General features: G+C 42.0%; 50 protein-coding genes and 1 pseudogene (2 of these 51 cut by a window edge). 27 read left to right on the plus strand and 24 right to left on the minus strand.

What is annotated here, in order from left to right:
* A protein-coding gene (gap, locus tag WKU26_RS02715) for a type I glyceraldehyde-3-phosphate dehydrogenase (protein WP_340320810.1) crosses the window boundary here: on the plus strand, positions 1-279 show its 3' end. Its footprint begins 732 nt before the window's first position; only the last 279 of its 1011 coding nucleotides appear in the window; its start codon lies off the left edge, out of view; its stop codon occupies positions 277-279.
* A 67-nt stretch (positions 280-346) separates the two neighbouring features.
* On the opposite strand, the gene WKU26_RS02720 is transcribed toward gap, so the two are convergent.
* A complete protein-coding gene (locus tag WKU26_RS02720; protein ID WP_340320811.1) occupies positions 347-1246 on the minus strand; it encodes a cation diffusion facilitator family transporter in 900 nt (299 codons plus the stop codon).
* 218 nt (positions 1247-1464) lie between these two features.
* Here WKU26_RS02720 and WKU26_RS02725 point away from each other — a divergent pair, with 218 nt between their 5' ends.
* Both WKU26_RS02725 and WKU26_RS02730 read left to right on the plus strand, forming a co-directional pair.
* Positions 1465-1641: a histone H1 gene (locus WKU26_RS02725; RefSeq protein WP_178265861.1), complete on the plus strand. Its 177-nt coding sequence runs from the start codon at positions 1465-1467 to the stop codon at positions 1639-1641.
* Positions 1642-1805: 164 nt separating this feature from the next.
* Positions 1806-2909: a TlpA disulfide reductase family protein gene (locus WKU26_RS02730; protein ID WP_340320812.1), complete on the plus strand. Its 1104-nt coding sequence runs from the start codon at positions 1806-1808 to the stop codon at positions 2907-2909.
* A gap of 391 nt (positions 2910-3300) precedes the next feature.
* Here the strand turns inward: WKU26_RS02730 and WKU26_RS02735 are convergent, their stop codons facing one another.
* Complete coding sequence (locus WKU26_RS02735) at positions 3301-4965, minus strand: AMP-binding protein (protein WP_340320813.1); 1665 nt, start codon at positions 4963-4965, stop codon at positions 3301-3303.
* A gap of 145 nt (positions 4966-5110) precedes the next feature.
* Between WKU26_RS02735 and WKU26_RS02740 the strand changes: the two genes are divergently transcribed.
* From WKU26_RS02740 to WKU26_RS02755, 4 genes are all read left to right on the plus strand, one after another.
* Positions 5111-5416: a DUF4286 family protein gene (locus tag WKU26_RS02740; protein WP_178265858.1), complete on the plus strand. Its 306-nt coding sequence runs from the start codon at positions 5111-5113 to the stop codon at positions 5414-5416.
* On the plus strand, positions 5413-5979 hold the full coding sequence (gene ruvC, locus WKU26_RS02745; protein WP_340320814.1) for a crossover junction endodeoxyribonuclease RuvC: 567 nt from the start codon (positions 5413-5415) through the stop codon (positions 5977-5979). Before WKU26_RS02740 ends, ruvC begins: the two co-directional genes overlap by 4 nt.
* A gap of 12 nt (positions 5980-5991) precedes the next feature.
* Positions 5992-7989 (plus strand): type I pullulanase, encoded by a 1998-nt coding sequence (gene pulA, locus WKU26_RS02750; protein WP_340320815.1) that lies wholly within the window; start codon positions 5992-5994, stop codon positions 7987-7989.
* A 92-nt stretch (positions 7990-8081) separates the two neighbouring features.
* Positions 8082-9536 carry an ATP-binding cassette domain-containing protein gene (locus WKU26_RS02755; protein WP_340320816.1) on the plus strand — a complete coding sequence of 485 codons (1455 nt, stop codon included), beginning with the start codon at positions 8082-8084 and terminating at the stop codon, positions 9534-9536.
* Between the two features lie 2 nt (positions 9537-9538).
* Here WKU26_RS02755 and WKU26_RS02760 read toward each other — a convergent pair whose 3' ends face one another.
* A complete protein-coding gene (locus WKU26_RS02760; RefSeq protein ID WP_340320817.1) occupies positions 9539-9919 on the minus strand; it encodes a 2-amino-4-hydroxy-6-hydroxymethyldihydropteridine diphosphokinase in 381 nt (126 codons plus the stop codon).
* 74 nt (positions 9920-9993) lie between these two features.
* On the opposite strand from WKU26_RS02760, the gene kdsB reads away from it, so the two are divergent.
* The 8 genes from kdsB to proS all read left to right on the plus strand — a co-directional run bounded on the left by kdsB (position 9994) and on the right by proS (position 19441).
* Positions 9994-10758, plus strand: a complete 765-nt coding sequence (gene kdsB, locus WKU26_RS02765; protein ID WP_178265853.1) for a 3-deoxy-manno-octulosonate cytidylyltransferase — start codon at positions 9994-9996, stop codon at positions 10756-10758.
* A complete protein-coding gene (locus WKU26_RS02770) occupies positions 10755-12044 on the plus strand; it encodes a M16 family metallopeptidase (protein WP_340320818.1) in 1290 nt (429 codons plus the stop codon). Before kdsB ends, WKU26_RS02770 begins: the two co-directional genes overlap by 4 nt.
* A 75-nt stretch (positions 12045-12119) precedes the next feature.
* On the plus strand, positions 12120-13241 hold the full coding sequence (locus WKU26_RS02775) for an MORN repeat-containing protein (RefSeq protein ID WP_340320819.1): 1122 nt from the start codon (positions 12120-12122) through the stop codon (positions 13239-13241).
* 287 nt (positions 13242-13528) lie between these two features.
* Positions 13529-14194, plus strand: coding sequence for a DUF2461 domain-containing protein (locus tag WKU26_RS02780; RefSeq protein WP_178265873.1), 666 nt, complete (start codon positions 13529-13531; stop codon positions 14192-14194).
* Positions 14195-14213: 19 nt separating this feature from the next.
* Positions 14214-14657, plus strand: coding sequence for a YhcH/YjgK/YiaL family protein (locus WKU26_RS02785; RefSeq protein WP_178265850.1), 444 nt, complete (start codon positions 14214-14216; stop codon positions 14655-14657).
* A gap of 14 nt (positions 14658-14671) precedes the next feature.
* Entirely contained in the window at positions 14672-16684 is a 2013-nt protein-coding gene (locus WKU26_RS02790; RefSeq protein ID WP_340320820.1) for an alpha amylase C-terminal domain-containing protein, read from the plus strand.
* A 5-nt stretch (positions 16685-16689) separates the two neighbouring features.
* Positions 16690-17838 (plus strand): DUF6057 family protein, encoded by a 1149-nt coding sequence (locus tag WKU26_RS02795; protein ID WP_340320821.1) that lies wholly within the window; start codon positions 16690-16692, stop codon positions 17836-17838.
* A 112-nt stretch (positions 17839-17950) separates the two neighbouring features.
* Positions 17951-19441, plus strand: coding sequence for a proline--tRNA ligase (proS, locus tag WKU26_RS02800; RefSeq protein ID WP_340320822.1), 1491 nt, complete (start codon positions 17951-17953; stop codon positions 19439-19441).
* 98 nt (positions 19442-19539) lie between these two features.
* On the opposite strand, the gene WKU26_RS02805 is transcribed toward proS, so the two are convergent.
* Genes WKU26_RS02805 through WKU26_RS02825 form a run of 5 tightly spaced genes read right to left on the minus strand, consistent with a single transcriptional unit; the run spans position 19540 to position 23738 of the window.
* On the minus strand, positions 19540-20097 hold the full coding sequence (locus WKU26_RS02805) for a phosphatase PAP2 family protein (protein ID WP_269876553.1): 558 nt from the start codon (positions 20095-20097) through the stop codon (positions 19540-19542).
* Positions 20094-20468 (minus strand): diacylglycerol kinase family protein, encoded by a 375-nt coding sequence (locus WKU26_RS02810; RefSeq protein ID WP_340320823.1) that lies wholly within the window; start codon positions 20466-20468, stop codon positions 20094-20096. Before WKU26_RS02810 ends, WKU26_RS02805 begins: the two co-directional genes overlap by 4 nt.
* Before the next feature lie 3 nt (positions 20469-20471).
* A complete protein-coding gene (locus tag WKU26_RS02815; RefSeq protein WP_178265872.1) occupies positions 20472-21230 on the minus strand; it encodes an exodeoxyribonuclease III in 759 nt (252 codons plus the stop codon).
* A gap of 17 nt (positions 21231-21247) precedes the next feature.
* On the minus strand, positions 21248-21949 hold the full coding sequence (locus WKU26_RS02820; protein WP_340320824.1) for a porin family protein: 702 nt from the start codon (positions 21947-21949) through the stop codon (positions 21248-21250).
* A 1-nt stretch (position 21950) separates the two neighbouring features.
* Positions 21951-23738 carry a LysM peptidoglycan-binding domain-containing protein gene (locus WKU26_RS02825; protein ID WP_340320825.1) on the minus strand — a complete coding sequence of 596 codons (1788 nt, stop codon included), beginning with the start codon at positions 23736-23738 and terminating at the stop codon, positions 21951-21953.
* Between the two features lie 79 nt (positions 23739-23817).
* Between WKU26_RS02825 and uvrA the strand changes: the two genes are divergently transcribed.
* Together uvrA and ybaK are read left to right on the plus strand one after the other, a co-directional pair.
* Entirely contained in the window at positions 23818-26646 is a 2829-nt protein-coding gene (gene uvrA / locus WKU26_RS02830; protein WP_340320826.1) for an excinuclease ABC subunit UvrA, read from the plus strand.
* 2 nt (positions 26647-26648) lie between these two features.
* Positions 26649-27131 carry a Cys-tRNA(Pro) deacylase gene (gene ybaK / locus WKU26_RS02835; protein ID WP_340320827.1) on the plus strand — a complete coding sequence of 161 codons (483 nt, stop codon included), beginning with the start codon at positions 26649-26651 and terminating at the stop codon, positions 27129-27131.
* 13 nt (positions 27132-27144) lie between these two features.
* On the opposite strand, the gene WKU26_RS02840 is transcribed toward ybaK, so the two are convergent.
* Positions 27145-27276: a hypothetical protein gene (locus tag WKU26_RS02840; RefSeq protein WP_340320828.1), complete on the minus strand. Its 132-nt coding sequence runs from the start codon at positions 27274-27276 to the stop codon at positions 27145-27147.
* Positions 27277-27620: 344 nt separating this feature from the next.
* Here WKU26_RS02840 and WKU26_RS02845 point away from each other — a divergent pair, with 344 nt between their 5' ends.
* Both WKU26_RS02845 and WKU26_RS02850 read left to right on the plus strand, forming a co-directional pair.
* Positions 27621-27938 (plus strand): hypothetical protein, encoded by a 318-nt coding sequence (locus tag WKU26_RS02845; RefSeq protein ID WP_340320829.1) that lies wholly within the window; start codon positions 27621-27623, stop codon positions 27936-27938.
* 62 nt (positions 27939-28000) lie between these two features.
* Complete coding sequence (locus tag WKU26_RS02850; RefSeq protein WP_340320830.1) at positions 28001-28189, plus strand: hypothetical protein; 189 nt, start codon at positions 28001-28003, stop codon at positions 28187-28189.
* A 20-nt stretch (positions 28190-28209) separates the two neighbouring features.
* Here WKU26_RS02850 and yihA read toward each other — a convergent pair whose 3' ends face one another.
* From yihA to WKU26_RS02890, 8 genes are all read right to left on the minus strand, one after another.
* Positions 28210-28824, minus strand: a complete 615-nt coding sequence (gene yihA, locus WKU26_RS02855; RefSeq protein ID WP_340320831.1) for a ribosome biogenesis GTP-binding protein YihA/YsxC — start codon at positions 28822-28824, stop codon at positions 28210-28212.
* A gap of 78 nt (positions 28825-28902) precedes the next feature.
* Positions 28903-29139, minus strand: coding sequence for a YecH family metal-binding protein (locus WKU26_RS02860; RefSeq protein ID WP_178265838.1), 237 nt, complete (start codon positions 29137-29139; stop codon positions 28903-28905).
* 376 nt (positions 29140-29515) lie between these two features.
* A complete protein-coding gene (locus WKU26_RS02865; RefSeq protein ID WP_340320832.1) occupies positions 29516-30244 on the minus strand; it encodes a LytR/AlgR family response regulator transcription factor in 729 nt (242 codons plus the stop codon).
* Positions 30245-30256: 12 nt separating this feature from the next.
* A complete protein-coding gene (locus WKU26_RS02870) occupies positions 30257-31309 on the minus strand; it encodes a sensor histidine kinase (protein WP_178265836.1) in 1053 nt (350 codons plus the stop codon).
* 177 nt (positions 31310-31486) lie between these two features.
* On the minus strand, positions 31487-32707 hold the full coding sequence (locus WKU26_RS02875; protein ID WP_340320833.1) for an ABC transporter permease: 1221 nt from the start codon (positions 32705-32707) through the stop codon (positions 31487-31489).
* A gap of 29 nt (positions 32708-32736) precedes the next feature.
* Positions 32737-33489 (minus strand): ABC transporter ATP-binding protein, encoded by a 753-nt coding sequence (locus WKU26_RS02880; RefSeq protein ID WP_340320834.1) that lies wholly within the window; start codon positions 33487-33489, stop codon positions 32737-32739.
* A 7-nt stretch (positions 33490-33496) separates the two neighbouring features.
* A complete protein-coding gene (locus WKU26_RS02885; protein ID WP_340320835.1) occupies positions 33497-34711 on the minus strand; it encodes an efflux RND transporter periplasmic adaptor subunit in 1215 nt (404 codons plus the stop codon).
* Positions 34712-34723: 12 nt separating this feature from the next.
* Positions 34724-36067, minus strand: a complete 1344-nt coding sequence (locus WKU26_RS02890; RefSeq protein ID WP_178265832.1) for a TolC family protein — start codon at positions 36065-36067, stop codon at positions 34724-34726.
* 230 nt (positions 36068-36297) lie between these two features.
* Here WKU26_RS02890 and WKU26_RS02895 point away from each other — a divergent pair, with 230 nt between their 5' ends.
* Genes WKU26_RS02895 through cydB form a run of 3 tightly spaced genes read left to right on the plus strand, consistent with a single transcriptional unit; the run spans position 36298 to position 39221 of the window.
* Entirely contained in the window at positions 36298-36519 is a 222-nt protein-coding gene (locus WKU26_RS02895; RefSeq protein ID WP_178265831.1) for a DUF4492 domain-containing protein, read from the plus strand.
* A 17-nt stretch (positions 36520-36536) separates the two neighbouring features.
* The gene (locus WKU26_RS02900) at positions 36537-38033 is read left to right on the plus strand and encodes a cytochrome ubiquinol oxidase subunit I (protein ID WP_340320836.1); all 1497 of its coding nucleotides are present in this window, start codon (positions 36537-36539) and stop codon (positions 38031-38033) included.
* Between the two features lie 36 nt (positions 38034-38069).
* Complete coding sequence (gene cydB, locus WKU26_RS02905) at positions 38070-39221, plus strand: cytochrome d ubiquinol oxidase subunit II (RefSeq protein WP_340320837.1); 1152 nt, start codon at positions 38070-38072, stop codon at positions 39219-39221.
* Positions 39222-39293: 72 nt separating this feature from the next.
* On the opposite strand, the gene WKU26_RS02910 is transcribed toward cydB, so the two are convergent.
* Entirely contained in the window at positions 39294-41459 is a 2166-nt protein-coding gene (locus WKU26_RS02910; protein ID WP_340320838.1) for an ATP-binding protein, read from the minus strand.
* A 214-nt stretch (positions 41460-41673) separates the two neighbouring features.
* Positions 41674-43626 carry a transcription termination factor Rho gene (gene rho / locus WKU26_RS02915; protein ID WP_340320839.1) on the minus strand — a complete coding sequence of 651 codons (1953 nt, stop codon included), beginning with the start codon at positions 43624-43626 and terminating at the stop codon, positions 41674-41676.
* A gap of 320 nt (positions 43627-43946) precedes the next feature.
* Here rho and WKU26_RS02920 point away from each other — a divergent pair, with 320 nt between their 5' ends.
* From WKU26_RS02920 to WKU26_RS02940, 5 genes are all read left to right on the plus strand, one after another.
* Entirely contained in the window at positions 43947-44324 is a 378-nt protein-coding gene (locus WKU26_RS02920; RefSeq protein WP_178265826.1) for a RidA family protein, read from the plus strand.
* 804 nt (positions 44325-45128) lie between these two features.
* Positions 45129-45851, plus strand: coding sequence for an MBL fold metallo-hydrolase (locus tag WKU26_RS02925; RefSeq protein WP_340320840.1), 723 nt, complete (start codon positions 45129-45131; stop codon positions 45849-45851).
* Positions 45852-45872: 21 nt separating this feature from the next.
* Positions 45873-46250, plus strand: coding sequence for a VOC family protein (locus WKU26_RS02930; protein WP_340320841.1), 378 nt, complete (start codon positions 45873-45875; stop codon positions 46248-46250).
* Between the two features lie 69 nt (positions 46251-46319).
* Positions 46320-47138, plus strand: a complete 819-nt coding sequence (locus tag WKU26_RS02935) for a DUF3805 domain-containing protein (RefSeq protein ID WP_340320878.1) — start codon at positions 46320-46322, stop codon at positions 47136-47138.
* Positions 47139-47155: 17 nt separating this feature from the next.
* Complete coding sequence (locus tag WKU26_RS02940; protein WP_340320842.1) at positions 47156-49021, plus strand: ABC-F family ATP-binding cassette domain-containing protein; 1866 nt, start codon at positions 47156-47158, stop codon at positions 49019-49021.
* A gap of 93 nt (positions 49022-49114) precedes the next feature.
* Here the strand turns inward: WKU26_RS02940 and WKU26_RS02945 are convergent, their stop codons facing one another.
* From WKU26_RS02945 to WKU26_RS02965, 5 genes and pseudogenes are all read right to left on the minus strand, one after another.
* Entirely contained in the window at positions 49115-50356 is a 1242-nt protein-coding gene (locus WKU26_RS02945; protein WP_269876533.1) for a PNGase F N-terminal domain-containing protein, read from the minus strand.
* Positions 50357-50454: 98 nt separating this feature from the next.
* A pseudogene (locus tag WKU26_RS02950) lies at positions 50455-51522 on the minus strand (carbohydrate-binding family 9-like protein); the annotation flags it as partial.
* Positions 51523-51537: 15 nt separating this feature from the next.
* Positions 51538-52827 (minus strand): alpha-L-fucosidase, encoded by a 1290-nt coding sequence (locus tag WKU26_RS02955; protein ID WP_340320879.1) that lies wholly within the window; start codon positions 52825-52827, stop codon positions 51538-51540.
* Between the two features lie 238 nt (positions 52828-53065).
* Positions 53066-55027: a SusD/RagB family nutrient-binding outer membrane lipoprotein gene (locus WKU26_RS02960; protein ID WP_340320843.1), complete on the minus strand. Its 1962-nt coding sequence runs from the start codon at positions 55025-55027 to the stop codon at positions 53066-53068.
* 18 nt (positions 55028-55045) lie between these two features.
* Positions 55046-57671: the 3' portion of a SusC/RagA family TonB-linked outer membrane protein gene (locus WKU26_RS02965; RefSeq protein ID WP_445323206.1), read on the minus strand. It continues 527 nt past the right edge of the window; the window shows 2626 of its 3153 coding nt (coding positions 528-3153); its start codon lies beyond the right edge, outside the window; its stop codon occupies positions 55046-55048.

The following is a 57671-nucleotide window of genomic DNA, read 5'->3' on the forward strand; positions in this document are numbered from 1 at the left end:
TTGACTGTAAACTTGGCTAAACCAGCTACTTACGCTGAAATCTGCGCAGCAATGAAGGAAGCTTCTGAAGGCGAATTGGCAGGTGTTCTGGGTTACACTGAAGATGCAGTTGTTTCTTCTGACTTCTTGGGTGATACTCGTACTTCTATCTTCGATGCTAAAGCTGGTATCGCTTTGACTGATACTTTCGTTAAAGTTGTTTCTTGGTATGATAACGAAATCGGTTACTCTAACAAAGTATTGGATTTGATCGCTCACATGGCTTCTGTAAACTGCTAATCAGTTCTTACAACCATATAAGCAAAGCCACCGGAATTTCCGGTGGCTTTTTTTGTTGTTATATTTATCAGCAGCAATGTGGTTCGTTGCAGATATACGGGTAAGCTTCGCATTCTATCGTGATATGTTGGATGTTCATTTCATGCATTTTGTGTCTTAGCTGCTGTTTGATGTTTTCTATCTGTCTGATATCTTCCAATACAATGTGTACGGTGGCTGCATTTTCTGTAGTACTTATTGCCCATATGTGCAGATGGTGCCAGCTTTGTATGCCAGGAATATTTGAAATTATCTTTTCTATTTCATTTATATGGATGCTGCTTGGTACTGCATCAAGCGAAAGGCACATGCTTTCTTTCAGAAGTCGCCATGTAGAAAGCAGGATGATGAGTGTAATAAGTAAGCTGATAAAGGTGTCTATCAGCGTAAAACCGGTATAAATGATGATAAGGCCGGATATCACTACACCGACAGAAACCAGTGTGTCCATGGCCATGTGCAGGAAAGCTCCTCGTACATTAAGATCGTGCTTCTGTTTTTTCATCAGTAGCCAGGCTGTAATGCCGTTTACTATAATGCCGGCACCGGCAGTCCATGATATCGCTTCTCCTGATATTTGTTCAGGATTACTTAATTTGTAAATACTTTCTATCAGTATACCTCCGACTGCGATAAGTAAGATAATGGCATTGGTCAGGGATACTAATATGGTGCTTTTCTTATATCCATAGGTAAAATGCCGGTTACTCCGGTGTCTGGCTACTCGGAAGGCAAATAAAGACAGAAGCAGGCTGAATACATCGCTTAGGTTATGACCGGCATCCGACAATAGACCGAGAGAGTGATATATAAATCCTATTCCGGCTTCCACAACAACAAAAGATAAATTTAGAATAATGCAGATAATAAAGATAGAGTTGAGGGATGTAACGGGATGACTGTGCGGGTGTGAATGATGAGATTTCATATCTTTTTATTTTAAAAGTTTCAGACAAAAGTATAGTTGTTACGTCATATAACCGTGTTGTTGAGCCTTGAAAAAAGGGAGATGATGTCTGTTTGCAACTCGGTTGCAATTAAAAGCATTGTTTTGTATTAAAAAAAGTAAAAAAAGAAGGTATAAATGAATGAAATTAAGCGATTTGTATTTACTTTGATAATGTTTAAAAATAAAAAATTAAAACTATGAACGAATTACTTGCAAAAATTAAGGAATTGAATGCTGCGTTGGTTGCAGATGCAGAACAGCAGATTGAAAAAGGTAACAAGGCTGCTGGTACTCGCGCACGCAAGGCATCTTTGGAATTGGAAAAAGTGTTGAAAGAATTTAGAAAAGCTTCTTTGGAAGAATCAAAAAAATAACATTTTCCCAATATTAGGAAGAGATTGTATCGTTGATGAATGATGCAATCTCTTTCTTTTTTGTGGGGCTTTATATTAAGAGAATATTTTTTATGTCCATACATATTCTATTCTCGATTTAAAGGTTTATCTTTGTCCACTACTTTTAAATTTTATACAAAGCAATGAAGAAATTTATGTTTTTGGCAACTGCCGGTTTGTTGGCACTTGCTTCATGTCAGGAAAAAGCAGGCTATACCATCAAAGGTACTGCAGAAGGTGTAGCAGATGGTGAAACTGTATTTTTGCAGGATTATGTAGATGGTAATTTCGTAAAGAAGGATTCAGCTGTAGTTAAAGCGGGTGCTTTTGAGTTTAAGGGTACTCCCGACTCTGTAACTGTGAGCCGTTACGTAACTTATTGGTCTAACAACCAGCGTATGATGACCTTGGTTTTCCTGGAAAATGGAGTTATCAATGTAAACTTGGCTCCAAAGGGAGAAAGCACTGTTGCTGGTACTTTGTGCAATGATGCTTACCAGAAATTTGTGGGAGAGTATAGCGCATTGAGTAAAGAAATAAGAGAGATGTATCGTAAAACGATGAAAGACTCTACACTGACTGATGCACAGCGTGAGGAGATCATGAAAGAATTGGATAAGAAAGATAGTATCGGTATGGAAATGGCTTTCAATGCAATGTCTTCGAATATTGACAATGCAATGGGAGTATATATGCTGGCTTCTTATGGAACATCTTTCCCTGCAGAAAAGGTAGAGCCTCTGTTGGGCAAGGTTTCTGCAGAGTTCAGCAACAATAAAACAGTTGTAGGATTGAAAAACTATTTTGAAGTGCTGAAGAAAACTGCAGTTGGACAGAAATTCACAGACTTCTCAATGAACACTCCGGAAGGACAGACTGTGAAGTTGTCTGACTTCATCTCTCAGAATAAATATACATTGATTGATTTCTGGGCAAGCTGGTGTGGTCCTTGCCGTCGAGAAATGCCGGTTGTTGTAGAAGCTTATAAAAACTTTAAAGCTAAAGGTTTTGGCATTGTAGGTGTTTCTTTGGATGAAGACCTGGATAAATGGAAGAAAGCAATCACTGACTTGAATATTACTTGGCCTCAAATGTCTGACTTGAAAGGTTGGCAGTGCGAAGGTGCTAAGTTGTATGGAGTACGTGGTATTCCGGCTACTGTATTGGTAGACCAGGAAGGTACTATTGTAGCACGTGATTTGCGTGGTGATGATTTGGGTAAGAAATTAGGAGAATTGATGAAATAATCAATAGAATATTTCTGTAGGAAGCTGGATTGAACGAAAGTTCAATTCAGCTTTTTTTGTTGTATGTGTTTGTTGGTCATCTTTTTAAGGAAGGGGAATATTTTCTTTTAAGAGTTTGATTGATAGTGTATTGTAAGAATGGGTAAGAGAATATTTATTGTAGAAGTAACATTAGTTGAATATTAATAAAGGTTAAATTGTAATTTATTTGAAGTGTATGAAGAACAAAAAGGCCAAGTCTGGTGTTATATACATGTTTTTCATAGTAATAGATTTATAAACAAAATTTGTGCTTGTGAAAGTATGAATTTACAGGACAAAAGAGTTTGTCTTGAAAAAAGAAGAGACTGCCTTTCCCCTGCAGTCTCTTTTCTTTTTATAATAATTCTTTTTATAAGGCTGTGTCTTGGTACAAGAATCGTTTGATACTCTTCTTGGCCGTTTTCTCAAACTCTTCTGGATATAATTTGACTCGTGTTATCTGGCAATAGGCAGGTAACACTTTGTTGAGTTCTATTCTGTTGTTTTCGATAGCTTCTTCCAATTGCTTTGTATTGAATCCTTGTGCATACGCTTCTTCGTTGTCTGCATATACTAAAGCTATAAGCTTATCACCAGAAAGAATTACGAGAGATTCGTTTACGAAAGGCATATTGTTAAGTCGGGCTTCTATTTCTTCAGGATAGATGTTCTGTCCGGAAGCTGTCAGAAGCATGTTCTTGCAACGTCCTTTGATAAAAATATTTCCTTCCTTATCTTTAATGGCCATATCACCGGTATGTAACCATCCGTCTTTATCGATAGTTTGTGCCGTAGCTTCTTCGTTCTTGTAATATCCCAACATTACATTGGCCCCTTTGCATACAAGTTCTCCCGGTATTTTTTCTGGGTCGGATGACAATACGCGAGTTTCCATATTGGCTACCGTTTTTCCGCAAGAGGTGTATAAGACCTCGTCCCATCGGCTGTGGCAGATAAGAGGAGCGCATTCTGTCATACCATAAGCTATGGTGTATGGGAAATTGATTTTTCTAAGAAAGGCTTCTACTTCGGGATTGAAAGGAGCGCCTCCTACTACAATTTCAATAAAGTTACCTCCAAATACCTCCATCGCCTGTTGGCGGATTTGTTCTTTGATACGATCACTGATGATAGGCAATTTCAGTAAAAGTTTTCCCATTCGGTTGTCTACTTTAGGGAGAATGTTTTTCTTGAAAATCTTTTCTACAATCAGAGGAACGCATGCTATGACACGTGGACGGATCTCTGCAAATGATTCTGCAATGATTTTAGGACTTGGCATACGTGTCAGGAACCAAAGGTGAGCGCCTACTGTCATTCCATACAGGAAATCGAATACCAAGCCAAAGATGTGTCCTAACGGAAGCATGGAAACGATTCTGTCACCCGGTTTCAATCCTACTTTATCGTGGATGTGGATAATATTAGATAGGATGCTGCGATAAGGAAGCATTACCCCTTTGGAGTATCCGGTTGTTCCTGATGTGTAATTGATTACAGCAAGTTCTTCCGGTAACTCTCTTCGGTAATTAACCTGTTCGGCACGGAAGCGGCACGGATAGCGTTTACCGAATTCTTCGTTTAAATGTTCACGTATGTAACTAAGTTCTTTAGAGCGGGAAACCACTAAATCGAAATTTTTCAATTCAATGATTCCGTCTAAATGAGGCATAGCTGCTTCGTTGAAGTTTTCCCACACCTGATCACCTACAAATAACATACGTGCTTCCGAGTGGTTGACGATATTATGTACGTTATCGGCTTTAAACTCATGCAGGATAGGAACGGCTACGGCTCCGTAAGTGATAATACCTAAGAAAGTTGCTGTCCAATTGGCACTGTTACGTCCACAAAGTGCTATTTTATCTCCAGGCTTAATGCCTATATGTTCAAATAAGATATGTAGCTTTTCTATTTTGCGTGCTACATCCTTGTATTGCAACGTGATTCCTTTGTAATCTGTAAGCGCATCCTGATTCCAATTATTGCGGATGCTTTGTTCGATAAGCTCTATAAAACTATTTTGTATTTCCATTGTTGTTTTGCACACTAAGCGTGTAAGTGTGCGCAAAAGTACAAAAACTTCTGAGAATGCTTTATATCAAGTCTATTTTATTTTACAGTAATATCCGCATACTAAAGGATATTTGATATATTTGCGGAAAATAATACCTCAATTTATGTTGATATATAATACTACTTATCATGTGCAGATAAACGATGCACGCAATTTTGTGATTTGGTTGAATGAATGTTATATTCCTGCAGTAGAGAAGTCGGGTGAATTGCATAACCCTCGTATTTTGCGTATATTGAGCCATAAGGAACAGGACAGCGAGTGTTTTTCGTTGCAGTGGGAAGTAGAAGACAGTGCGGCTCTTCATCGTTGGCATACAAAACAAGGTGCTCATTTGAACGAGGAAATGATAAAACTTTTTAAAGATAAAGTGATTGGATTTCCTACATTAATGGAGGTTATCAAGTGATTTGTCCGGTAAAAGAAAAGATAATTCTGGGTATCGATCCAGGTACGAATATTATGGGTTATGGAGTGCTGAAGGTGACTGGTACTAAACCTGAAGTCTTAAGCTTGGGAGTTATTGACTTGCGCCGTTGTTCAGACTCTTATCTGAAGTTAAAACATATTTACGAGAGAGTACAAGGAATAATATCATCGTATCTTCCCGATGAGTTGGCCATTGAGGCTCCTTTTTTTGGGAAGAATGTGCAGTCCATGCTGAAGTTGGGACGTGCACAAGGAGTCGCTATTGTGGCTGCTTTGTGTCGGGATATTCCTGTGACGGAGTATGCTCCTTTGAAAATTAAAATGGCAATCACTGGAAATGGTCAGGCAACCAAAGAGCAAGTTGCCGATATGTTGAAACGTATGCTTCGTATTCCTGATTCGGAAATAGGACCTTTTATGGATGCTACGGATGCTTTAGGTGCAGCCTACTGTCATTATTTGCAGATGGGGCGTCCTGCTATACAACAAAAATATTCAAGCTGGAAAGATTATATAGCAAAGAATCCGGAAAAAGTGAAATAAATACATGAAATTATGAAAATAAGGTGTTTTATCGCTATGTCAATGCTTGCACTGTGTGGCTGTAATCATTCTCATCAGAAAGCGTATAGTTCTTTTGATGAATATCCTTTTTTTGAGGGAAAGTGGGAGGAAATGGCTTATTCTCCTTCTGAGACAAAATTTGCACTTTGGGCTCCGACTGCACAAGAGGTACGTGTGCTTCTTTATGAAGAGGGACAAGGTGGAGCTTCTTATAGGATGATTCCGATGGAAGCTGTAAATGATGGAATGTGGGAGACTGTAGTAAACGAAAATCTGGCAGGAAAGTTCTATACCTTTAACGTAAAGATAGATGATGTATGGCAAGGAGATACTCCGGGAGTGATGGCTAAAGCTGTAGGTGTAAATGGAGACCGTGCTGCTATTTTGGATTTGGATAGTACAGATCCGGAAGGGTGGAAACAAGATGTTCGTCCTTCGTTGAAGAGTTTTGCCGATATCATGATTTATGAAATGCATCATCGTGATTTTTCCATTGATACTGTAGCCGGTATCCGCAATCGTGGTAAGTTTCTTGCATTGACAGAAGAAGGCACACATACATTTCTGGGAGAGAAAACTGGTATCGACCATTTAAAAGAATTAGGTATTACTCATGTACATTTACTTCCTTCGTTCGATTTTTCTTCTGTAGATGAAACAAAACTGGAAAAGCCGCAGTATAATTGGGGATACGATCCGAAGAATTATAATGTGCCAGACGGTTCCTATTCTACAGATCCTTATCGTCCGGAGGTGCGTATTCGTGAGTTCAAGCAAATGGTAATGGCTCTGCACAAAGCCGGAATCCGTGTGATTATGGATGTAGTATACAATCATACGGCGTTGACGAAAGGCAGCAACTTTGAACGTACAGTACCGGGTTATTTCTATCGGACAGATGAAGAAGGTAAGTTTGCCAATGCTTCGGGATGTGGTAATGAAACCGCAAGTGACCGGGCTATGATGCGTAAATATATGGTAGAGTCTGTCGTATATTGGGCGACAGAATATCATATTGATGGTTTTCGTTTCGACTTGATGGGTATTCACGATATTGAGACAATGAAAGCAATTCGTGCCGCCCTCGATAAGGTTGATCCTACTATTTATATATATGGTGAAGGATGGGCCGCAGGAAAGCCACAATTGCCGGAAGACCAGTTGGCAATGAAGAATAATACTTATCTGATGCCTGGTATAGCTGCTTTTAGTGATGAATATCGTGATAGTTTGCGTGGAGCTTGGGGAGACGATTCAAAAGGTGCTTTTGTGATAGGAAAACCTGGGCATGAAGCGGGCATTAAATTTGGAATTGTAGGTGGAGTGAAACACCCTCAGGTCAATACAGATTCGGTGCATCGTGTGCCGAAGATATGGGCGAGCCAACCCACTCAGTTTATCAGTTATGTAAGTTGCCATGACGATTTATGTCTGACTGACCGCTTGAAGACAACTCTGCCCAAAGCCTCTTTGCAAGAACTGCGTACATTGCAGAAACTGGCAGAAACTGCAGTCTTTACATCTCAAGGTGTACCCTTTATCTTTGCAGGAGATGAGGTGTTGCGAGACAAGAAAGGAGTTGCCAATTCCTATAATAGTCCGGATGAGATTAATGCAATTGATTGGCGCAATAAGACTCACAATCGGGAGGTCTTCGATTATATAAAAGAATTGATAGCCATGCGTAAGGCGCATCCTGCTTTCCGTATGGGAGATGCCGGCCTTATCCGGAAACATCTGGAGTTTATTCCGGTACAGGCAACCAATGTGGTGGCTTTCTGTCTGAAAGGTAATCCTTGTGGAGATTCCTGGAGAAATACCGTTGTCGTGCTGAATGCACGTACAGAGCCGATTACGGTAACTGTACCAGAAGGCTTATACCGGATTGTATGCAAAGATGGAAAGATTGATTTGAAGAACGGTTTCGGACATGCCAATGGAGGTAAACTGACAGTAGGTCCGCGTTCTGCAATGATTGCTCATCAGTAATTAAATGGAATAGTTTATGATGGAAAAAGAATCTGTGAATACTGAATTGGTTGTTTACGGATTCTTTTTTCTTTATTTATAGGAAGAACTTTATGAAAAAAGTAATAGAAATAGAAAATGGAGTAGCTCGTCATCCTCTTTACCGGTTGGGTGCTCCTATTAACCTTCAACTGCTGGAAGGCGAGCATTGGGCTATTGTAGGTCCTAATGGAGGAGGAAAAACTTTATTGGTCGAAACACTGACAGGCCGTTACCCTTTATTGAATAATGAAGTACGTTATGACTTTTCGCCTTCCTCTTCCAATTTGGTTTCCGATCATATCAAATACATCACCTTCCGCGACTCTTACGGAGAAGCTGATAGCACCTATTATTATCAGCAGCGTTGGAATTCGCATGATATTGACGATACTCCGCTGGTACGCGATTTGCTCCCTGAAAGTAAGGATGAAAGCCTGAAGAAAGTGCTTTACGATTTGTTTGGAGTAGAAGGGATGCTCGATAAACACATTATTCTGTTGTCGAGTGGAGAATTGCGTAAGTTTCAGCTGACAAAGACTCTGTTGGGTAATCCTCGTATACTGGTGATGGACAATCCTTTCATCGGACTGGATGCGAAGACGCGTTCTTTGTTGCATGACTTGTTGAAGAAACTGGTAGAACAGACCAAACTGCAGGTTATACTGGTGCTCTCCAAAAGTGACGATATTCCTGATTTTATTACTCATGTCGTATCGGTAAACAGTCGTATCTGCAGTCCGAAAATGACCTTGCAGGAATATGAGGCTTCCCGGCAGCCTGTTCCCGGCCGTGTGCTGAGCGAAGAAAAGCGGCAGCGCATTCTGACTCTTCCAGATAGAGCAGATACTTATTTATCATCCAGTGTAATACAGCTCAATCAGGTTTGCATCCGATACGGTGAACGTACCATTCTTTCCGGACTCGACTGGAGTGTGAACCGTGGAGAAAAATGGGCTTTGAGTGGAGAAAACGGAGCCGGAAAATCCACATTGCTCAGTCTGATCTGTGCCGATAATCCGCAAAGCTATGCCTGCGACATCACCCTTTTCGGATACAAGCGGGGAAGCGGAGAGAGTATATGGGATATCAAGAAACATATCGGTTACGTCAGTCCGGAGATGCACCGTTCTTATCTGAAGAATTTGCCTGCCATTGAAATTGTAGCGAGTGGTCTTCACGACTCTATCGGACTATACAAGAAGGTAAAGGATGAAGACCTGCAGATTTGCGAGTGGTGGATGGATATCTTTGGAGTGAAAGAATTGAAAGACCGCAGCTTCCTTCAACTCTCCAGCGGAGAACAGCGGATGATTCTGCTGGTGCGTGCTTTTGTAAAAGATCCGGAACTGCTGGTTCTCGACGAACCTCTTCATGGACTGGATTTATACAACCGCCGTCTGGTAAAGGATATCATAGAAACTTTCTGTCAGCGTCCGTCAAAGACTTTGGTGATGGTAACACATTATGAAGAAGAACTGCCGGATTGTATCGATCATCGTCTGTTTCTTCGTCGTTCCGGCAGATAAGTTTATTGCACAACCGATTGTAAAGCCTGCTGTACGTAGCTCTTTTTCAAGTCAGCAGGCTTTACAATTTCATCATCGTACGTCAGCAGGTCGATGTCCAGCGGTACAATTCCTTGCTGTTTGCCGGTAGCCGTTCTTCCGTGCCGGCTTTCTATCTTCTTGAATTCTTCTATAAGTTTTTCCTTGCTCAGAGTAGTATTCATCAAGGCTGCACGATTCAGGTAAGAACCGGAAGATGCGGTATCTTCTGCAGCCGTCTCTACCGCATTTCCCCAATGGATACCGGATGAGATTTTTTCGAGTTCCTGCTCTGCACTTTTCAAGTGTGCCACTCCGTTGTGGTTTGAACCTAAACAGATGAGGCAACGGTGACGCTGATTCATATTTGTAATGTTTTGGTCTGCAAAATTATATTTTTTTCTTAAATTTGCGTGTTATTAATAATGAGTATAAAGAAATGAAATTTATTGGAATTATTCCTGCAAGATATGCTTCCACCCGGTTCCCTGCTAAACCATTGGCCATATTGGGAGGAAAAACTGTTATTCAGAGAGTGTACGAACAAGTAGTCGGTGTACTTGATGAGGCTTATGTAGCAACCGACGATGTTCGGATAGAAGAAGCCGTAAAGGCTTTTGGTGGAAAAGTAGTAATGACATCAGTAGACCATAAGAGCGGAACCGACCGTTGTTATGAGGCCTTCTGTAAGGTGGGGAGCGGATACGATGTCATTGTCAATATACAAGGCGACGAACCTTTTATACAGCGTTCGCAGCTGGAAGCGATTAAAGCTTGTTTTGAAGATGATGCAACCCAGATTGCTACTTTGGTCAAACCGTTTACTCCGGAAGACGGATTCGATGCACTCGAAAACGTCAATTCCCCAAAAGTGGTAGTCAACCGTAATATGAATGCATTGTATTTCAGCCGTTCCATCATCCCTTATCAGCGGAATAAGGAAAAGATAGAATGGTTGAGCGGACATACCTATTACAAGCATATCGGACTTTATGCTTACCGTGCAGCTGTGTTGAAAGAAATTACCGCTTTGCCTCAGAGTTCTCTGGAACTGGCTGAGTCGCTTGAACAGCTCAGATGGCTGGAAAACGGATATACGATAAAGGTAGGAATCACTACGGTAGAGACAATAGGAATCGATACTCCTCAGGATTTGGTTCGTGCAGAACAGTTCTTACAAGCACATAAAGAAATTATAGGATGAAGCTGGATAGAACTGTAGCCCCGAAGATTTGTCAGATAGACCATTTTTCTATTGAGAAGCCCCAGCTTCATGTCATGCGAAACGGTATGCCCCTGAATATTATTCAGGCGGGTAGTGAGGATGTTGTACGCTTCGACCTGCTGATTCAAGGAGGACAATGGAACCAGGAACAACCCTTGCAGGCGATGTTTACAAACCGTATGCTGCGCGAAGGTACATCGAGTATGAGTTCTGCCGAAATAGCGGAGAAACTCGATTATTATGGCGCGTGGCTCGATTTGTCATCTTCTGTCAATTATGGTTTCGTCACCCTCTATTCACTGGTAAAATATTTTCCGCAGACTCTTGAAATATTGGCTTCTATGGTGAAGGAACCGGTTTTTCCGGAGAAAGAACTTCAAGTGGTAACGGAAATCAACAAGCAGCAGTATCTGGTCAACTCGGAGCGGGTAGAGGTTCTGGCACGCAAGCAGTTGAATCGGTCTTTGTTCGGCAACTCGCATCCGTTGGGACGCTATGCCGAGTTGGAAGATTACGACCGCATAACTCCTGAGATACTGAAACGTTTTTATCAGACCTGCTATCATTCGGCCAACTGTTCGGCTTATGTTTCCGGAAAGGTAACTCCAGAGGTCGTTCGTTGCATCGAACAGCAATTTGGCGATGCTGCATGGGGAGATGTTTCCCAACGAGTGCATCACGGAGAGTTTGCTGCGGCCCCCGACGACCGTAAGCGTGTTTTCATTGAGAAGGAAGAGGCGCTGCAAGGTTCTGTCAAGATGGGTGGATTCTCTTTGAATCGTATGCATCCGGATTATTTGAAGTTGCGCGTACTCATTACTTTGTTCGGTGGATATTTCGGCAGCCGTTTGATGTCCAACATCCGGGAAGAAAAAGGATATACCTATGGCATCAGTGCCGGAGTAGTCTGTTATCCTGATACAGGTGTGCTGGTTATTAGCACTGAAGCTGCCAATGAATATGTAGAACCTCTCATTGCCGAAGTGTATAAGGAAATAGATATCCTGCGTACTGAGCGGGTAGACGAGAAAGAACTGGATATGGTACGCAACTACATGTTGGGCGATATGTGCCGTTCTTATGAAAGTGCCTTCTCCTTGTCGGATGCATGGATTTTCATTGAAACTTCGGGCTTAGACAATCAGTTCTTCGACCGTTCGGTGAAGGCTATCAGAGAAGTGACCGCCGATGAAATCAGACAGCTTGCCGAAAAGTATTTGTGCAAAGAAAACTTAATAGAGGTGGTTGCAGGTAAAAAAGTGTAATGATATGGGAATGGTATCTTTTTAAAATCTTATTTTTGGCTATCATTTCATTTTAAAAACAGAAGAATATCAAGCATGCGTAAATATATTTATTTGTTGTTCGCTTTCATGATGTGGGGAAATGTGTCGTCGTTTGCCCAATTGTCATTAGGTTATTATCAGTTTAAGGATGGTTCGGAATATACCGGTGAGCTGAAAGGCCGCCGTCCCAATGGAAAAGGCCGTACCGTTTATAAGAACGGAGATATTTACGAAGGCGAATACGTAAAGGGGAAACGGGAAGGAGAAGGAACCTGGATCTCTGCCGATGGAAAAAAATACGTAGGACAATGGTTTCAGGACCAGCGTCACGGAAGAGGAACTTTCTACTTCATGAACAATAATCGCTATGAAGGAATGTGGTATGCCGATACTCAGGAAGGAGAGGGAACCATGTCTTATTATAATGGCGATGTATATGTGGGAGTATGGCATCGGGACAAGCGAAACGGACAGGGTGTATATACCTGGAAGGGAGGAGCGAAGTACGAAGGAGAGTGGAAGGAAGACCTGAAAGACGGAAAGGGAGTAATGACCTGGGAAGACGGCTCGAGTTACGATGGAGAATGGAAAAACGGGTATCGTGAAGGAAAAGGTACGTTCTATTATACGAATGGTGATAAATATGTAGGCGACTGGAGCGATGATGTGCAAGATGGAAAAGGTGTTTATTATTTCCAGAACGGCGAACGCTACGAAGGCGATTATGTGGAGGGAGAGCGCACCGGACAGGGTGTATATACCTATCCTAATGGCGATAAGTATGTAGGTCAGTTCCGCAATGGCTGGAGAGAAGGCATCGGTACATTTACCTGGTCGAATGGAGCTATATACGAAGGCTCCTGGAAAAAGAACCAGCGTTCGGGAAAAGGACATTATAAATGGGGAAATGGCGATGAGTACGAAGGTGAGTGGAAAAACGATCTGGCAGAAGGAAAAGGAGTGTTGCGTACTCAAGATGGTTCAGTATACACCGGCAATTTCTCTAAAGGAAAAGAGAATGGAGCGGGAGTACTTGTCACCAAGAACGGTACACGTTTTGAAGGAAACTTTAAGAATGGTCTGAAAGACGGTGATTTCCTTGAAAAAGATGCTACTGGCAAGTTGATACGGAAATGTGTATATCGCTCCGGACGTTTGTTGAGCGAACAGAAATAAACGGTAACGAGACAAGATAAAGAATAGCATGTTTTATGCTGTATGATTGGGCCGGCGACGTTGATTGCATAATCAGTGTCGCCGGCTTTGTATTTGACGCCGTCGGCTGTGCAGCCGGCGACGTCGGATAAAGAAGGATACAAATCATAAACATGGCATATAATTGTATCACAGAATATGCAGAACTCTTTCATAAAGAAGGGTATTCCGATAAAATGCTTCCTTTTATTTCGCTTTATCAAAATATATTTGTATGTTTGTGTTACTTAATATATAGTAGAAAAATGATGCATATACAGGGAATCTTGGACTTTCTGAAACAACTGGCAGTCAACAATAACCGTGAGTGGTTTCAAGCACATAAGGATACTTATCTGTCTGTTCAAAAAGACTTTGAAGACCTGCTTGCCCTTGTTATTGCACGCATTTCCTTATTCGACGATTCTGTGGCTCACGTACAGCCGCGCGACTGTACTTATCGGATTTATAGAGACGTCCGTTTTTCGGCCGACAAATCTCCTTATAAGACACATATAGGCGGATATATCAATGCCCGTGGAAAGAAATCCAATCATTGTGGGTATTATATTCATCTGGAGCCGGGTAATTGTATGCTGGCAGGGGGAAGTTGGTGCATGCCTCCTGCAATGCTGAAGGCAGTCCGTCAGTCGGTATTCGACAATATTGATGAATATCGCTCCATTGTAGAAGATCCGGAGTTCAGGAAGTACTTTCCTGTAGTAGGGGAGGAACATCTGAAAACGGTACCGAAAGGGTTTCCGAAGGATTTTCCTTATGCCGCGTATCTGAAGTGTAAGGATTATACAGTGTCTTATCGTATTCCGGATTCGTTTTACGACAATCCGGATTTTATGGATGAAATAGCAAATGTATTCTGTCAGTTGAAGCGTTTTGCTGATTTCACCAACGAGACAATCGATGATTTAGAGTAAAAACTTTTAACCGTGTACTATGATTATAGATAGAATAGAAAATATAGAGAAATATCTTTCCCTTCATCCGCTTTTTGCTCAGGCTATAGAGTTCCTGAAATCTGCTCAGTTGCAGAATCTTGAGCCTGGACGTATTGTCTTGAAAGAAAATGATTTGTATGTAAATGTCGATCAGACTACTCCCAAGCGGAAAGAAGATGCCAAATTGGAAACTCACAACTGTTTCATAGATATACAGCTTCCTTTGTCGGATGTGGAGACCATCGGATATGCTCCCCGGGCAGAACTGGATGAAGCTGTATATGAGGCAGACCGTGACATTACTTTTTATGATACTCCGGCCGCTGATTATTTTCTGCTGAAACCGGGTATGTTTGCTGTCTTTTTCCCCGAAGATGCACATGCACCGGCCATAACGGAAAAAGGAGTAAAAAAGATTGTAATAAAAGTTCGTGTAAACTAAAATAAACTACTGCTATGGATAAAGTATTAAACATCATCAAGAATGACCCGTGGTTGGAACCTTATAAAGAGGCTATTACAGGTAGACATCAACATGCTCTCGACAAGGAAAAAGAACTTGTAGGCAAGAAAACGCTGTCCGATTTTGCTTCCGGATATATGTATTTCGGATTGCATCGTACAGACAAGGGATGGACCTTCCGTGAATGGGCTCCGAATGCAACGGCCATTTATTTAATTGGTGACTTTAATGACTGGAAAGAACAGCCGAAGTTTAAACTGAAAAGAGTTCGGAAAAGCAATAACTGGGAGGTAAACTTGCCGGCCGACATGATTAAGCATGGCGATTTTTATAAGCTGAAAGTGTATTGGGAAGGTGGTTGCGGCGAACGTATTCCGGCATGGGCCAATAGAGTGGTGCAGGACGAACAAACCAAAATCTTTACAGCTCAGGTATGGGAACCCGAGAAGCCTTATAAGTTTAAGAAAAAGGTTTTTGTGCCTAATGTTTCTCCTCTGATGATATACGAATGCCATATCGGTATGGCACAAGATGCAGAGAAGGTGGGTTCTTATAATGAGTTCAGAGAAAATATTCTTCCCCGAATAGCAAAAGACGGATACAACTGTATTCAGATAATGGCTATACAGGAGCATCCTTATTATGGTAGCTTTGGTTATCATGTATCCAGTTTCTTTGCTCCTTCTTCTCGTTTTGGTACACCGGAAGAACTGAAATTGCTGATTGATACAGCACACCAGATGGGTATTGCTGTGATTATGGATATTGTACATTCGCACGCTGTGAAGAACGAACTGGAAGGTTTGGGTAACTTTGCCGGAGATCCTTGTCAGTATTTCTATCAGGGCGACCGCAGAGAACATCCGGCATGGGATTCACTTTGCTTTGATTATGGAAAGAATGAGGTGATTCATTTCTTGTTGTCCAACTGCAAGTATTGGCTGGAGGAATTCCATTTCGACGGATTCCGTTTCGATGGAGTTACTTCCATGTTGTATTACAGTCACGGACTGGGTGAAGCATTCTGCAATTATGGTGATTATTTCAATGGTTCGCAGGACGACAATGCGATTTGTTATCTTACTTTGGCCAACAAGTTGATTCATCAGGTAAATCCTCGTGCCATCACAATTGCCGAAGAAGTATCGGGAATGCCTGGACTGGCTGCTCCTTTTGCCGATGGCGGATATGGTTTCGATTATCGTATGGCCATGAATATTCCTGATTACTGGATTAAGATTATAAAAGAGCGTCGTGATGAAGACTGGAAGCCTTCAAGTCTGTTCTGGGAGGTAACAAACCGACGGAGTGATGAAAAGACTATTTCTTATTGCGAGAGCCACGACCAGGCTTTGGTGGGCGATAAGACTATTATCTTCCGTCTGGTTGATGCGGATATGTACTGGCATTTCAAGAAAGGTGATGAAAATGGAGTGGTACAGCGTGGTATTGCCTTGCATAAGATGATTCGTCTGCTTACGGCTTCTACGATCAACGGTGGATATCTTAACTTTATGGGAAATGAATTCGGTCATCCGGAATGGATTGATTTCCCGCGTGAAGGAAACGGATGGTCTCATAAATATGCGCGCCGCCAGTGGAATCTGGTAGACAATAAAGAGTTGTGCTATCATTATCTGGGCGATTTCGATGAGGCTATGGTACATCTGTTGGAGAGTGTGAGAAATATCCAGAAGACGGATGTCGTAGAAATATGGCACAATGACGATGACCAGATTTTGGCTTTCCGCCGTAAAGATTTGATTTTTGTGTTTAATTTCAATCCTACTCGTTCGTTTACCGACTATGGATTCCTTGTACCGCGTGGTGAATACCGGGTAGTATTGAATACAGACGACAAACGATTCGGTGGCTTTGGTTTCGCCGACGATACAGTACCTCACTTTACTTGTGCCGATCCGTTGTATGCCAAAGAGAGAAAAGAATGGCTTAAACTATACGTTCCGGCACGTTCGGCTGTCGTCCTTAAACGAGTGAAAGTGTGATTTATATGAGTAAATATATTCTACCGTACGAGAAGGCCGCCCGCATACAAACCGTAGTGTGCGGTCTTCTTTTTTCTGTCTTTAGCTTTGTTTATTTGTATGTCTTCCAGCGCGATATTCTGGAGGCTGTTCATTTTTCCCTGGCTCATGGAAAAACCCACTTTGCTCCTATGGCAAGTGCGGTGGTGATTACATTCATCTTGATTCTGTTGCGGTGGGGAGTGAACAGTTTGTTGGGTTTGAAAGGTATAGTGCGTTCTGTAGCTTATTTCCCTTCTTTTCTTATATTGGGCGCCTTGACAGATATAAGCAGAGACATATACATGGATTCTTATCGAGGCTATTGGCTGTGGTTGTTACCACTGATACTTTTGGTATTTATTGGTACTGCCTATTCCCTGCGCCGTATTTTCAGAGTACAACTGAATAAAGAATATTCCTTTATGACTCTGATGAATAGTAATCTGATCATTTTGCTGGTATGGGCTCTTATGACTGTTGGAATTGGAAATTCCGACCGTAATTTTCATCATGAATTGGCAGTAGAGCGCTGTTTGCGTGCCAAAAAGTATGAAGATGCGTTGAAGGTAGGAGAGCGTTCGTTGGAAGCAACACGTACGCTGACGGCCCTCAGAGCTTATGCATTGGCTCATGTCGGACAGATGGGTGACCGGCTTTTTGCATATCCCCAGTATTATAAATCGGAGGGATTGTTCTTTTCCGGTGATTCGTTGCATGACTTGCGTTATACCAATGATTCCATTTATCATTATCTGGGAGCACGGCCATACGAGAACGAAAGCAAACTTCTCTTTTTGCAGCATATATGTGATAGGGAGATAGGGAAATATACATCTTTGGATTACTATTTGTCGGCCTTGCTGTTGGATAAGAAACTGAAGGACTTTGCTGGTGCCATGTGTGAATTTTATGAGGAGAATACACGCATTCCCCGTTATTATCAGGAAGCTTTGGTGATGTATCAGAGTACTCATCCGGAATATACTTGTTTGGCTACAGACAGTACAATAGTTCAGAGATTCGATGCTTATAAGACCCGGCAGAAGGATTTTGCTTCTCCTGTAGAGGAAGAGAATAGGATGCGCCGGGAATTTGGCGACACCTATTGGTGGTATTATGATTATCAGAAGTAAAAAAGGATGGACCGGATAGTACTTTTTTAAGGAAGTTGCTCTCTATCCAAGTCTTTTTTACTACTTTTGTATCCTCAAAAAATAAGCTTAAGATAAATATAACATTATAACTATGGCAAAAGAATTGAAAGATCTTACCAAAAGAAGTGAAAACTATTCACAATGGTATAATGATTTGGTGGTAAAGGCTGATTTGGCAGAACAGTCACCGGTACGTGGCTGTATGGTTATCAAGCCTTACGGATATGCTATTTGGGAAAAAATGCAGCGTATATTGGATGATATGTTTAAGGCAACTGGCCATGTCAATGCTTATTTCCCTCTGTTGATTCCGAAATCATATTTGAGTCGTGAAGCTGAACATGTAGAAGGCTTTGCTAAAGAGTGTGCCGTAGTAACTCATTATCGTTTGAAAAATGCAGAAGATGGTTCGGGTGTGATTGTAGACCCTGCGGCAAAGTTGGAAGAAGAGTTGATTATTCGTCCTACTTCTGAAACCATTATCTGGAGTACATATAAGAACTGGATTAACTCATATCGTGATCTGCCTATCCTGTGTAACCAGTGGGCTAACGTAATGCGTTGGGAAATGCGTACCCGTCTGTTCTTGCGTACAGCCGAATTCTTGTGGCAGGAAGGACATACAGCACATGCTACTCGCGAAGAAGCTGAAGCTGAAGCGCAGAAGATGTTGCATGTGTATGGCGATTTTGCAGAAAAATACATGGCTGTTCCTGTTGTGAAAGGTGTGAAATCGGCTAACGAACGTTTTGCCGGTGCATTGGATACATATACCATCGAAGGTTTGATGCAGGACGGTAAAGCATTGCAGTGTGGTACTTCTCATTTCTTGGGACAGAACTTTGCAAAGGCTTTCAATGTACAGTTTGTTGACAAAAATAATAAACTGGATTATGTATGGGCTACTTCATGGGGTGTATCTACCCGTTTGATGGGAGCTCTGATTATGACTCACTCTGATGACAATGGTTTGGTACTTCCTCCGCACCTGGCTCCGATACAGGTAGTAATTGTTCCTATTTACAAGAACGATGAACAGTTGAAGCAGATTGATGCGAAGGTAGAAGGTATTGTCAACAACTTGCGTGCAATGGGTATTTCTGTGAAGTACGACAATGCAGACAACAAACGTCCGGGATTTAAATTTGCCGACTATGAGTTGAAGGGTGTACCTGTACGTCTTGTTATGGGTGGTCGTGACCTGGAAAACAATACAATGGAAGTAATGCGTCGTGATACACTGGAGAAAGAAACACGTACTTGCGACGGAATTGAAGAATATGTGAAGAATCTGTTGGAAGAAATTCAGGCTAACATTTATCAGAAGGCTCTGAAGTATCGTAACGAACACATCGTGAAAGTGGATACTTACGATGAATTTAAAGAACAGATTGAGAAAGGTGGCTTTATCTTGGCTCACTGGGATGGAACTACCGAAACCGAAGAACGTATCAAGGAAGAAACAAAGGCTACTATCCGCTGTCTGCCTTTCGATGCAGACGAAGAAAGCCTTACTCCGGGTGTGGATATGGTTACAGGTAAACCATCTGCTCGCCGTGTATTGTTTGCTCGTGCATATTAATAAAGATACTCAAGGAATATCAAAAAAGGGATATGTCTGCATGATGTGGACATATCCCTTTTTATTGATTGCAGGTTGAGGATAGACAAAGGATTCTGTCAGAATGTGAGTGAAGTATAAAAGCCATAGCAGCCGTTTCCTGCTGTGGGCGATATTACGAGGTTATGCTTTTGTGCAAAAGGGCGTGTAAAGAGGTATGAACTTCCGGCGCCGATAACAGCTCCTGCAGCCACGTCCCACCAGTCGTGCTTTTTCCCATATACACGGCTCCATCCTACATAAGTCGATACAATATAGGAAGGAAGTCCCCATTTCCACCCGTATCTGCGCTGAATAAAAGTGGCTGCTGCAAAAGAAGTGGAAGTATGCATTGAAGGGAAAGAATGGTTGTCGCTATGATCCGGACGCTCTTTATGAACGGCATATTTCAGTGCGTACGTGATTCCTATCGTGGTGATTCCTGCCAATGCACCTTGTTTAAGACCTTGCCAGTCTTTTTCTATCAGCACAGCAGTCAGCCCGGCTACAGGCAGGAGTGCGGCTCCTATATCGCCCGAAGTCCGTATAGCTTTTCTCTGTGAGCTTACTTCTATCGTTTGAGCTTGTAATATTTCTGTAGACAGTATCAGAAGAAGCAGGAGGGCTGTTTTTTTCATAAGAGGGTGAGTTTCGGTAAAAATATAATCAGTCCTGTGATAGCAGCAGCGATGGATAAGATTAAAACAGCTCCTGCTGCCAGATCTTTTGTGCGTTTGATGGCTTCGTTGTATTCCGGAGAAACCAAGTCCGATAACGCCTCTATGGAAGAATTGATGGCTTCGGCGGCCAGTACTGTACCAATGGCTACGACTATAAACAGCCATTCTGTAGAAGACAACCCGATGAGGCTTCCGGCTACAATTACACATAAAGCTACGCTTGCATGTATCCATGCATTATGCTCATAGCGTAAAAGAAGAAAAACGCCTTTAAAAGCATAACGGAAGCTTTTCAGGCGTTTCTTTAGGGTAAATCCACTATTCTTCATTGATTAAAAATTGACGGTTACTTCTACCGGACAATGGTCGGAACCGTAAATCTCTGTATGAATCTTGGCTCCTTCCAGTTTGTCTGCCAATCGTGCTGAGGCAAGGAAGTAATCAATACGCCACCCTGCATTCTTTTCGCGCGCCTTAAAACGGTACGACCACCAGGAATAGATACTCTCCTGTGTAGGATAGAAATGGCGGAATGTATCAATAAATCCACTGTCCAATAAGGTTTGGAACTTCTCCCGTTCCTGATCGGTAAATCCGGCATTCATACGGTTGGTCTTGGGATTTTTCAAATCAATCTCTTTATGAGCCACATTCAAGTCGCCGCAAACCAATACAGGTTTCTTCTCATCAAGACTTTTCAGATACTGACGGAAATCGTCTTCCCATGTCATTCTATAGTCCAGTCTCTTTAAGCCATCCTGAGAGTTGGGCGTATATACAGTCACCAGATAGAATTCAGGCATTTCAAGAGTGATGACACGTCCTTCATGGTCGTGTTCATCAATTCCTAAGCCATAACTGACGGACAGCGGTTGATGACGAGTAAAAATAGCTGTTCCCGAATATCCTTTCTTTTCGGCATAGTTCCAATAAGAATTATAACCCTCGAAAGCTAAGTCGAGTTGTCCCTCTTGCATTTTTGTTTCCTGCAGACAGAAGAAGTCGGCATTCAGTTCGTTGAATATTTCACGGAACCCTTTGTCGCAACATGCACGCAGTCCGTTTACATTCCAGGATATAAGTTTCATAATGATAATAGTCTTGTTATTTATTTCTTTAAGTCGAAAAGATACGTTACTCTTCCTCCGATATAAGAGTGTGCGGAGCGACTGAACGGATCTTTTTTAGTACTGTGATAAAAGTCACTAAGTCCAAAGTAATAGCGGGCTTCTATAAGAAAATTACCAATTCCGGTGCGTATTTCTGCACCTGCACCACCTACAATTCCATAATCGAATTTTACTTCTGCTTTTTTCCCGTATTCGTTTCCCCATCCGTCAGGACGCATTTCAGGATGCCAGGATGTACTGTAAGTTTCCTTTTCGCTGAGGAGGAAGCCAATCTGTGGTCCTAAGTTCAAGATGAAACGTGCTCCATTTCCTTTATCCTTTCCAAAAGCCAGATGAGCCAGCAAGGGAATTTCCACATAGTTCATCTTGCGCATATAAGTATCTCCGCTTTCATCTTCAATCTTCTCTGTCCATCCTCTTTGTGAGAAGTTCAGTTCGGCCTGCAATCCGCAAATCATCTTGAAGTATTTCTCAGAGATGTATCGTGCGGTTACTCCAAAAGAAGGAGTAATCATTGACTTTTGGGGAATACTTGGGTCGAAGCTGACAGAGCTGAGGTTCACTCCTCCATTGACACCAATAGAGAAATTGCTTCGTTCGTCTTGAAGCTGTGCATGCAGTGGCAAACTGGTTAAACTGCCTGCCAGGCCTATCAAGGCAATAATAAATTGTTTTCTCATGTTATTCAAAGTCGAGTTTAATCAGTTCATAGTCTTTTGTGAAGTGAACAAAGAATACTTTACGGTTGATGAAGCCGCCCCAATTGTTTACTCGTTCAAATTTGAATCCGGTCTGTATGGGGACTACCTCTATTCTGTTCAGATTGCTTTCCAGTTCATTTCCTTCCTGAGCCAGTCCCTTCATGAAGAAGTAGCCGATGTCGAATCCCAGCATACCATATTTGGGGAAGGTATTCGACATATCTTTACTGTACCAGTGGCGGTATGTCTGTGTAAAGTTGATTGCTGCCGGGAACAGATTGTTTGTATAGAACGAAGAATAGAAGTAAGTATCCAGTTCATAGAAACTTGCCAAGTGATCCTGGGTGTAAGTTTGCCATTCCGGATAGCCAAACAAGTGCATATCGAAATGCGGATGCTCACGACGTACCATGCTGAGGTGAGGCAACAGTCTGGTCAATGCTGTATTCTTACCCGAAGTAGGGATAAAGATTGTTTGTGCCGTAGTATCCATTGCGGCAATTACTTTATTAGGATCTATTTCGTTGCCCAACTGCAGTTGAGTAAACTTGACTTTGTTGTCTTTTAGCTCCGCTTTCAGTCCTTTGATGAATTCCGCTTTTTCCCGATCTCCGCTTCCGTCGTCAAGGAAAATCACGTTATTGTTCTTGAACTTACGGAGGAAGTGTTCGTATACTTCAGAATAAAGATAAGACTGAGGTGTATTCACCTGATAAATCATCGGGTTATTGAAAACTTGATCCACTTTAGGAGTAAATGGAATCACCAGACGGATCTGATGCTTTTCTGCAAACTGAGCCAATGGCTTGATTGTTTCTCCACTGGCAACTCCGAAGATAATATCCATATCCTCCATTGTTTTCTGTGACAAGATGGAGTTGATGGTGGAAGTGGTTCCATTTGTATCGAATGTATAGATATCCATAGATACTCCCTGCTTCTTCAAACTGTCTACAGCAATCAGGAATCCTTCGTAAAACTCTGTAATTCGTGACTGTTCTGCCTGTGAGGTGGAAGAGCTCAACTTCAGTGGAAGCATAACAGCCGCTTTGATGGTCTTGATAGACTTACGGCCTGCCTTACTTTCATTGAAAAGCTCTTCATTGGTTGGAGCATTAGACGGCTGAGATACAGTATTCCCTGTAGCAGTCTGTTTCGGATAAGGAATAAACAGAAAACGTCCCTTTTTCAGCTTTCCGTTTCTCAGCTCCGGATTTGCCTCTATCAGCTCTTCCTCTGTGATTCCATACATGCGGCTGATGCTGTAGATTGTTTCTTTACGCTGCACTTTGTGCATGTCTCTCCAGTCGTTTTTCCGTACTTCCGGTGCCGGTGTGTGCGTTGCCGCTACAGCAGGCTGGCTTTCTTCCTGCATGGGAATAGATATTACTTGTCCGATACGGAAATTGCTGGCACTCAGTCCGGGATTGGCTGCACAGATAGCCTGAGCAGTTACATTATACTTCACAGTCAGTTGATACAATGTTTCACCAGCCTGTATGGTATGAAATGTTTTATTGCTCTTGTTGGATGACTGAGTTTGAGGTATTTTCAGCACTTCTCCGGCACGTATGCGGGCGTCACTGCCAGGGTTCAGCTGTATGATGTCTTGGGTAGATACATTGTACATGCTGGCAATGGAATATAAACTTTGTCCTTTCGTCACAGTGTGCAAAAAGTACCCGTTGCTGCTTTGAGCCTGCACAGGCAGATTAAGACTGCCTAAAGATAAAGCCAGAGAAAAACAAATTGTATGAATAAATTTCATTTTGGACTTAGTATTTGTTGAAAGACAAAAGTACAAAAAAAAGACTTATCTTTGCAAGGATATCATCTATTTTAAGGATATGACAGAAGGAAAAGAAACGATAAGCGTGTATGGAGCGCGCGTACACAATTTAAAGGACATAGATGTAGAGATACCGCGTGACAGCCTGACAGTGATTACAGGCTTGAGTGGCAGCGGAAAATCGTCGTTGGCTTTTGATACGATTTTTGCGGAAGGACAGCGGCGGTACATCGAAACTTTTTCTGCGTATGCCCGAAATTTTCTGGGCGGAATGGAGCGTCCGGATGTAGACAAGATTACCGGACTGAGCCCGGTTATTTCGATAGAGCAAAAGACAACAAACAAGAATCCACGTTCTACGGTAGGTACTACTACCGAAATATACGATTACCTGCGACTGCTGTTTGCACGTGCCGGAACGGCCTATTCTTATCTTTCCGGTGAGAAGATGGTGAAATATACGGAAGAGCAGATTATCGAACTGATTTACCGCGATTACAAAGGAAAGCGCATTTTTGTACTGGCTCCTCTGGTGAGAACCCGTAAGGGACATTACAAGGAACTTTTCGAGCAGATTCGCAAGAAAGGTTATCTGTATGTGCGGGTAGACGGAGAGGTCCGTGAGATAGTACACGGAATGAAGCTGGACCGTTATAAGAATCACAACATCGAGGTTGTAATCGATAAAACCATTGTTACAGACAAAGAAGACAAACGCCTCCGTCAGAGTGTGGCAACAGCCATGCAGCAAGGCGACGGGCTCTTGATGATTCTGGATGCGCAGACAGAAAGTGTACGCCATTACAGCAAACGCCTGATGTGTCCGGTTACAGGACTTTCTTACAAAGAACCGGCACCTCACAACTTTTCTTTCAATTCACCTCAAGGAGCTTGTCCGCGATGCAAGGGACTGGGGTATGTCAATCTGATTGATGTCGACAAAGTCATTCCCGACCGCTCATTGTCTGTATACGAAGGGGCAGTGGCACCTTTAGGGAAATATAAGAATGCCATGATATTCTGGCAGCTGGAGGCTTTGCTGGAGAAGTACGATGCAACCCTGAAAACTCCGGTAGCCGAATTGCCCGAAGATGCCATCAATGATATCTTGTACGGCTCCGATGAGCGTCTGAAAATAAAAAGCAGCCTCATCCATACATCGTCCGATTATTTTGTGACATACGATGGAATTGTGAAATACATTCAGCTGATGCAGGACAAAGATGCATCGGCTACCGCACAGAAGTGGGCCGACCAGTTTGCAAAGACAGACGTTTGTCCGGAATGTAAGGGTGCACGCCTGAACAAGGAAGCGCTCTATTTCCGTATTCACGATAAAAACATTTATCAGCTCGCAACGATGGACATCAGCGAACTGTACGAATGGCTGATGCAGGTAGATGCTCATCTGGAGAGTAAGCAGCAGATTATTGCAGCTGAAATCTTGAAGGAAATCCGTACGCGTCTGAAGTTCCTGCTCGATGTAGGACTGGATTATCTGTCCCTCAACCGTTCGTCGGTCAGCCTGTCGGGAGGAGAAAGCCAGCGTATCCGTCTGGCTACACAAATTGGTTCTCAGCTGGTCAATGTGCTTTATATCCTCGACGAGCCCAGTATCGGTCTGCATCAGCGCGATAACTTGCGTCTGATAAACTCGCTGAAAGAATTGAGAGACTTGGGTAACTCTGTCGTTGTAGTAGAGCATGATAAAGATATGATGCTGGCTTCAGATTATATCGTAGACATGGGACCGAAAGCCGGCAGACTGGGAGGAGAGGTCGTCTTTGCAGGTACACCCGAGGAAATGTTGCGTACCGATACACTGACTTCGCAATACCTCAACGGAAAAATGCAGATAGAGGTGCCGGAACATCGCAGAGAAGGAAACGGAAAATCAATCTGGCTGCGTGGAGCCTGCGGTAACAATCTGAAGAATGTAGATGTAGAGTTTCCGCTTGGCAAACTGATTTGTGTGACCGGTGTATCGGGTAGTGGAAAATCTACTTTAATAAACGATACCTTGCAGCCTATTCTTTCCCAGCATTTCTACCGCTCTTTACAGGATCCGTTGCCGTATGGAAGTATAGAAGGCTTGGAGTATATAGACAAGGTTGTCAATGTAGACCAGTCTCCTTTAGGACGTACTCCGCGTTCCAATCCGGCTACTTATACGGGGGTATTCTCCGACATCCGCAATCTGTTTGTAGGTCTGCCGGAAGCCAAGATCAGAGGATACAAACCGGGACGTTTCTCCTTCAATGTATCGGGAGGACGCTGTGAGGCATGTGGCGGAAATGGATACAAGACCATCGAAATGAACTTCCTGCCGGATGTGCTGGTGCCTTGCGAGGTGTGTCACGGCAAGCGTTATAACAGAGAAACACTGGAAGTACGCTACAAGGGAAAATCGATTGCCGATATTTTGGATATGACCATCAACCGGGCTGTAGAGTTCTTTGAAAATGTACCGCAGGTATTGAACAAGATTAAAGTACTGCAAGAGGTTGGTTTGGGATATGTCCGGTTGGGACAGCCGTCTACCACACTTTCGGGAGGAGAAAGCCAGCGTGTAAAACTGGCTACGGAACTTTCCAAACGCGATACGGGAAAGACCTTGTATATTCTCGACGAACCTACTACGGGACTTCATTTCGAAGACATTCGTGTGTTGATGACCGTACTGAACCGTCTGGTGGATAAGGGCAATACGGTAATTGTCATCGAACACAATCTGGATGTCATCAAGATGGCCGATTATATCATTGATATGGGGCCTGAAGGAGGAAAAGGAGGCGGCCAGCTCTTGTCGTGTGGTACACCGGAAGAAGTGGCCTGCTGTGACAAAGGATATACACCTGAATTTATTAAAGAAGAATTGGGAATGTAATTATGGCAAAAGAAAAAATAGCAAAGACAAATGCAGCCCGTTTGTTGGATAAAGATAAAATTGCTTACGAGCTGGTGCCCTATGAAGTAGACGAGAATGATTTGAGCTGTATTCACGTGGCAGCTACTTTGGGCGAGAATATAGAGCAGGTATTCAAGACACTGGTCTTGCATGGCGATAAATCGGGATATTTTGTATGTGTGATTCCCGGAGAGCATGAAATCGATTTGAAGATGGCCGCCAAAGTATCGGGCAACAAGAAGTGCGATTTGATTCCTATGAAAGAACTGCTTCCGATTACGGGTTATATTCGTGGCGGATGTTCTCCTATCGGGATGAAGAAGCATTTTCCTACTTACATCCATGCAACCTGTCAGGACTTTCCCTTTATCTATGTCAGTGCAGGTGTACGCGGATTACAGGTAAAGATTACACCGGCCGACTTGATTAAAGTGAGCAAAGCCGAAGTTTGTATGTTGTTCTAAAATCATTCCGGTGTCATACAGGCAGTGTGGTATAATCCTCGTCGTCGGCTTTACAGCCAGCGTTGTCGGCTATAAAAACAGCGTCGTCGGCTTTATATTCGACGTCGTCGGATAAAGATTGTTTCTGTATCCGGATACTATCCATAAAGAAATCCTCTTCTCACGTATTATCTTTAATCGTGAGAAGAGGATTTTTCTATATGTGCTTGCTCTTGGAAAAAGTCTTTAATATGTGATGTAGATAATTCTCTTTTCCCAGCACTTTGTTTTGTATGATAGGGCATAGGAAAAATATGGAATGAAGGAAGGTTATTTTTTGAAAAAAGTTGCAATTTATAAAAAAATATTGTATTTTAGTAAAGTGACTCTTAGGACTATATGCTACGGAAGAGAGTGGCACTTGGATAGGCAAAAGAAAACACCGTCATATTACGGAGGAACTGCACAATGTGATATTATAGCAGAATGAAAACTAAAAAACTTTATAATATGAAAAAGAACTTGCTTTTGACTTGTTGTTTAGGATTTTGTGCTTTGTCGATGATGGGTAACGCATGGAGTTTCTCTCAGGCGCATGAAACTGACGAATGGAAATCCTGTTGGATGTCCAAGGAAGAGTATCGTGAGTTGGTTGATTCTATAGCCGATAATTATGCTGTTGGAAAGATTAATAGCCTGATACAGCGGGACAGTGTTTGGGTTACTTCCGAGAAAATAGATTCGATTCATTCGTTTTGTGGCAAGATAAAGGCTATGCTTGACCATGTGGAACAGGAACGCAGGGAAGGTAAACGTCCGGGTGCCTAGATTTTGAAAACAAGTTCCGAAGGTGTGAATATGTCAAAGAAATATAGGAAGATTGTCTGATTGTGGCTTCGGTCTGTCTGACCGGAGCAGGGCTGAAATATTTGTTTGATATTGATACGCCTGGTCTGGTGGAACAGATAGCAGGATTGTTGACTAATACCCCGGGATTGGCAGCTGCCGATTCAATAACTGACAGCAGTATCCTGGGAGTAGTTTATGCTATAGTAGGGGTATTTACTGAATACCCCTAAGTGTCTGTTGCCAGATGCGGTTACATTGATTCGATGTTGTGTATAGACTGATTGATGCTGTCGATATAATCTAATATCTCCTTGCGTCCGGTTTTGTTTTCCGACGAAGATACGAAATGAGGAGGCAATTCTTCCCATTGTTCTTTTAGCTTATTGAGATAGCGGTTGACGTTGGAACGCGTTTTTGCTATACTCTGCTTGTCGGCTTTTGTAAAGATAATAGCAAACGGAACTCCGTTTTCTCCTAGCCATTCCATAAACTCAAGGTCTATTTTCTGTGGTTCCAGACGGCTGTCCAGCAATACAAACAGACAAGTCATCTGTTCACGCTCCAGCACATAATATTCTATCAGTTTCTGAATCTTCTCCATCATTTTTTTACCACGCTGGGCATATCCATATCCCGGCAGGTCTACCAGATACCATTCTTTGTTGATTAAGAAATGATTAATCAGCAAAGTTTTTCCTGGGGTAGACGAGGTCATTGCCAGTTTAGGACGCTTTGTCAGCATATTGATGAGGCTTGACTTTCCTACATTCGAACGTCCTATGAATGCGTACTCCGGTAAGTTCCCCTGTGGACACATGTCAGCCCGTGAACTGCTAATTTTAAATTCGGCACTGGTTATTTCCATGATGAGTTCTGTTTTTATAATACTGCGCCAAAGTTACGAAATAAAACTGATTTTATTGGAATGTATGGAAGACACAAGTTATTTGTGGTCGCATTTCTTGGTAATATCGACCGTAAATCCGGTTTCTGTAGGCATGAATTTACCTTTCTGCTTCAGAAAGACAATCAGTTCTTCAGCGTTCATGTCGCTGGCAGAACAAGTATAAAAACGCTGTTCCGCTCCAAACTTACGGATAATAGCTTCTTTTAAGCTGGCTTCAGAGTAGCTGTTTCCTTCCATCATGTGAAGGACCTCGTGTGCATGTAATTGTTCCATCATTTATCAATTAAAAGTTTGTAGGTATAACAATATAAAATGGAGTTGGTTCATAAAGATTAGTATGGGAATATTTGCGACGGTTGTATGTAAGCACTCTTTTAAGTACTGAAGTTGTTGTCTTGAATAAAAATGATATATTTATGAAAATAGTGTTAATAAAAAAAGATACTCCCGTTAATCGCTATTAACAGGAGTATCACAACACAAAAACTAAACTAGACTTAACTAAACTATTTTAAAAGAGGAAGTTTCACAACTTCCATTTTTCATAAATATACTTTACAAATATAGATGATATATTTTAATGTACAAAAAAAACAGTAAAAAAAGTTTCAATTTTATTTCCAAACGGTGTTCTTTAGTTATTAAATATTTAAATAGTATGTTCGTTAACATAATTTTGAAGCTCCTGCTTATAACTGTCTGAGATAGGAATATATTCTTTTCCGAAGATAATGCGTCCTTTATCAATTAATCTGATTTTCTGTTTTTGTACGATAAAAGAACGGTGTACACGGATAAACCGGCTGGACGGAAGTTTTTCTTCTATGGCCCGCATACTGATTAAAGACAATATAGGGCGTGCTTCTCCTTCCAGATAGATTTTGATATAGTCTTTCAAGCCTTCTATATAGAGTATCTTGCTCAGTTCTATCTGGACCAGTTTATAATCACTCTTTACATAAATGAAGTTGATTTCCTCTTTTGAGGCGGGTGTCGGGGTGTTGTTGTGCTGTGCCATTTCAAACCATTGTACAGCTTTATTGACAGCCTGCATAAAGTCTGTGTAACTGATGGGTTTCAGTAAATAGTCTAATGCATTTACTCTGTATCCGTCGAGTGCATATTGTTCGAAAGCCGTAGTGAATACGATGCGGGTAGTCGGGGGAACCATGTGAGAAAAATCCAGTCCGTTCAGTTCCGGCATCTGTATATCGAGGAAGAGTAAATCTACAGGTTTTTCGGGAAGATATTTCATGGCTTGTATGGCACTGGAATAACTTCCTTCTAAAGTCAGAAATGAGGTTTTCTTTACATAGCTTTCCAAAAGTCCTAAAGCCAGAGGTTCGTCATCTACTATTGCACATCGTAATGTAGTCATAAAAAGGAGAAATTAGTGTGTTAGTTTTATAGTGATTACCGATAAATATTCTTTTTTGTCATCCGATAATTTCTGAATCCATTCATAAGCATTCGGATAAATTAGTTCCAGCCGTTTTCTGACTTGTTCAAGTCCTATTCCAGACCCGCTTTTATCAGTTTCTGCCTTGGGATGGTTGCTGTTTCGTATCATGCAGCAAATGTGGTCATTGTCTTCCGATAGCGTGATGTGAATAAAGCTGGGCTCGGTAGGAGAAATGCCGTGTTTGAATGCATTTTCTATGAGTGAAATAAAAATTAAGGGCGCAATAGGGGTAGAGCTGTTGGGCTTTATCTGAAACTCCGTTTGTATATTGACAAGCGTTGATACCCGGATACGCATCAGTTCGATATAATTGCGTATAAAGTCTACTTCCTTATGTAGAGGTACATACATCTGCTGATTGTCGTAGAGTACATAGCGTAACAATTTACTTAATTCCTGTACAGCCTGCTGTGCTTTTTCTGTATCAAAGGAGATAAGTGCATAGATATTGTTTAATGTGTTGAGTAGAAAATGAGGATTGAGCTGGTTACGCAGATTTTTCAGTTCTGCTTCGGTACGGCTTTTTATTGCTTCTTGCCGTGCTGCCTCGGATTCACTCCAGCGCATACTCATACGGATGGCCACACTTAATCCGGCTGCAAAGATAAGACTGGCCATATCACGCATATAAAATGTATATTGTGGAGGAGCCGGACGCCTCATATCCATGGGGGGAGGAAAATGCAGATTGTTCCAGTATCGTAAGATAAAGGTGAGCGCTACAATGATGATAAAGTTGATTATAAGAAATTCTTTTGTGCGTTCCCGAAAAAGGATTTGAGGAATCAGAACCAGATAGTTGATATAAAAAATCAGAAATAGGGAAGTCGGTACCATCGAGTGGATCATAAAGACATGCCAGTCTATAAAACCGTTATTCCGTTGTACTAAAAAAAGTGGGAAAACGTAGAACATGCCCCAGCAGATGATGTGGATAAGCAATTCCAGAGGACGGTGTTTTCTTTCGTTTATAGGTTTCATGTGTGAGTAATAAGCTTTAGGAACAAAGATACGTGTTTTTTGGAGAAAGTCCGGCTGCTTGGAACGGAATAGTGTGAAACTTGGAAAAGAGTGTTCCGTACAGCCGGACAGGAAACCAAAGTTATGAAGAACAAAGTTGTTATAACAGACTTTCCCAAGCCCGTTTCGTTAAATATCTTATTCGTAGCGCAAAGCCTCTATCGGGTCAAGATCGGCTGCTTTTTTGGCAGGATACCAGCCGAAGAAAACACCTGTGAAAGTGCAGACTGCGAAAGAAAGCAGCACACTCCAAGGCTGGATAAAGACGGGCCAATGAGCTACGTTTTTTACGATTGCGCTGGCTCCGCATCCAAGAAGTACTCCTATGATACCTCCCGTGATACTGATGAGGATGGATTCTATAAGGAATTGCGACAAGATGTCTATACCTCTTGCTCCTACAGACATACGGAGACCTATTTCTCTTGTACGTTCGGTGACCGATACATACATGATATTCATAATACCGATACCACCTACTATTAATGATATACCGGCAATGCATGCCAGTAGTGTAGTCATCAAGTCGGTTGTTGTATTCAGCATTGAACTGAGTTCTTGCTGGGTACGGATGGTGAAATCATCACTGTCGGTAGCTTTCAGCTTATGTTCTCTGCGGAGGATGCTTGTTATTTCGTCTACGGCTTCATCGGTCATCTCCTCAGTCAGAGCCGATGCAAAGATTCCGCTCAGGTAAGTCTGTGCCAGAAGTCTTTTCATCACAGTGGTATAAGGAGCAAGTACTACATCATCCTGGTCCATACCCATGGAGTTGTATCCTTTCGATTCCAATACACCGATTACCCGGAGAGGAATCTTGTTGCAGCGGATTATCTTACCGATAGGGTCGGTACCGTCTGGAAACAGATTGTCGACAATGGTTTTACCGATAACGCAGACTTTGGCTGCGGTACGGATGTCGTTTTCTGTAAACATCTCTCCTTGTTCTATTTTAAGCTGGCGTATTTGCAAATAACCGATACTTACACCACTGACAGAAGAAGGATAGTTATTGGCTCCTGCTATAAGCTGTCCCGATGAAGAAACATTCGGACTGATGGCAGAAAGATACATGGACTCGTTGACCAGTGTTTCATAATTTTCCAACTTTAAAGTTTGCATGGAAGAGGGGTCTTGGCGAACACCTCCACGCATTTCCGCTCCCGGATGAATCATAATCATATTCGATCCCATTTCTGAGATTTGCTGCTGTATGCTTCGTTTGGACCCTTGGCCTATGGCAAGCATGGTAATGACCGAAGCCACTCCGATGATGATTCCCAGCATGGTAAGGAAAGCCCTGAGTTTGTTGTTGGCCAAGGCTCGGAATGCTATTTTTAAAAGGTTTGTACCGTTCATTTTTTATTTCTTTTATCAGGTTCTATCACTTAGTCTTCGTCATTGGTTGGCAGTGCAGCCAATGCTTCAGCAGCCGATAGAATATGTTTGTTTTCTATATCTTCGATGACGTGGCCGTCGCGCAACCGGATGTTTCGGCTACTGTATTGTGACAATTCCGGATTATGGGTAACGAAGATGATTGTACGTCCTTCGGCATGTAGTTTCTGAAACAGAACCAATATTTCGAATGAAGTACGTGTGTCGAGGTTTCCTGTAGCTTCATCAGCCAGAATCACTGCGGGATTGTTGACCAGTGCCCGGGCTATGGCTACACGCTGCATTTGTCCACCCGACATCTGGTTGGACTTGTGTTCCAACCGGTCGCCCAATCCTACCGCTATCAATGATTCGATAGCTCTTCGCCGGCGTTCTGCTGTACTTACAGAAGAGTTGTACATTAGAGGCAATTCTACATTTTCTACAGCCGTTGTTTTAGGTAACAGGTTGTAGTTTTGGAATACAAATCCAATCTTCCGGTTACGGAGTATTGCTCTTTGAGATTTGCCCATGGTACGTACAGAAACTCCATCGAGCAAGTACTCGCCACTGGTGGGTGTATCCAGACATCCTAATGTGTTCAGCAGAGTCGACTTTCCGGAGCCGGAGGTTCCCATAATCGTTACAAACTCCCCTTCATGTATGGTAAATGAAACTCCTCGCAAGGCATGGACAGTTTCATCTCCTACCTGAAAGTTTCGTTTGATATTCTGTAGTTCGATAATGACTTTTCTATTATCCATAATCAGATTATTTTTTCTTTTTGTCCTTATCCGGTGGTCCAGGCATAAATGGACTTCTTTCTCCTTGTGGACTGCTTTCTCCCAGGGTCGGTTCACTGCCTTTTACAATTGTTTCTGTAATGACAGGAGTTCCTTCCGAAATACCGCCAAGGATTTCTGTATTGCTTCCGTCAGAGAGTCCGGTTTTCACAGGATGTGCAATGAATGTATTGTTTTCCAATGTCCATACTTTATGTTCTCCTTCGCAGTTCTGGATGGCACGTCCGCCTGCCAGTTCTTTACTGGGGACAAAGCGTAATGCTTTGTTGGGAACGGAAAGTACATTGTTGCGTTCGTCTGTGTAGATGGTGACATTGGCTGTCAGACGTGGCTTAAGTTTCAAATCAGGATTGTCGGCAGTAATAACAACTTCATAAGTGACTACGGTTTCACTTGTGCTGCTTGTGCTGCTCGTACTGCTGCTGTTTGTACTTCCTAATCGGATCTGAGTTACCTTTCCTTCAAATACGTCATCAGGATAAGCATCTACTGTGAAGGTAACTCGTGCACTGTCTTTTACTCCTGCAATATCGGCCTCGTCTACATCGGCTACAACTTGCATTTTAGTTAAGTCTGCTGCGATGTTAAATAGTGTCGGAGTCTCGAAGCCTGAAGCTACGGTCTGTCCTTCTTCTACATCTTTACTGGTTACAATTCCATTGATAGGGGAGGTAATGGTAGCGTACGAAAGGTTTCGTTCTGCCTTAGCCAAAGCAGCCTTTGTCTGTTCGTATGTACTGCGTGCCCGTTGATAGTTATATACAGATTGTTCGTAGTCTGTATCACTTATCAATTGTTTTTGATGTAATTTTTCGTTTCGTTCGTATAGCTTCTTCTGATAATCGTATTCGGCTTTTGCTCCATCGTAAGTGGCCTGAGCTGATTGTAAGTCACTTAATAAAGTGACCTTATCCATTTCGGCGATTACTTCTCCTTCCTTTACTACCGAGTTATAGTCGACATAGATTTTGTCTATGATACCCGATACCTGAGTTCCCACTTCGACCTCTGTTACAGGTTCTATGGTTCCTGTTGCCGTAATTGAATTACTGATGTTTTGTCTTTGTACCTGTTGGGTAGCAAACTCAATTTTAGTCTGTGCTTTTGAACCACTGAAAAGCCAGAAACCTCCAATCACAACGACTCCGGCAACTGTAGTAATAATAATTTTTTTATTTTTCATATGACCGTTTTCTTATAATTCAATTTTTTGTCCCGCATAAAAGTTCAGCAATGTACGATTTAGTATGGCCATGTATTTGGCTTGTACCTGTTGTTGCTGTGCACTAAGCAAATTATTCTTTTCTGTAAGCAATTCTACCGTATTTTTCATTCCCAGGGTAAACTGTTCGTTGACCATGTCGAAACTTGTCGTACAACTCTTCAGCTTGTCATTTGCTGCAAGGTATTGCTGTTGCGCGTTGAGTGCATCCAGCCAAAGACTCTGGATTGTGCTGTACAATTCTTTTTGTTTGTTTGTCAACTCCAGCTGACTGTTGCTATATTGTATACGTGCCTTTTGTAAATTACTTTTATTTTGTCGGTTGTCGAAAATGGGAATACTCAAATTGATTCCTATCATGTTGTTCCATCCGTACTTCATTTGTTGTGCCCAGTTATTGGTACTGGCACTATTGGTTGTACTGGAGGTCGAAGCCGACAAACTGATGGTAGGCATGTATCCGGATTTAGCACTGGCAATATTCAGTTTGGCATTTTCAATGCTGTATTTGCTGCTTTGGATTTCCGGACGTGTGCTTAAGGCTGTCTGATATACGTCTTCTTGAGCCGGAAGGAGGCGGACGACTTGTTCTTCATTTACTTTGGGTAAAGCCAAATTCATCTCCTCTGTTCCTTCCAGTTCCAACAACTGTTTCAATTGTAGCTTGTAGTTACGTAAGGAACTTTCGGCATAAACAACTTGATATTTGTCGTTGCTTATTTGAGCCTCCAGTTGGGCTAAATCAGCTTTTGAAATACTACCTTCCGTAAAAAGCTCTTTTCCGCGGGCATAAGTAGCTTCGCTTACTTCCAATGTGTTTTTGTTAATGGCTACGGATTCATCGGCATAAAGAATCTGAATAAACAGTTTGGCAATCTCTTCTTGCAGCATATTCTCTGTTTCGGCGATGCTCAGTTCTGCTATTTTCAAATTGGTCTTTTGTTGTTTGATGTTATTCAATCGCTTACCGCCATTCCACAAAGTCCATTGTGCGTTTAAGCTATAATTACCGTTATATGTATTTTTGTTGTCACTACTGATGATTTCTGTTCCACTTACCGTGTTGCTGTTTTCTTGATACGGCCGGTTGATCAGATTATGACCAGTGGTAAATGAAAGGCTGGGAAAGAGTTCAGCTTTTGCTTTCTTTACATCAATCTCAGTTTCCTGCATCGTCAGTATATTCTGCTGCAATTGGATATTTTTTTCAAGTGCATATTCCAAGCAGTCGTTTAGTGTCCATGTCTTTTGCTCTTGAGCAAAAAGGGGCGTAGCGGCAGAGAAGAGCCAGACTAAAAAGAAAGTTTTTTGTTTCATTACTTTATTTATTTACTATGTTGTTTATACATGTTTTGTATAAATCTTTTTTGTCCTATCATCTGTATATTGCTATCATGGAGAGGACTGTCGTTTATTTTTACTGATACAAAGGTAGAAACTGCAATTTTTACATAAAAATAAAGTAGCTTCTCTGGCAATTTACGAGGATGAATCTTTGTTTTTTATCGATAAAAGACTTTACTTTGTAATAATTGTAAAAATAGAATATGATTAAAAAGAATATAATTAATATCTGGAAGTTTTATAGAGATGGTTTTTCCCAGATGACATTGGGCAAGACATTGTGGATGATTATCCTCATAAAGCTTTTTATAATGTTCTTTGTCCTTAAATTGTTTTTCTTTCCCTCTTTTCTGGGAGGAAAGACCGAAAAAGAAAAGCAAAACTATGTAGGAACTGAATTGATAGAACGTGCAATAGATTATTAACCTTAATAAATAAATTTATGTTAGAAAGTATTGATACCTCGATGATTGACTGGTCGAGAGCCCAGTTTGCTTTGACAGCAATGTATCATTGGTTGTTTGTGCCACTTACACTGGGATTAGCAGTGATAATGGGTATTATGGAAACACTGTATTTTATTACCGATAATGAATTTTGGAAGCGGACTGCAAAATTCTGGATGAAGCTGTTTGGTATTAATTTTGCTATTGGTGTAGCTACAGGACTCATTCTGGAGTTTCAGTTTGGTACCAACTGGAGTAATTATTCCTGGTTTGTAGGAGATATATTTGGAGCACCTTTGGCCATTGAAGGTATTGTAGCCTTTTTTATGGAGGCTACTTTTATTGCCGTCATGTTCTTCGGATGGAATAAAGTAAGTAAACGTTTTCATTTGGCTTCTACTTGGCTGACAGGTATAGGAGCGACTTTTTCTGCCTGGTGGATTTTGGTAGCCAATTCGTGGATGCAGTATCCGGTAGGGATGGAGTTCAATCCTGAAACCGTACGTAATGAAATGGTGGATTTTGCAGCTGTAGCCTTTTCACCGGTAGCGGTAATGAAGTTTTTGCATACTGTATTGAGCAGCTGGATGGTAGGAGCAGCTTTTGTGATTGCTGTCAGTGCTTGGTTCTTATTGCGTAAGAGAGAGAAAGAGTTTGCTTTGGCAAGTATTAAGATAGCGGCAGGAGTAGGTCTGTTTGCATCACTTGTTACAGCCTTTACTGGCGATAAATCGGCTTATCAGGTAGCTCAGTTGCAACCGATGAAACTGGCTGCAATGGAGGGATTATATGAAGGTGGCTCACACGAACCGCTTACTGTAGTAGGAAGTCTTAAAATTCCCGGTATGTTGTCTTTACTTGCTACTCATGATATAGATGGTTTTGTTCCCGGAATGAATGATTTGTTGCAAGGAGGATATACACAACCCAATGGAGAGAAAGCGCTGTCCGTAGAGGAAAAAATTAAGCGTGGGCAAAAGGCTATTACGGCATTAGGCAATTATCGGAAGGCCAAACAGGAGGGGGATAATGCTCAAATGCAGGAAGCCCGTAAGGTCCTGGATAAAAACATGAAATATTTTGGCTATGGATATATTAAAGAACCGGATACACTGGTTCCGAATGTGTGGCTGTTATTTTGGTCTTTTAGAGTGATGGTAGGCTTTGGAGTCTATTTTATAGGCCTGTTTGCTTTGATTCTGATTGTTGCATGGAAACATAAACTGTCTCAGTTAAGGTGGCTGCACTGGATTTCTCTTTGGAGCCTTCCGTTTGCTTATTTGGCCAGTCAGGCAGGATGGATTGTAGCAGAAGTAGGCCGTCAGCCATGGGCTATTCAGGATATGCTTCCGGTAAATGCCGCTATATCAAAACTGGAAACAGGTTCGGTGCAGACTACATTCTTTATTTTCCTTGTGATGTTTACGGTTCTGCTTATTGCCGAAATAAATATCATGCTGAAAGCAATAAAAAAAGGACCTGAGGAAGCATAAATTCATCATTGTTTATTTATTATTTGATATAAGATTATGGATTCAACCTATATTTTTCTACAGCATTACTGGTGGTTTTTAGTGTCCCTGCTGGGTGCGTTGCTGGTATTTTTATTATTTGTTCAGGGAGGTAATTCTCTGCTGTTCCGTTTAGCTCATACGGAAGAAGAACGTACACTGATGATTAATTCTACCGGTCGTAAATGGGAGTTTACATTTACTACACTGGTTACTTTTGGAGGAGCTTTTTTTGCTTCTTTCCCATTGTTCTATAGTACAAGTTTCGGAGGAGCCTATTGGTTGTGGATGATTATCCTTTTTAGTTTTGTATTACAGGCAGTATCTTATGAATTCCAGTCAAAGTTAGGCAACCTCTTAGGCAAACGGACTTATCAGTATTTTTTAGTTATCAATGGTATTGTAGGACCGATATTGCTGGGAGCTGCAGTTGCTACTTTCTTCAACGGCTCTAATTTTATTATCGATAAAGGAAATATGACTGATGAGATGATGCCGGTAATAAGCCGTTGGGCGAATGGATGGCATGGTCTGGATGCTTTTACCGATCCGTGGAATATTGTGCTGGGATTTGCTGTCTTCTTCCTTGCCCGTCTGTTAGGAAATCTCTATTTTATCAATAATATTCGCTGTGAGGCATTGATTGCCCGTTGCCGTCGTCAACTCATATCCGACGCTGTTCCTTTTCTCTTCTTTTTCCTTGCTTTTGTAATACGCACTTTGCTTAAAGATGGTTTTGCTGTAAATCCAGAAACGCAGGAGATAGTGATGGAACCTTTCAAATATTTCCATAATTTGCTGGCTATGCCTTATCTGCTTGTTCTGTTTTTAGTGGGAGTTGCAGGAGTCTTGTATGGCCTGGTGAAAAGCATTTTCTGTACTTCGTATACCAAGGGAATTTGGGCTGCAGGAATAGGCACCGTATTTACAGTGCTTGCTTTATTACTGGCTGTAGGATATAACAATACGGCTTATTATCCTTCTACAGCCGATATGCAGAGCTCATTGACATTGGCAAACAGCTGCTCCAGTCAGTTTACTTTGCGTGTAATGGCCTATGTTTCTATTCTCGTTCCTTTTGTCCTGGCATATATCGTATATGCATGGCGAGCCATCGATAAGAAACCGATTACTTCCGAAGAATTGAAAGAAGACGACCATTCTTATTAAGAAATACTTAAAGCTGTTTTATGAAAGAATCCGGATTCCAAGGTCTGAAACAAACTGGAATCCGGATTCTTTTTATAAAGGAAATGTGATTGTGATTCTGCATCCTTCTCCTGTTGCAGTATCTAAGAGGAAAGTTCCTTTCAGTTCATCGATTCGTTTCTTGACCAATTGAAGTCCTACTCCTTTTCTCTTTTTCTGCGGATCGAACCCTTTACCATTGTCACTTATCTTCAATTTTATGTGCGTTTGGCCTGCTTCTATCTCAATCGTAGCTGCAGAAGCCGATGCATATTTAATGATGTTTCCGGAAAGTTCCTGTACCATTCTGTAAACTACAAGTGATATTTTTTCCGTGACTTTATTTAGCTCCTGTTCATTCGTCAGTATTAGTTCGAAATTGCAGTTTCCTCTTACGTTGAGGTTGTAGATGTGCGCTTTTAAAATCTCTGTCAGTGTAACTTGTCTGAATATGGGAGGCATCAAGTCGTGCGAAATGGTTCGTACTTCTTTTTGCAGTTTCTGTAATTGTTGTATTGCCTCTTCGCTTTTGTCCGGCTGTAGTTTCATAAGCATACTTATTCCCAACAGCTCATTGGCCACATTGTTATGCAGTTCTTTAGCCAGTCGTTCCCGTTCCGCTTCAATTCCTTTAAAATAAGAGTCAATCACATGCGAGTGCATTTCTTTTTCCGTTTTCTCCAGTTCCTGTTCTTTCTGTTGGATACGGATATGCAGATCTGCCGCTTCCTTTTCTTTCCGGATTCGTTTCATGCGCTGGTAAAGAGTAATCATACACAGTATAATAATCATCAATGCACTTCCTACTATAGCCAGTATCCATTTTTGTCTGGCCAGTCTCATTGAGGCTATTTCCAGTTCTTTTTCAGTAGTCTGGTAGCGTGCATAGAATTCGTTCATCTGTATGTTTGCCTTCTCCTGGTACAAAGAGTCCTGCATGCTGGCAGCTTTCTTCTTGTATTTCAGTGCAGTCCGATAATCTTCTGTACCTTTTTCCAGTGCCAGCGATATCATGTTGTATATGTAAGGAGAACTTTCTGTCAACTCCTTTTGCTCATCCAGTTTTACAAAGCGTTGGGCATAAAAAGCTGCTTCCCTGTAATTTTTTCTATGCATCAGCAGGGCAACTTTAGACGCATAAAACAATTCTCCCCGTACAAACTGGTGAGTTTCTGCCAGACTATCTACTTTGTTCAGGTAGTATTCACAAGAGTCGGGCATACCCAACATATCATAATCGCTTGCCAAAGTCTGGCAAAGACTGCCTTGATAATGGAACGATTCGCTGACAAGTGGAAGAGCCATTCTTAATGTATCAGCCGATTCCCTGAACATTCCGGCCGCATGCAGATAAAGTCCCAAATTGCAGAGCAGTTTGCCATAGGTCGCTTTCTCGGCTGTACCTTCCGCATCTTTCAGTGCATGTCTTGCAAATTTAATGGCAGCCGTTTTCTTTCCCCATTTATGATACATGGCGGCCAGATTCGTATATACATAAAGACGGTTGTGTTTATTCTCTACCAGTTCATAGATATCCAAAGCTTTGGTAAAATAATTCAGAGCATCGGGGTATTGTTTCTTCTTGATATAAAATACCGCCATCTGGCTATAAGCATCGAGCAGGCGTAATGTATCTTTGGCTTCGATTGAGGCTTCTATTGTTTCCTTTGTATAATGATAGGCGGAGTCTGCTATTCCATATACACTGTATGCATATGCCATATTCTGACATTCTTCTCCCCATTTTCCTCTACTCCCTTTGTGGAGACGGTTCAGGAACATTGCCTTCCGTGTGTAGTAAATCAGTGAATCAATTTGATCCTGCTCGCCGAAAGAAGTTGCAATATTATTCAGGGCCACTTCTTGCAAACCGTATTCGTGAGTATTCCGAAGTAGTTTTAAGGCTCTTCTGTTTTCGTTCTGATAGGATTGAAATTCTCCTTTCTGGTAAAATAAATCAGAACCGTATATTACAGCTTTTCCCCATTCTATAGAGTCCCTGTTCTTTTGTGCCAGCTTTTGGGCATGTTCGGTTGCAGTACGCAATAATGTAGGGTTTTTACGTGCCGTATAAAGATATTCGGCCAACTTGTTCCATGTCTCTGCCTGTTGTGTTTCTGTTGCTTTCCTATACAGTTCTTCGGCGTTTTGTGCCGGAGCTGTATGGATGCAAGACAAACCTATGCAGCATGTGCATAAGAGATATTTAGCGATGTTCATATAAGTTGTCTGTCTTCATTAGTAGTATGAAACAAAATTAGCATATTTATGCGAATTTGCAATTGAAGAATCTGCTCCTGTGATTAATTTTATAGTATATGGGAACATTATCTCATTGTAAGGGACTTATTTCCCTGAAAGCGATTAAAAAAGAAAGCTCTGAAATGATTCTGCAATTGAATCATTTCAGAGCTTTTATAGTATCGTTGAATAATTACGAATTCATGCTCATAAGGAACTCTTCGTTGTCTTTTGTCTTTTCCAGACGGTCTTTTACGAAGTCCATTGCTTCTATCGGATTCATATCCGACAAATATTTGCGGAGAATCCACATACGATCCAGTGTAGTCTTGTCCAGCAGCAGATCGTCGCGGCGTGTGCTTGATGCGATTATGTTGACAGCCGGGAAGATACGCTTGTTGCTCAAGTTGCGGTCGAGCTGGAGTTCCATATTACCTGTACCCTTGAACTCTTCAAAGATTACTTCGTCCATCTTCGAACCGGTATCAATCAAGGCAGTTGCAATGATGGTAAGCGAACCACCTCCTTCGATATTACGGGCTGCTCCGAAGAAGCGTTTCGGCTTATGCAGTGCATTGGCATCCACACCACCCGAAAGTACTTTACCCGATGCCGGAGATACCGTATTGTATGCACGTGCCAGACGAGTGATAGAATCGAGGAAAATTACCACATCGTGTCCGCATTCTACCATACGTTTTGCTTTTTCCAGTACGATACCTGCAATTTTTACGTGACGTTCTGCCGGTTCATCGAAAGTAGAAGCGATTACTTCTGCATTGACGCTGCGTGCCATGTCGGTTACTTCTTCCGGGCGTTCGTCAATCAGCAACATAATCATATAGACTTCCGGATGATTGGCTGCGATGGCATTGGCAATATCCTTCATCAGGATGGTCTTACCGGTTTTAGGCTGCGCTACGATTAAGGCACGCTGTCCTTTTCCGATAGGAGAGAACAAATCCACTACACGGGCAGATAAGTTGTCGTTATATCCTTTGCAAAGTTTGAATTTTTCTTCAGGGAACAACGGAGTCAGATGATCGAACGGGATACGGTCGCGCACCAGGTTCGGATCCAGTCCGTTAATAGTAAATACCTTTACCAGCGGGAAGTATTTTTCTCCTTCTTTAGGCGGACGGATTGTTCCTTCTACCACATCGCCGGTTTTCAGACCGAACAGTTTGATCTGTGATTGAGAAACATAAATGTCATCGGGAGAAGAAAGGTAGTTGTAGTCCGAGGAACGGAGGAATCCATATCCGTCGGGCATAATTTCCAATACTCCGGTACCTTTCAGCACGTCATCAAATTCATAAGGCTTTTCTACCGGTTTTGCAGGTGCTGGTTCTGCAGCAACAGGAGCGTTGGTTGCCTGTGCCTGTTGTGGGGCAGCAGCTTGTGGCTGTCCTTGTTGTGGACGGTTGGCCGGAAGGTTACGGTTGTTGTTATATCGTTGTTGGCGAGGTTGGAATTTACCGGCCGGTTTATTTTCTTTTTCCTGAGGAGCAGGAGCCGGAGTTTCCATTTTTGTGGCTTCAAATTTGCCAAGTAATTCAGAAGGTAATTCAAATTTTTCAGAAGGAAGATCTTCTATTGGAATAAAATCATTTCCATCAGAAAGATTCAGAGGAGGAAGTTCGTCTTCTTCCTTTATCATAACCGGAATTTCGGTTGTTTTTTTCTGTGCAGCTTCTTTCTCCAGAGTCGATTTATTTTTGCTGCCAGGTTTGCGTCCCCTTTTTGCTTTTGGTTTTTCGGTTGTGGCAGTTGCTGTATCAGGAGTTGTTTCCGGAGTAGAAGTAGTAGTTATGCTTGGAGCAGGAATATCATCTTTGAACAAGGGAGCCGGAGTAGGAAGGGGAGGAGTGTTTGCTTCCAGTTTTTGTGCTTTGTCTTTTGTCGCTGTATATACTTTATCTCCTTCTTTTTTTACGCTGATGCGTGAACGCTTGCGCGGCTGACGTTCCTCGTTGTTTTTATTGGCTGCGGCTTTTTGAGTAGCACCGACAATAGCCTGTTCGTCCAAAATGCGGTAAACTAATTCTTCCTTGCGGAGAGAACTGGTTTTCTTCAATCCCAACTCTTTGGCGATTTCTTGCAATTCAGACAAATCTTTGTCGTTTAATTGAATGATGTTATACATAATAATATATGTGTGTAATGAATTTAGGTAATACCTCAAGGCATAACGAATGGTTTTGGCAGAAACTTTGTTCTGTCTTAATTATACCGGGGAGGTAGTTACGAGTTTTTTTTAATGATTGTTATTCGTTGATTTATTTGGAAGTAAAAGATATGGTAAAAAGACATTATCAGGCCTTTCTGTATCTTCACATTTACAAAAGTAGTGTTTTTTTATCATATATGCTAATAAAAACGACTTTTTTTGTATCGGTAGATAATAATTGAGATAATTGTCGTAATTTAGCCGATGAAATCTTATTAATAAACAAATATCAGAGTATGAAAAAGGTTATTTTTACAGAGAAAGCTCCTGCTGCTATTGGTCCATATAGCCAGGCTATCGAAGCAAATGGAATGGTTTTTGTTTCAGGTCAGCTCCCAGTTGATCCGGCTACAGGAGAATTCGCTCCGGGTGGGGTTACTGAACAGACTACACAGTCTTTCGAAAACATCAAAAATATATTGGCTGCTGCCGGACTGACTACTGCAAATATTGTGAAAACTACTGTTTTCCTGGCAGATATGTCTTTGTTCGCTGAAATGAATGCTGTATATGCTAAATATTTCGATGGAGATTTTCCTGCACGTTCTGCTGTTGCTGTAAAGGCATTGCCGAAAAATGCATTGGTAGAAATTGAATGTATTGCTGTAAAATAATTTAAAGGCATACATACATCGTATTTTTGATAGAAAAGAATAAGGGCAGGAAGAGTGACTTCCTGCCTTTTTTATGCTTTGGGGATGGCGTATGCTGTGTAAAATGGCCCGTTGACAGATTGTTTATGAAACGGGCAGATGTCTGTCTGAATGCTGGATAATGGCTTGTTTGGCTGACTGCATTTTGGGAAGAAACCTTCGTTCACGAAGGAAAAAAGCTTCTTCTGATAGTGAAAATCGTCTCTATTATATGTTGTATGGCAGGATTTTGACTGTTCAAATAAGAAAATACAACGGGTATCGGAGGCAAATGATACAGGTATTGTGGGCTTACGCGACTAGTCACGCAAGCTTTTGTGGCCAGTCGCGTAAGTCCCTTTTTCATAAAGCTCTTTTCTTTTTGCAGTTTATTGCTTTTATATACATATATTAACTGATTCTTCTGGTTTTTCAATAGAAAACGAGATAAATTTTTCTTTGTTAAAACGGCATGAAAATAACGCTTTCTGTGTCAATATAAATATGTAGAGAAGAAACGGAGTAGTATATGCTGCAAATAAGTCTGTTTCCCTTTCTTTATGTATTTTCTGTATCATTAAAAAACACTCTTCTTTTTGTTCACTTCCGTATCAGACTCCAAATATGGCCGTGTAGAAGCCTCTGATTTGACATTTTGTAAAAGTACTTTCAGTAAAAATGAAAAGGTATATTCGTTTACATTTTGTCAGATAAAGAAGTTCGGGAGATATACTTTTTTCTTTGAGTTTTTTTCTTGTTTTTGTAACTTTGTATCAAATCGAATATATGGAACTGATTTATTTATATCATAGCGGATTTGCCTTGCTGGGAGAAAACTTTACTGTAGTACTCGATTATTTTGAAGATTCCGACGGTGCTACGGAAGGTATTCTTCACAGAGAACTGCTTCACCGTCCCGGACGCTTTTATGTATTGTCCAGCCATTTTCATGCCGACCATTTCAATAAGGAAGTTTTAAAGTGGCGTGAAACTCGTCCGGATATTGTATATATTTTCTCCAAAGATATTTTGCGCAGAAGACGTGCGGCAGCCGATGATGCCTTGTGGCTTAAAAAAGGCGATGAGTATCACGACGAAACGATACATGTGCAGGCGTGTGGTTCGACCGATGTAGGCATATCTTTTCTGATTGAAGCAGAAGGGAAGAAAGTGTTTCATGCAGGCGATTTGAACAACTGGCACTGGATGGACGAAAGTACCGAGGCGGAATGGAAAGGTTACGAGAAAAACTATCTGCACGAGCTGGAGTATATCCGTCGCTATACAACAGAAGTGGACGTCGCTATGTTTCCGGTCGATCCCCGTCTGGGCAGGGAATATATGCGGGGACCGCGTCAGTTTGTGGAACAGATAAAAACTTCTATCTTTGTACCGATGCACTTCGATGAAGCTTATGAGGCTGCAACGGCCTTTGCACCTGTAGCCGAAGCGAATGGAACAGCAATGATCAGGCTTTATCGGAGAGGGCAGCAAGAACATATTGACTAATTTCAAAAATAAGATAAGAATATGAAAGTAAAAGGACGATTCGACCATTTTAATATTAATGTGACAAACTTGGATAAAAGTATCCAGTTTTATCAGACTGCATTGGGGCTGCATGAGTCACACCGTAAGGAAGCATCCGACGGTTCGTTTATTCTGGTTTATCTGGCAGACGACCATTCTGATTTCCTGTTGGAACTGACCTGGTTGCGCGATCACACTGAAGCATATGAGTTGGGAGAAAACGAAAGCCACTTGTGCTTCCGTGTAGAAGGCGATTATGATGAAGTACGCAAATTCCACAAAGAAATGGGATGCGTATGCTTCGAAAACGAAAAGATGGGTCTTTATTTTATCAACGACCCGGACGATTACTGGATTGAAATCCTTCCTGTAAAATAAGGCAGTCTTTATATGCTGCATACAGATTCTCTTCAATAAAAACTGGTAAAACTTTAATCGATAAGTATGATGAAATATATTGCTCCCGGTTCTTGGTTCTCATTGGAGTACCCCGCAGATTGGCGTGAGTTTGAAGATACCGAAGATAGTTTTTTGTTCTACAATCCGGATAAGTGGACGGGAAATTTCCGTATCTCTGCTTATCGGGGAGAAAGCCGTAATTATGCCAAAGAGTGCATTGAATATGAAATGGCACAAAATGCAGGTGCAAAGCGAGTGAGTGTAGGAAGTTGGGACTGTGCTTATCTGATAGAAAGCTTTCAGGAGGAAGGAGCATGGTATACTTCACACATTTGGGTGACCGGTAAAGGAGAAATTTCAATAGAGTGCTCTTTTACAGTAGCAAAGGGAGACAGTCCGAAGCCGGCAGAGGAGATAATCCGTACACTTCATGTACGTGCAGCCGGAGAGAAACCCGGTAAGGAAGTAATTCCGGTGCGCGTGCTGGAAATCAACGAGATAAACGAAGCTTACGAATGGGCTGTAAGTACCATCAAGAAGCAGTTGTCGAAAGATTTTACTTCGGTAGAAGCCGATGTAGATAGCATCCAGAAAGTGATGGATAGCGGACGCTTCAACAAAAACCAGCGTCAGGCATGGGAAAGCCTGGGCGTAGCATTTGGAGCCATACTGATTAATGAAATGGATGGCATGGACTGGGTAACCGTTGTAGATGGTACCAGAGAATATCCGGCCTTGCGTTTTGCCGATACTCAGGTAATGGTAGACCCTTCTGCTCTGATATGGAATAAGGTGAAGAACGGACAGGAATGTAATCTTCGTGCAGAGTATGCCCGCATCAAAGAAGAGGTAGAATCGGTATTGTAATGATATAATATTGAATTATGGTTCCTTATTTACAAGTAGAAGACTTGACAAAGTCTTTCGGCGACTTGGTTTTGTTTCATCAGATTTCCTTTGGCATAGCGCAGGGACAGCGCATCGGGCTGATTGCAAAAAACGGAAGCGGAAAGACTACATTATTGAATATACTGTCGGGAAAAGAAGGATACGACGAAGGAAAAATTACCTTCCGCCGCGATTTGCGTGTAGGCTATCTGGAACAAAGCCCGAACTATCCTGAGGATTTGACAGTGCTCGAGGCTTGCTTTTATCATGGAAACAGTACGGTGGAATTGATAAAGGAGTACGAACGCTGTATGGAAACGCCGGGCAATCCGGGACTGGAAGATTTGCTGGGACGGATGGAGCACGAAAAGGCTTGGGATTATGAACGTCGTGCCAAACAGATTCTTTCGCAGTTGAAGATTCGTGATTTCGGACAGAAAATCAAGCATCTTTCCGGCGGACAGCTGAAGCGTGTGGCTTTGGCCAATGTGCTGATTACCGAACCGGATTTGCTGATTCTGGATGAGCCGACCAACCACTTGGACCTTGATATGACGGAGTGGCTGGAAGAGTATCTGAACCGTGGTACACTGAGTTTGCTGATGGTGACACACGACCGTTATTTCCTCGACCGCGTATGTTCCGAAATTATCGAGATAGACAACAAACAGGTTTACTCCTATAAAGGTAATTACAGTTATTATCTGGAAAAGCGTCAGGAGCGTATCGAGGCTACCAATGCCGAGATTGCACGGGCCAATAATCTGTATCGTACGGAACTGGAGTGGATGCGCCGTATGCCTCAGGCACGCGGGCATAAAGCCCGTTATCGTGAAGAAGCCTTTTACGAACTGGAAAAGGTGGCTAAACAGCGTACGTACGATGCCAATGTGAAGCTGGATGTAAAAGCATCATATATTGGCTCGAAAATATTCGAAGCCGATCATCTGTACAAGAGTTTTGGCGATTTAAAGATTCTGAACGATTTCTCTTACATCTTTGCACGTTATGAAAAGATGGGTATTGTGGGAAATAACGGTACCGGAAAGTCTACATTCATCAAGATTCTGATGGGGATGGAAAAACCGGATAGTGGCACCTTGGATATTGGAGAAACCGTCCGCTTCGGATATTATTCGCAGGACGGGCTTCAGTTCAACGAGCAGATGAAGGTGATTGATGTAATTACAGACATTGCAGAAGTCATCGAACTGGGAAATGGAAAACGTCTGACCGCATCGCAGTTCTTGCAGCATTTTCTGTTTACTCCCGAGACGCAGCACAGTTATGTGTATAAGTTGAGTGGGGGAGAGCGCCGTCGCTTGTATCTGTGTACAGTGCTGATGAAGAATCCGAACTTCCTGGTTCTCGACGAGCCTACCAACGACCTGGATATCGTGACACTTCAAGTGCTTGAAGAGTACTTGCAGAGTTTCAAAGGATGCGTGATTGTGGTGAGTCACGACCGCTATTTCATGGATAAGGTGGTAGATCATTTGCTGGTGTTCAAGGGACAGGGTGATATCCGCGATTTCCCCGGAAATTATTCGGATTACCGTGACTGGAAACTGGCTAAGGCTGAGCACGACAAGGAAGAGGCTAAACCGAAGGAAGAGAAAACTCAGCGTGTACGTCTGAACGACAAGCGTCGGATGACATTTAAGGAAAAGAAAGAGTTCGAACAGCTGGAAAAGGATATTGCTGCACTTGAGGCCGAAAAGACGCAGATAGAAGAAGCTTTATGCAGTGGTACGCTGAGCGTAGACGAACTGACTGAAAAATCGAAACGCTTGCCCGCGCTGAATGACGAACTGGATGAGAAAACCATGCGTTGGCTCGAACTGAGCGAGATAGAAGGGTAGGATTCTTAAACATATCCTTAAAATAAAAGAGAAGGATTCTGAAGCATTTGCTGCTATCGGAATCCTTCTCTTTTTTATGCTATGAAGCTGTTTTTATTCTTCATCCCATACCAGATAGGCTGATACCAGCCAGTGATTCATTTCGTCACCGTTGATAGGCTGTGCCTTAGGTATGCTGACCGTAAAGGTATGTTTGCCGGCTTTAAGATCGGGCAATGCAATTTCTTCCGGAGCTACATCACTACCCGGGCACCAGTTGGAACGAGATAAATCCGATGAAGCCAATGGCTCTTCTACTTCCTTGGTCTTGTATCCATCCTCGCTGATGTAAGCTGCCAGACGTTTGATTAACCATACACCTGTAGCCGGGTTGAATCGGCGGAAAGATGCACAATCGTCTCTCCAGGGGATGAAGCTGAACACTTCAGTACCGTCTATGGAGAGTATATTCTTTTTCTGTACAAACTCATCGCCACCAGAGTGTCCTCCATGACCTGTCACGATGTATTTCAATCGTACGTTCTTTGCATTTTTCGGCAATACAAAGTCGGTCGATACCGATTTGCGTGCAAAGATGTCGGGATAAGACTGACCGATGTAGTACACGGTATTCATCAGTGGTTCTACATGGCGGCGCACCAGTTTGTCGCAACTGATAGTACTTTCCTTAAAGTTCAGTTCCATGCTTGCTACATAGCCTTCCGGGGTCCATGTATCGATGAAGATACCCACATATACTTCACCTTCCAAAGCAGAATACAAGTCGGTGATATCTTGTTCCCATTGTACTTGTTTTTCCCATTTCGGGATGTATACCGGGCGGCGTTTGCTCGATAATGAGTCGTCGTTCTGGCTGTAATGTCCTACACCAAACGGAGTCATGAAGCGCATCAATTCGATAGTAGGCAGGTAGTTTTTACCGGGTACGATACCCACAAGGTTTTCCAGTTTGGTGCTGTCTATAGCCGGAAACTTTTGTTTGCCTTGTGCAATGCTCATCAGGTTGATGGCAGATTTCTTTGGCAATACAAAGCAAGATCCTGATTTGTCCCAGCGGTCACCGTTGGAAGCGACTGTCAGTTTCAGGCTGACTGTTACATCTCTCTGATAAGATGGGATCTGGATTTTCTTTAAGATGATACGTCCGTTTACCAGATGGATGATGCCATTATTGTCTGCTTCAGAGAAATTGGCATAAGTATCCGGAAGAAAACGTACGTTAGCCTTGTTGAATACCTGCAAATTGAGATTTCCTTTGGCAGGCAGTTCTTTATGGTTGGCTGCATTTGCTGTCAGTGTGAACAGCAGGGAAAAAAGAATAAAGATTGTTCTCATGTTTGTTTAAGTTCTTATGCTTTCTAATGTATAAACTTCGAGCTCTTAGGTTTATGCATATAGATGCTATCAGCCTAAGAGCCCAAAATCAGAATTTATTTTTGTGCTGTAATCGGTTCGCGGGTAAACTTGCTCAGATTATCTACTACATAGCGGACATTCTCTTCCGGTACACTGATGGCAATACGGAAGGTGTGGGTAGTAGCTTCTACTGTAATTTCAGCTCCTTCAGACAGTCCTTTCAGTTCTTCGTCGGTCAGGAAGAAACTTTCTTTTTCACGCAAGTATCTCTTTTCTTTAGAGTAGAAGTCTTGCTGTGCATAGAACATCGCCCACAACAGTTTGTATGTAGCCATGTGGTATGGATACTTGAACTCGTCAGTTCCTTGTCCTACCGTTTTGTCGGACAGATACAGGAATCCCCAGCGGTCTGGCATGTGCATGTCAATCTTTCCGGTAGGCATCCATACCCAGTTTTCTTCACGTTGTCCGGGTTTGAGCCACTGTACACGTGAGAAGTTGATGCGCCAGTAGTTGCCGGCTACTCCAGGATTGGAGAAGTTTACAGTCAGTGCCTTATGAGGAATAGCCATTTCTACACTCCACTGTTTGTCTTTGTCTTTCGACTTGTTGAGTGTTCCTTCGCGATGTACGGCCAGTTTCAATCCCGGGCAATCCCATTGTATCAGGAAGTTTCCTCCCGAGCGGTAAGGTTTGTCCAGCATCAAATCGAAGATTACTCCTTTGGCATTGTTTTCAATTTCAAAGTAGTTTTGTCCGTCACCGTCCGGATCGAGGAAAACTTCGAAATCGTTGTCGTAATAGATGATTGTATCGCGCTGGCTCAGTTTTGCTTTGATATCATCTTCCTGCAAAGTTGCTGCTACGTACAAATAGTTGTCGTCCCACAACATTTTAGCAGATGTATCGTAACAAGGTTTCGGGAAGCCTTCTCCGCTGATGTCTACAAATGTAGCGGTAGCTTCTGCTTTCTGCCAGTCTGCTTCATTCAGTTTTCCGTCTATTTTCAACTTTCCTTCTGTACGGTAGCATACATAGCCGGCAGGCAATGTCAAGACACGTTCGTACTTCGAAAATAAATTCTGTGCTCCAACCTGTGTGAAAGCAGCCAGAGCAAGTAAACTGCATACAAATTGTTTTCTCATGTGTTTATTGATGGTTTAGTTACTTTCAATTACTTTACCGGCACCTCTGTACAGTTTTATAGGTCCATCCAGCAAGACTGCTACAACTGTAATCTGTGGGTCGAGTACTCGTTCAGGTACATCAATGTAGAGGTTTCCTGGTACTTCACTCCAATAGTTCTTGTTGTATATCTTGTAGTTCAGCATGTTGCCGCTTCCTACTACCCATACTCGGTTTACCTTGTTCATCAGACCTTTTACTTCGATAGGACCGTTAGGCTTGTAAGGCAAATAGAGATACAGGATATCTCCTGATTTGCTTAATGTGGTATATCCCTGGAAATGTTCGTTAGGTATACCGGCTTTGGTCTCGTAAATGGCTTCTTTGTGTTTTTTTGTCCAGCGTCCGAATTCTTTCAGAATGGCAATCTGCTCTTCTGGCAGTGTTCCGTCTTCTTTCGGAGCCATATCCAGCAGCAGGTTACCTCCCATACTCAGACAGTCTACAAATGTACGCAACAATATATATGGCGATTTGTAGTTGGTATCTGTGTGCTGGTATCCCCATGAATCATTCATAGTCATGCAGAGTTCCCAGTATTTGTCTTCCGGACGAACTACCGGAACACCCTGTTCGGGAGTAGCATAGTCGCCGTATCCCTGAATACGGGAATTGATAATTACGTTCTTATTATCAGAACGGAGCAGGTCGACAATACCTTTGGAGTTCCAGGCTTCGGCTGTTTGTTCCCAGTCACCGTCGAACCAATACAAATCAGGTTTCCAGGTTTTGTTCAACTCTTTGAGCTGTGCCATGTTGAAATCAACAAAACGCTGCCAGCGTGCCGGATCGTCTTTGTATCGTACTTCTGTACGGGTTTTGTTTGGGTAATCAGGATGTGACCAGTCTAACAACGAGTAATAGAAACCTAATTTAAGGTCGTGTTTGCGTACTTCTTTTACGAATGGTGTGAGTAAATCGCGTTTAGCAGCAGTACTTTTTACCGTACTGAGACTGCCGGCTTTTGTATCCCAAAGTGCTACACCATCATGGTGTTTAGTTGTAATGACTGTATAGCGTGCACCGCTTTCCTTTATCAGATCTACCCATGTTTTCGGGTCGTATTTGGAAGCAGTAAAACCATCTTTCTGACTCATATATTCTTCGTAGGGTAAATATTTATTGAAGAAAGACCAGCTTTCAGATACTCCGTTTACTGCATAAATTCCCCAATGAATGAAAATACCGAGTTTGGCATCTGCAAACCATTCCATTCGTTTTTCTTTTTGCTCATCTTGCATTTCGCTTGCTTTCTGCTGTCCCATAATGGGAGAAGTAGCGCAACTTAATGCAGCAAGTAGCGTCACAACTTGTTTTTTGATCATGTTATTAGAAGATTTATAAAAATAAAGTATACCTACAATATATATGCAAATATAGTAATTTTTGCAATAAGGACAAGACTCTTGTTTGGTGGTATATTTTATAAACTGTCTGAAAAAGAAAAAAGGCATGCCTCGAAAGACATGCCTTTTAGAGACTATAATAGCTTTTATAAAGTTATTATTTAGTTGCACCCATTGACCACCAAAGCGGAGTCATTGTGTTGTCTTTTCCACCCAGCAATTCTACTGCATGGTTGTATGCAGCTTCGTCAGATGTCAACAGTGACTGAGGATATCTCATACGCTGTGGGTAGTATTTCCAAGACTGTCCAGACTTCCATGAGTCATTTTTCCATTCTGTCATATCCGAACCAGTCATCACAGTTGCTTCGTTTGCTGTCATATCGAAGAACGGAAGACCCAGACGACGGTGGTCTGACCATGCTTCCTGTACCAAGTAAGGCATCTGTGCCAGATATTTCTGAGTAATAATCTTAGTCAGTTTGTCATTCAACTTCTGACCTTTGTACAGAATCTTAGATGCATCAGGATAATTGTATGTACCCTGCTTTTCTGCATTGTTGTTGTATCCGTCTTTGTAAGTGATAGCGAATGAAGACGGTTCTGCAGTATGATCGTAACTTACAGAAGTACCTACACGGTTGTATCTTTCTGATGCAAGATAGTCTGTAGCGTATTCCGAAATACCGAAGTAATCGAAGCTGGCGCGTACTCCGGCTTCATAAGCAGCTTTGTCACCCATATCGGTGCTCCAGTTGCGAAGAGCAGCTTCTGCAACGAGGAAGTAAGATTCCCATGCGCCGAAGAATACTACACGTCCTAATCCTTCTTCACCACCTGTACAGTATTCTTTACCCCACAACGGATAGCAAGAACGGATACCTTTTCCTGTTGTAATCAGTCTGTTTTTAGACAGGGTAGGTGACCAGCTTGTAGAAGAACCGGTAGGAACTCCGTTCCAAGTATACGAACCTTTTACTTTGATAGTCTGTTTACCTTCATCATCCAAAAGCAGTTCACTACCTTCTGGGTCGATAGCTGTACCTTTTCTGTCTGAAGGAATTGCATTTTCTGCATCCTTATCGTTTACAATCCAGAACATTTTCAAAGCACGAGGATCCAAGTATTCTGGAATACCATCCAACCAGTACTGTTTTGCAGGATCGTCTGTATTACCAACAAAGTGCTTGTCGTAACGGATACCCATGTAATTGTTAGCTTTCGCATAAGCTTTCAAATCCGGACGCTGTGTTTCTACTTTAATGTCACCGAAGTTGTTCATCAAGTTAGCCATTGTAACAGACAAAGCCTGCAAGTTCCATGTACGGGTGTATGGACTGGTGTAATCATTCCATCCGTTATCAGATTTGAACCACAACATATCTGCCTGATCTTTGATGTAGTTACCACCTTTACAAGCTTCTTCGAAATGCTTTTGTGCATCGTTGACTCTGTTTGTATTAGTCAGGCGCATTGCATAACGCATACGAAGTGAGTTTGCCAATTTAAGCCATTTGCTTGCAACGAAACCGTAAGCAGGGTCGCATTTTGCCTGGCTTTCTGTCGGGTTGATAGAAGTGTCAATTGCTTTAGCTGCAGCTTGCAGTTCAGACAAGATAAAGAAATATGTTTCTTCTACCGAGTTGAATGTCGGGTTTTCTCCTTGTGCAGCATTCAAAGGATAAGGACCGAATGAGTCTGCAAACTGTGCGATTACCATTGCACGCCAGATACGACCGAATTGTTCTACATTTTTGTAGAATGGTTCTGACTCGGCGCGTTTGGCTGCTTCGTTGATGGCAGTAGTTACATAAGTGATGGTAGAAGCCAGACAAGGATAGTAAAAGTTTGTCATATAGTCGTCTGCATATAAGCCTACAGATAACATTCCGGCTTCACCGAAAGTACGAGCTGCATCTCCCCAGTTCAAGTAATAGATACGTTCTCCTGTACTTGGGTCCATCTGAATTTTACCGATGGCATTATTCAGAAAGTATTCAGGCAAAGTAGACTCAATAGGAGTCTTGGTCGGGTCTATATTGATATCTTCGAAATCTGAGCATGCTGTAAAACTACTCAACAATCCGAGACCTAAGAATAATTTATTGATTGTCTTCATTTTCTGTAATTAATAGAATTAGAAACCAAGAGTAACATTAAATAAATAAGAGCGTGAAGTTGGTGATGCACCAAATTCAAAACCTGTAGCATTGGTATTTGCAACCATTACAGATTCAGGATCGATACCTTCCATGTCGCTGTAAATCATCCATACGTTGTTTACAGATACTCCCAATTTTACCTGCTGGAAGCAAGTATTTTTCAGCATAGCACGTGGGAAACTGTAGTTAAGAGCAACGTTACGCAAACGGAAGTTTGTTCCATCATAAATGTTGGCTTCTGCAATACCTTGGTTACCTGTACCAATACCCTGTGACCAGTACTGCTGCGGAGATACAGCTATGTTATTTACTGTGTAACCGCCTTTTCCGTCAGGAATAACACCATCCACTACAAATTGCTCACGACTGCCGTTTGGAGCAGTTACTTCTGCGCGTCCGCTTACCTGCAACATATAGTTAGTATATGAGTAGATATCGCCACCGATACGTCCATCAAATTGGAAGCTGAAACTGAAGTTCTTGTAATTCAAAGTGTTGATCCATCCCAACATGCAGTCTGGCTGCTGGTCACCGATTTTACGGCGTACACCGTCTGTTGTAGGAAGACCTGCTTCGTTCAGAATCAGTTTACCGTAATAAGGGCTGTTTTCATCTGTTACGCGAGCAAAAGTTGTACCCCAGATTTCACCGTAGTTTCCTCCTGCTACTGCATATACTTTCAATTCTTCAGCACCACCCAATTCATATTTTGGTATACCAGGACCTAAGTCCAAGATTTTGTTGTTGTTCTTAGAGAAGTTGATTTGAGTATCCCAACTGAAATCTGCTGTCTCTATCGGGCGAGCATAAACCATCAATTCGACACCAGTATTCTGAATGTTTCCGGCATTGATGATCTTGTTTTTGTAACCAGACATCTCGTTCATAGGAATCTTCATCAACTGACGTTTTGCATTTGACTTATACCATGCCAAGTCGAATCCTAAACGGTTGTTCAAGAATTTCATTTCCAGACCTGCTTCCCAAGAAGAAATTAATTCGCTGCGTACTGTTGCATCGTATTTTGTTTCACCAGGTTTGGCAGTAGTGTTACCCCACTGGTCTGAACCGATTTCATAAGAATCGTACAACTGATATGGATCCATGTCATTACCTACCTGTGCGAAAGAAGCACGCGCTTTTGCATATGTAACCCATTCAGGAAGAGGCTTGTTCATTTTGTTCAACATATCAGTAACTACCCATGACAATGAAACTGACGGGTAGAAGAATGAGCGGTTTTCTTTTGCCAATGTAGAAGACCAGTCATTACGGAAGGTTGCATCCAGGAAAATCCAACCATCGTAGTTGAAACCTACAGTACCATACAGAGAGTTAATTTTTCTATGGTTATAAGTTTCAGTAACATTACGGTCTGATTTACTACTATTGTTGATGCTGAACAGGTTAGGAACAGTCAGTTTAGATGCAAAATTCTTCAATCCAGTAGACTTTCTTTCCATTAAGTTACCACCAAATGTAGCATTTACACCTACCTTGTCAATCAGGTTGTCTTTCTGAGCTGTTAACAAGAAACTGAAGTTGTTTTCGTAGAAGCGTTGTTCATTTAATTCATAGCTACTGTTTCCGTTGTTCAATGTGCTGGCTCCTGCATAAGATTTTGCATTTGACTCGGTGAAATACATATCGCTACCTGCACGTACTTCTGCGTTCAGCCATTCTGTAAATTTATATTTCAATGATGCATTGATCATGAAACGGCTACGGGTATCTTCATTCAGTTTGTATTTTTCTAACCAATATGGGTTCAAACCGTTTGGAGACCACCAGTACATCTTTCCTTCTTCATTCAAAGGATTACTATAATCTTTGATATTGATAGATGAAGGAAGTTTGTAGATTGTCAAAAACGCATTTGAATCGTTGTTACCAATCAAAGGACGGTTGTTGGCAGAGTTATTGATATATTGGATTTTTCCGTCGAAACTCCAGCGGTCGTCCTTTCCAAAAGTTGAAGAAGCGCGTAATGTAAAGTTGGTACGGCTTAATTCTGCACCTGGGATTTTGCTGGAATCATCCATACGAGTTGCTGATGCATATACTGCAGTCTTATCAAACTGCTGCTGGAATGAAACACTTTCTGTAAGGTTAATACCAGTTCTGAAATAAGAATCAATGTTGTCATAATACTGCATTGTGCGTTTCTGACCATTGAAGTCGTATTCTGTTCCCATTGCAGGACCCCAGCTGTCTCCACTTTCTCCATTGTAAATACCGTCTCTACCTTGACCGAATGAAGTCTGCAAATTCGGTTTCATGAAGATTGTTTCTGCAGATACAGATCCAGAAATAGTAATACCTAAACCTTCACGTTTGCTACCTTTTTTAGTTGTAATCAAGATAACACCATTACCGGCACGTGAACCATAAAGAGCAGCTGCAGATGCACCTTTCAGTACAGACATTGATTCGATATCTTCAGGGTTGATATCAGACAAACCGTTACCCATGTCCAAAGAAGGGTTGTAGAAGTCTGCGTTATCTGAACCTGTAAAGTTATCCATAGGAACACCATCGACTACAATCAATGGCTGGTTCAAGCCAGTAACAGAGTTTGCACCACGCAACTGGATTTTAGAA

This window comes from Phocaeicola sp. HCN-40430, from assembly GCF_037890285.1.
Lineage (GTDB): Bacteria > Bacteroidota > Bacteroidia > Bacteroidales > Bacteroidaceae > Phocaeicola > Phocaeicola acetigenes.

What these genes read in the sequence shown, in the direction of transcription:
- WKU26_RS02825 (WP_340320825.1), bottom strand. Translation starts at nt 23,738, where the DNA reads ATGAAATTTATTCATACAATTTGTTTTTCTCTGGCTTTATCTTTAGGC.
- WKU26_RS02945 (WP_269876533.1), bottom strand. Translation starts at nt 50,356, where the DNA reads ATGAGAACAATCTTTATTCTTTTTTCCCTGCTGTTCACACTGACAGCA.
- WKU26_RS02865 (WP_340320832.1), bottom strand. Translation starts at nt 30,244, where the DNA reads ATGACTACATTACGATGTGCAATAGTAGATGACGAACCTCTGGCTTTA.
- WKU26_RS02895 (WP_178265831.1), top strand. Translation starts at nt 36,298, where the DNA reads ATGATTAAAAAGAATATAATTAATATCTGGAAGTTTTATAGAGATGGT.
- WKU26_RS02735 (WP_340320813.1), bottom strand. Translation starts at nt 4,965, where the DNA reads ATGGAAATACAAAATAGTTTTATAGAGCTTATCGAACAAAGCATCCGC.
- WKU26_RS02910 (WP_340320838.1), bottom strand. Translation starts at nt 41,459, where the DNA reads ATGAACATCGCTAAATATCTCTTATGCACATGCTGCATAGGTTTGTCT.
- WKU26_RS02935 (WP_340320878.1), top strand. Translation starts at nt 46,320, where the DNA reads ATGAAATATATTGCTCCCGGTTCTTGGTTCTCATTGGAGTACCCCGCA.
- rho (WP_340320839.1), bottom strand. Translation starts at nt 43,626, where the DNA reads ATGTATAACATCATTCAATTAAACGACAAAGATTTGTCTGAATTGCAA.
- cydB (WP_340320837.1), top strand. Translation starts at nt 38,070, where the DNA reads ATGGATTCAACCTATATTTTTCTACAGCATTACTGGTGGTTTTTAGTG.
- WKU26_RS02775 (WP_340320819.1), top strand. Translation starts at nt 12,120, where the DNA reads ATGCGTAAATATATTTATTTGTTGTTCGCTTTCATGATGTGGGGAAAT.
- WKU26_RS02920 (WP_178265826.1), top strand. Translation starts at nt 43,947, where the DNA reads ATGAAAAAGGTTATTTTTACAGAGAAAGCTCCTGCTGCTATTGGTCCA.
- yihA (WP_340320831.1), bottom strand. Translation starts at nt 28,824, where the DNA reads ATGGAAATAACCAGTGCCGAATTTAAAATTAGCAGTTCACGGGCTGAC.
- WKU26_RS02880 (WP_340320834.1), bottom strand. Translation starts at nt 33,489, where the DNA reads ATGGATAATAGAAAAGTCATTATCGAACTACAGAATATCAAACGAAAC.
- kdsB (WP_178265853.1), top strand. Translation starts at nt 9,994, where the DNA reads ATGAAATTTATTGGAATTATTCCTGCAAGATATGCTTCCACCCGGTTC.
- WKU26_RS02795 (WP_340320821.1), top strand. Translation starts at nt 16,690, where the DNA reads ATGAGTAAATATATTCTACCGTACGAGAAGGCCGCCCGCATACAAACC.
- WKU26_RS02940 (WP_340320842.1), top strand. Translation starts at nt 47,156, where the DNA reads ATGGTTCCTTATTTACAAGTAGAAGACTTGACAAAGTCTTTCGGCGAC.
- WKU26_RS02885 (WP_340320835.1), bottom strand. Translation starts at nt 34,711, where the DNA reads ATGAAAAATAAAAAAATTATTATTACTACAGTTGCCGGAGTCGTTGTG.
- WKU26_RS02770 (WP_340320818.1), top strand. Translation starts at nt 10,755, where the DNA reads ATGAAGCTGGATAGAACTGTAGCCCCGAAGATTTGTCAGATAGACCAT.
- WKU26_RS02790 (WP_340320820.1), top strand. Translation starts at nt 14,672, where the DNA reads ATGGATAAAGTATTAAACATCATCAAGAATGACCCGTGGTTGGAACCT.
- WKU26_RS02820 (WP_340320824.1), bottom strand. Translation starts at nt 21,949, where the DNA reads ATGAGAAAACAATTTATTATTGCCTTGATAGGCCTGGCAGGCAGTTTA.
- proS (WP_340320822.1), top strand. Translation starts at nt 17,951, where the DNA reads ATGGCAAAAGAATTGAAAGATCTTACCAAAAGAAGTGAAAACTATTCA.
- WKU26_RS02900 (WP_340320836.1), top strand. Translation starts at nt 36,537, where the DNA reads ATGTTAGAAAGTATTGATACCTCGATGATTGACTGGTCGAGAGCCCAG.
- WKU26_RS02755 (WP_340320816.1), top strand. Translation starts at nt 8,082, where the DNA reads ATGAAAAAAGTAATAGAAATAGAAAATGGAGTAGCTCGTCATCCTCTT.
- pulA (WP_340320815.1), top strand. Translation starts at nt 5,992, where the DNA reads ATGAAAATAAGGTGTTTTATCGCTATGTCAATGCTTGCACTGTGTGGC.
- WKU26_RS02875 (WP_340320833.1), bottom strand. Translation starts at nt 32,707, where the DNA reads ATGAACGGTACAAACCTTTTAAAAATAGCATTCCGAGCCTTGGCCAAC.
- WKU26_RS02930 (WP_340320841.1), top strand. Translation starts at nt 45,873, where the DNA reads ATGAAAGTAAAAGGACGATTCGACCATTTTAATATTAATGTGACAAAC.
- WKU26_RS02740 (WP_178265858.1), top strand. Translation starts at nt 5,111, where the DNA reads ATGTTGATATATAATACTACTTATCATGTGCAGATAAACGATGCACGC.
- WKU26_RS02725 (WP_178265861.1), top strand. Translation starts at nt 1,465, where the DNA reads ATGAACGAATTACTTGCAAAAATTAAGGAATTGAATGCTGCGTTGGTT.
- WKU26_RS02870 (WP_178265836.1), bottom strand. Translation starts at nt 31,309, where the DNA reads ATGAAACCTATAAACGAAAGAAAACACCGTCCTCTGGAATTGCTTATC.
- WKU26_RS02760 (WP_340320817.1), bottom strand. Translation starts at nt 9,919, where the DNA reads ATGAATCAGCGTCACCGTTGCCTCATCTGTTTAGGTTCAAACCACAAC.
- WKU26_RS02730 (WP_340320812.1), top strand. Translation starts at nt 1,806, where the DNA reads ATGAAGAAATTTATGTTTTTGGCAACTGCCGGTTTGTTGGCACTTGCT.
- WKU26_RS02860 (WP_178265838.1), bottom strand. Translation starts at nt 29,139, where the DNA reads ATGGAACAATTACATGCACACGAGGTCCTTCACATGATGGAAGGAAAC.
- uvrA (WP_340320826.1), top strand. Translation starts at nt 23,818, where the DNA reads ATGACAGAAGGAAAAGAAACGATAAGCGTGTATGGAGCGCGCGTACAC.
- WKU26_RS02955 (WP_340320879.1), bottom strand. Translation starts at nt 52,827, where the DNA reads ATGGGACAGCAGAAAGCAAGCGAAATGCAAGATGAGCAAAAAGAAAAA.
- WKU26_RS02805 (WP_269876553.1), bottom strand. Translation starts at nt 20,097, where the DNA reads ATGAAAAAAACAGCCCTCCTGCTTCTTCTGATACTGTCTACAGAAATA.
- WKU26_RS02845 (WP_340320829.1), top strand. Translation starts at nt 27,621, where the DNA reads ATGAAAAAGAACTTGCTTTTGACTTGTTGTTTAGGATTTTGTGCTTTG.
- WKU26_RS02720 (WP_340320811.1), bottom strand. Translation starts at nt 1,246, where the DNA reads ATGAAATCTCATCATTCACACCCGCACAGTCATCCCGTTACATCCCTC.
- ybaK (WP_340320827.1), top strand. Translation starts at nt 26,649, where the DNA reads ATGGCAAAAGAAAAAATAGCAAAGACAAATGCAGCCCGTTTGTTGGAT.
- WKU26_RS02810 (WP_340320823.1), bottom strand. Translation starts at nt 20,468, where the DNA reads ATGAAGAATAGTGGATTTACCCTAAAGAAACGCCTGAAAAGCTTCCGT.
- WKU26_RS02890 (WP_178265832.1), bottom strand. Translation starts at nt 36,067, where the DNA reads ATGAAACAAAAAACTTTCTTTTTAGTCTGGCTCTTCTCTGCCGCTACG.
- WKU26_RS02960 (WP_340320843.1), bottom strand. Translation starts at nt 55,027, where the DNA reads ATGAAGACAATCAATAAATTATTCTTAGGTCTCGGATTGTTGAGTAGT.
- WKU26_RS02840 (WP_340320828.1), bottom strand. Translation starts at nt 27,276, where the DNA reads ATGGATAGTATCCGGATACAGAAACAATCTTTATCCGACGACGTCGAA.
- WKU26_RS02925 (WP_340320840.1), top strand. Translation starts at nt 45,129, where the DNA reads ATGGAACTGATTTATTTATATCATAGCGGATTTGCCTTGCTGGGAGAA.
- WKU26_RS02785 (WP_178265850.1), top strand. Translation starts at nt 14,214, where the DNA reads ATGATTATAGATAGAATAGAAAATATAGAGAAATATCTTTCCCTTCAT.
- WKU26_RS02780 (WP_178265873.1), top strand. Translation starts at nt 13,529, where the DNA reads ATGCATATACAGGGAATCTTGGACTTTCTGAAACAACTGGCAGTCAAC.